At 64.2% G+C, this 53264-nt stretch carries 61 protein-coding genes and 2 pseudogenes (1 of these 63 cut by a window edge); 30 read left to right on the forward strand and 33 right to left on the reverse strand.

What is annotated here, in order from left to right:
* Nucleotides 1-151, reverse strand: partial view of a nuclear transport factor 2 family protein gene (locus I6F37_RS45885; RefSeq protein ID WP_368736738.1) — the 5' portion only. 326 nt of this gene lie to the left of the window's left edge; 151 of the gene's 477 nt are visible here — the first part of the coding sequence; its start codon is at nt 149-151; its stop codon lies beyond the left edge, outside the window.
* A gap of 60 nt (nt 152-211) precedes the next feature.
* Between I6F37_RS45885 and I6F37_RS07955 the strand changes: the two genes are divergently transcribed.
* Nucleotides 212-772 carry a bifunctional transcriptional activator/DNA repair enzyme AdaA gene (locus I6F37_RS07955; protein ID WP_074447944.1) on the forward strand — a complete coding sequence of 187 codons (561 nt, stop codon included), beginning with the start codon at nt 212-214 and terminating at the stop codon, nt 770-772.
* Here I6F37_RS07955 and I6F37_RS07960 read toward each other — a convergent pair.
* Nucleotides 769-1020 (reverse strand): hypothetical protein, encoded by a 252-nt coding sequence (locus I6F37_RS07960; protein ID WP_036000218.1) that lies wholly within the window; start codon nt 1018-1020, stop codon nt 769-771. The genes I6F37_RS07955 and I6F37_RS07960 overlap by 4 nt on opposite strands.
* A gap of 171 nt (nt 1021-1191) precedes the next feature.
* Nucleotides 1192-1395, reverse strand: a complete 204-nt coding sequence (locus I6F37_RS07965; RefSeq protein ID WP_025035973.1) for a hypothetical protein — start codon at nt 1393-1395, stop codon at nt 1192-1194.
* A gap of 240 nt (nt 1396-1635) precedes the next feature.
* Here I6F37_RS07965 and I6F37_RS07970 point away from each other — a divergent pair, with 240 nt between their 5' ends.
* Entirely contained in the window at nt 1636-2967 is a 1332-nt protein-coding gene (locus I6F37_RS07970) for a D-alanyl-D-alanine carboxypeptidase family protein (RefSeq protein ID WP_036000223.1), read from the forward strand.
* 4 nt (nt 2968-2971) lie between these two features.
* On the opposite strand, the gene pdxY is transcribed toward I6F37_RS07970, so the two are convergent.
* Entirely contained in the window at nt 2972-3787 is an 816-nt protein-coding gene (gene pdxY / locus I6F37_RS07975) for a pyridoxal kinase (RefSeq protein WP_225141737.1), read from the reverse strand.
* A 124-nt stretch (nt 3788-3911) separates the two neighbouring features.
* Here pdxY and I6F37_RS07980 point away from each other — a divergent pair, with 124 nt between their 5' ends.
* Nucleotides 3912-4256: a multidrug efflux SMR transporter gene (locus I6F37_RS07980; RefSeq protein ID WP_036000232.1), complete on the forward strand. Its 345-nt coding sequence runs from the start codon at nt 3912-3914 to the stop codon at nt 4254-4256.
* A 42-nt stretch (nt 4257-4298) separates the two neighbouring features.
* On the opposite strand, the gene I6F37_RS07985 is transcribed toward I6F37_RS07980, so the two are convergent.
* The 3 genes from I6F37_RS07985 to I6F37_RS07995 all read right to left on the reverse strand — a co-directional run bounded on the left by I6F37_RS07985 (nt 4299) and on the right by I6F37_RS07995 (nt 7061).
* Complete coding sequence (locus I6F37_RS07985) at nt 4299-4505, reverse strand: hypothetical protein (RefSeq protein WP_036000235.1); 207 nt, start codon at nt 4503-4505, stop codon at nt 4299-4301.
* A 129-nt stretch (nt 4506-4634) separates the two neighbouring features.
* Nucleotides 4635-4916, reverse strand: coding sequence for a hypothetical protein (locus tag I6F37_RS07990; RefSeq protein ID WP_036000293.1), 282 nt, complete (start codon nt 4914-4916; stop codon nt 4635-4637).
* A gap of 222 nt (nt 4917-5138) precedes the next feature.
* Nucleotides 5139-7061, reverse strand: a complete 1923-nt coding sequence (locus I6F37_RS07995) for an FAD-binding monooxygenase (RefSeq protein ID WP_036000238.1) — start codon at nt 7059-7061, stop codon at nt 5139-5141.
* 101 nt (nt 7062-7162) lie between these two features.
* Between I6F37_RS07995 and I6F37_RS08000 the strand changes: the two genes are divergently transcribed.
* A complete protein-coding gene (locus tag I6F37_RS08000; protein WP_036000241.1) occupies nt 7163-7627 on the forward strand; it encodes a MarR family winged helix-turn-helix transcriptional regulator in 465 nt (154 codons plus the stop codon).
* A 118-nt stretch (nt 7628-7745) separates the two neighbouring features.
* The gene (locus I6F37_RS08005) at nt 7746-8177 is read left to right on the forward strand and encodes a hypothetical protein (protein WP_036000243.1); all 432 of its coding nucleotides are present in this window, start codon (nt 7746-7748) and stop codon (nt 8175-8177) included.
* 42 nt (nt 8178-8219) lie between these two features.
* Here the strand turns inward: I6F37_RS08005 and I6F37_RS08010 are convergent, their stop codons facing one another.
* Nucleotides 8220-8816, reverse strand: coding sequence for a L,D-transpeptidase (locus I6F37_RS08010; protein WP_167361659.1), 597 nt, complete (start codon nt 8814-8816; stop codon nt 8220-8222).
* Nucleotides 8817-9159: 343 nt separating this feature from the next.
* On the opposite strand from I6F37_RS08010, the gene I6F37_RS08015 reads away from it, so the two are divergent.
* Together I6F37_RS08015 and I6F37_RS08020 are read left to right on the forward strand one after the other, a co-directional pair.
* Nucleotides 9160-10233, forward strand: coding sequence for a hypothetical protein (locus tag I6F37_RS08015; RefSeq protein WP_036000249.1), 1074 nt, complete (start codon nt 9160-9162; stop codon nt 10231-10233).
* A 489-nt stretch (nt 10234-10722) separates the two neighbouring features.
* Nucleotides 10723-10953, forward strand: coding sequence for a hypothetical protein (locus I6F37_RS08020; protein WP_036000251.1), 231 nt, complete (start codon nt 10723-10725; stop codon nt 10951-10953).
* A 1-nt stretch (nt 10954) separates the two neighbouring features.
* Here the strand turns inward: I6F37_RS08020 and I6F37_RS08025 are convergent, their stop codons facing one another.
* A complete protein-coding gene (locus tag I6F37_RS08025; protein ID WP_036000254.1) occupies nt 10955-11737 on the reverse strand; it encodes an SDR family NAD(P)-dependent oxidoreductase in 783 nt (260 codons plus the stop codon).
* Between the two features lie 127 nt (nt 11738-11864).
* Between I6F37_RS08025 and I6F37_RS08030 the strand changes: the two genes are divergently transcribed.
* Together I6F37_RS08030 and I6F37_RS08035 are read left to right on the forward strand one after the other, a co-directional pair.
* A complete protein-coding gene (locus I6F37_RS08030) occupies nt 11865-12257 on the forward strand; it encodes a hypothetical protein (protein ID WP_036000295.1) in 393 nt (130 codons plus the stop codon).
* 107 nt (nt 12258-12364) lie between these two features.
* Entirely contained in the window at nt 12365-12613 is a 249-nt protein-coding gene (locus I6F37_RS08035; protein WP_025035957.1) for a hypothetical protein, read from the forward strand.
* Between the two features lie 18 nt (nt 12614-12631).
* On the opposite strand, the gene I6F37_RS08040 is transcribed toward I6F37_RS08035, so the two are convergent.
* From I6F37_RS08040 to I6F37_RS08075, 8 genes are all read right to left on the reverse strand, one after another.
* Nucleotides 12632-12817 carry a hypothetical protein gene (locus I6F37_RS08040; RefSeq protein ID WP_036000257.1) on the reverse strand — a complete coding sequence of 62 codons (186 nt, stop codon included), beginning with the start codon at nt 12815-12817 and terminating at the stop codon, nt 12632-12634.
* Nucleotides 12818-12994: 177 nt separating this feature from the next.
* The gene (minE, locus tag I6F37_RS08045) at nt 12995-13276 is read right to left on the reverse strand and encodes a cell division topological specificity factor MinE (protein WP_036000260.1); all 282 of its coding nucleotides are present in this window, start codon (nt 13274-13276) and stop codon (nt 12995-12997) included.
* Nucleotides 13273-14088 carry a septum site-determining protein MinD gene (gene minD / locus I6F37_RS08050; protein WP_036000262.1) on the reverse strand — a complete coding sequence of 272 codons (816 nt, stop codon included), beginning with the start codon at nt 14086-14088 and terminating at the stop codon, nt 13273-13275. Before minD ends, minE begins: the two co-directional genes overlap by 4 nt.
* Nucleotides 14089-14109: 21 nt before the next feature.
* Nucleotides 14110-14808 (reverse strand): septum site-determining protein MinC, encoded by a 699-nt coding sequence (gene minC / locus I6F37_RS08055; RefSeq protein ID WP_036000264.1) that lies wholly within the window; start codon nt 14806-14808, stop codon nt 14110-14112.
* Between the two features lie 259 nt (nt 14809-15067).
* A complete protein-coding gene (locus I6F37_RS08060) occupies nt 15068-16159 on the reverse strand; it encodes a TRAP transporter substrate-binding protein (protein WP_036000267.1) in 1092 nt (363 codons plus the stop codon).
* A 185-nt stretch (nt 16160-16344) separates the two neighbouring features.
* Entirely contained in the window at nt 16345-16845 is a 501-nt protein-coding gene (locus I6F37_RS08065; protein WP_225150878.1) for an SMI1/KNR4 family protein, read from the reverse strand.
* Between the two features lie 94 nt (nt 16846-16939).
* Entirely contained in the window at nt 16940-17197 is a 258-nt protein-coding gene (locus tag I6F37_RS08070; protein WP_036000273.1) for a hypothetical protein, read from the reverse strand.
* 66 nt (nt 17198-17263) lie between these two features.
* Entirely contained in the window at nt 17264-18283 is a 1020-nt protein-coding gene (locus I6F37_RS08075) for a DUF2778 domain-containing protein (RefSeq protein ID WP_225150880.1), read from the reverse strand.
* 137 nt (nt 18284-18420) lie between these two features.
* On the opposite strand from I6F37_RS08075, the gene I6F37_RS08080 reads away from it, so the two are divergent.
* Nucleotides 18421-18861: a DUF1810 domain-containing protein gene (locus tag I6F37_RS08080; protein ID WP_036000275.1), complete on the forward strand. Its 441-nt coding sequence runs from the start codon at nt 18421-18423 to the stop codon at nt 18859-18861.
* A 10-nt stretch (nt 18862-18871) separates the two neighbouring features.
* On the opposite strand, the gene I6F37_RS08085 is transcribed toward I6F37_RS08080, so the two are convergent.
* Nucleotides 18872-19648, reverse strand: a complete 777-nt coding sequence (locus tag I6F37_RS08085) for a crotonase/enoyl-CoA hydratase family protein (protein WP_225114106.1) — start codon at nt 19646-19648, stop codon at nt 18872-18874.
* A gap of 35 nt (nt 19649-19683) precedes the next feature.
* Nucleotides 19684-20166, reverse strand: coding sequence for a tautomerase enzyme (locus I6F37_RS08090; RefSeq protein ID WP_036022829.1), 483 nt, complete (start codon nt 20164-20166; stop codon nt 19684-19686).
* 126 nt (nt 20167-20292) lie between these two features.
* Between I6F37_RS08090 and I6F37_RS08095 the strand changes: the two genes are divergently transcribed.
* The 3 genes from I6F37_RS08095 to I6F37_RS08105 all read left to right on the forward strand — a co-directional run bounded on the left by I6F37_RS08095 (nt 20293) and on the right by I6F37_RS08105 (nt 23847).
* Nucleotides 20293-20880, forward strand: a complete 588-nt coding sequence (locus I6F37_RS08095; RefSeq protein WP_225150882.1) for a TetR/AcrR family transcriptional regulator — start codon at nt 20293-20295, stop codon at nt 20878-20880.
* Between the two features lie 14 nt (nt 20881-20894).
* Entirely contained in the window at nt 20895-21680 is a 786-nt protein-coding gene (locus I6F37_RS08100) for a 2-keto-4-pentenoate hydratase (protein WP_036000286.1), read from the forward strand.
* An 85-nt stretch (nt 21681-21765) separates the two neighbouring features.
* Nucleotides 21766-23847 (forward strand): methyl-accepting chemotaxis protein, encoded by a 2082-nt coding sequence (locus I6F37_RS08105; protein WP_036000288.1) that lies wholly within the window; start codon nt 21766-21768, stop codon nt 23845-23847.
* A gap of 103 nt (nt 23848-23950) precedes the next feature.
* On the opposite strand, the gene I6F37_RS08110 is transcribed toward I6F37_RS08105, so the two are convergent.
* Both I6F37_RS08110 and I6F37_RS08115 read right to left on the reverse strand, forming a co-directional pair.
* The gene (locus I6F37_RS08110) at nt 23951-24541 is read right to left on the reverse strand and encodes an NADPH-dependent FMN reductase (protein ID WP_057029019.1); all 591 of its coding nucleotides are present in this window, start codon (nt 24539-24541) and stop codon (nt 23951-23953) included.
* A gap of 50 nt (nt 24542-24591) precedes the next feature.
* Nucleotides 24592-25539 (reverse strand): AraC family transcriptional regulator, encoded by a 948-nt coding sequence (locus I6F37_RS08115; RefSeq protein WP_036000305.1) that lies wholly within the window; start codon nt 25537-25539, stop codon nt 24592-24594.
* A 301-nt stretch (nt 25540-25840) separates the two neighbouring features.
* On the opposite strand from I6F37_RS08115, the gene I6F37_RS08120 reads away from it, so the two are divergent.
* From I6F37_RS08120 to I6F37_RS08130, 3 genes are read left to right on the forward strand one after another with little or no spacing between them, the layout of a single operon-like run.
* Nucleotides 25841-26953 (forward strand): DUF2336 domain-containing protein, encoded by a 1113-nt coding sequence (locus I6F37_RS08120; protein ID WP_036000308.1) that lies wholly within the window; start codon nt 25841-25843, stop codon nt 26951-26953.
* Nucleotides 26950-27282: a PilZ domain-containing protein gene (locus I6F37_RS08125; RefSeq protein ID WP_036000311.1), complete on the forward strand. Its 333-nt coding sequence runs from the start codon at nt 26950-26952 to the stop codon at nt 27280-27282. Before I6F37_RS08120 ends, I6F37_RS08125 begins: the two co-directional genes overlap by 4 nt.
* A 51-nt stretch (nt 27283-27333) precedes the next feature.
* Nucleotides 27334-28452 (forward strand): HD-GYP domain-containing protein, encoded by a 1119-nt coding sequence (locus tag I6F37_RS08130; protein WP_036000314.1) that lies wholly within the window; start codon nt 27334-27336, stop codon nt 28450-28452.
* Between the two features lie 26 nt (nt 28453-28478).
* On the opposite strand, the gene I6F37_RS08135 is transcribed toward I6F37_RS08130, so the two are convergent.
* Both I6F37_RS08135 and I6F37_RS08140 read right to left on the reverse strand, forming a co-directional pair.
* Nucleotides 28479-28682, reverse strand: a complete 204-nt coding sequence (locus I6F37_RS08135) for a hypothetical protein (RefSeq protein WP_036000317.1) — start codon at nt 28680-28682, stop codon at nt 28479-28481.
* Nucleotides 28683-28815: 133 nt separating this feature from the next.
* Nucleotides 28816-29493 (reverse strand): nitroreductase, encoded by a 678-nt coding sequence (locus I6F37_RS08140; RefSeq protein ID WP_225114113.1) that lies wholly within the window; start codon nt 29491-29493, stop codon nt 28816-28818.
* Between the two features lie 115 nt (nt 29494-29608).
* Between I6F37_RS08140 and I6F37_RS08145 the strand changes: the two genes are divergently transcribed.
* The gene (locus I6F37_RS08145; RefSeq protein ID WP_036000326.1) at nt 29609-30571 is read left to right on the forward strand and encodes an alpha/beta hydrolase; all 963 of its coding nucleotides are present in this window, start codon (nt 29609-29611) and stop codon (nt 30569-30571) included.
* A gap of 6 nt (nt 30572-30577) precedes the next feature.
* On the opposite strand, the gene I6F37_RS08150 is transcribed toward I6F37_RS08145, so the two are convergent.
* The gene (locus tag I6F37_RS08150; RefSeq protein ID WP_036000328.1) at nt 30578-31039 is read right to left on the reverse strand and encodes a cupin domain-containing protein; all 462 of its coding nucleotides are present in this window, start codon (nt 31037-31039) and stop codon (nt 30578-30580) included.
* Between the two features lie 202 nt (nt 31040-31241).
* Between I6F37_RS08150 and I6F37_RS08155 the strand changes: the two genes are divergently transcribed.
* From I6F37_RS08155 to I6F37_RS08165, 3 genes are all read left to right on the forward strand, one after another.
* Nucleotides 31242-31490 carry a hypothetical protein gene (locus I6F37_RS08155; RefSeq protein WP_225150884.1) on the forward strand — a complete coding sequence of 83 codons (249 nt, stop codon included), beginning with the start codon at nt 31242-31244 and terminating at the stop codon, nt 31488-31490.
* A gap of 250 nt (nt 31491-31740) precedes the next feature.
* A complete protein-coding gene (locus I6F37_RS08160; RefSeq protein WP_036000344.1) occupies nt 31741-32832 on the forward strand; it encodes a type II asparaginase in 1092 nt (363 codons plus the stop codon).
* 180 nt (nt 32833-33012) lie between these two features.
* Nucleotides 33013-33546, forward strand: coding sequence for a transposase (locus I6F37_RS08165; protein WP_036000334.1), 534 nt, complete (start codon nt 33013-33015; stop codon nt 33544-33546).
* Between the two features lie 163 nt (nt 33547-33709).
* Here the strand turns inward: I6F37_RS08165 and I6F37_RS08170 are convergent, their stop codons facing one another.
* Nucleotides 33710-35332, reverse strand: coding sequence for an ABC-F family ATP-binding cassette domain-containing protein (locus tag I6F37_RS08170; protein ID WP_225150886.1), 1623 nt, complete (start codon nt 35330-35332; stop codon nt 33710-33712).
* Nucleotides 35333-35449: 117 nt separating this feature from the next.
* Between I6F37_RS08170 and I6F37_RS08175 the strand changes: the two are divergent.
* Nucleotides 35450-35554 (forward strand): annotated as a pseudogene (locus I6F37_RS08175) (DUF3750 domain-containing protein); the annotation flags it as partial.
* 60 nt (nt 35555-35614) lie between these two features.
* Here I6F37_RS08175 and I6F37_RS08180 read toward each other — a convergent pair.
* A complete protein-coding gene (locus I6F37_RS08180; protein ID WP_225150888.1) occupies nt 35615-36895 on the reverse strand; it encodes an amidohydrolase family protein in 1281 nt (426 codons plus the stop codon).
* Nucleotides 36896-37310: 415 nt separating this feature from the next.
* Between I6F37_RS08180 and I6F37_RS08185 the strand changes: the two genes are divergently transcribed.
* From I6F37_RS08185 to I6F37_RS08205, 5 genes are all read left to right on the forward strand, one after another.
* Nucleotides 37311-38438, forward strand: coding sequence for a TRAP transporter substrate-binding protein (locus I6F37_RS08185; protein WP_036000349.1), 1128 nt, complete (start codon nt 37311-37313; stop codon nt 38436-38438).
* A 114-nt stretch (nt 38439-38552) separates the two neighbouring features.
* Nucleotides 38553-39155 carry a TRAP transporter small permease subunit gene (locus tag I6F37_RS08190; protein ID WP_025035930.1) on the forward strand — a complete coding sequence of 201 codons (603 nt, stop codon included), beginning with the start codon at nt 38553-38555 and terminating at the stop codon, nt 39153-39155.
* Nucleotides 39152-40501 carry a TRAP transporter large permease subunit gene (locus tag I6F37_RS08195; RefSeq protein ID WP_036000352.1) on the forward strand — a complete coding sequence of 450 codons (1350 nt, stop codon included), beginning with the start codon at nt 39152-39154 and terminating at the stop codon, nt 40499-40501. Before I6F37_RS08190 ends, I6F37_RS08195 begins: the two co-directional genes overlap by 4 nt.
* A gap of 31 nt (nt 40502-40532) precedes the next feature.
* On the forward strand, nt 40533-41933 hold the full coding sequence (locus tag I6F37_RS08200) for an amidase (protein ID WP_225150890.1): 1401 nt from the start codon (nt 40533-40535) through the stop codon (nt 41931-41933).
* Nucleotides 41930-42100: a hypothetical protein gene (locus I6F37_RS08205; RefSeq protein ID WP_157284651.1), complete on the forward strand. Its 171-nt coding sequence runs from the start codon at nt 41930-41932 to the stop codon at nt 42098-42100. Before I6F37_RS08200 ends, I6F37_RS08205 begins: the two co-directional genes overlap by 4 nt.
* A 74-nt stretch (nt 42101-42174) precedes the next feature.
* On the opposite strand, the gene I6F37_RS08210 is transcribed toward I6F37_RS08205, so the two are convergent.
* On the reverse strand, nt 42175-42633 hold the full coding sequence (locus tag I6F37_RS08210) for an Rrf2 family transcriptional regulator (protein ID WP_036000430.1): 459 nt from the start codon (nt 42631-42633) through the stop codon (nt 42175-42177).
* Between the two features lie 87 nt (nt 42634-42720).
* Here I6F37_RS08210 and I6F37_RS08215 point away from each other — a divergent pair, with 87 nt between their 5' ends.
* Together I6F37_RS08215 and I6F37_RS08220 are read left to right on the forward strand one after the other, a co-directional pair.
* Nucleotides 42721-43500 carry a class I SAM-dependent methyltransferase gene (locus tag I6F37_RS08215; protein WP_225150892.1) on the forward strand — a complete coding sequence of 260 codons (780 nt, stop codon included), beginning with the start codon at nt 42721-42723 and terminating at the stop codon, nt 43498-43500.
* Nucleotides 43501-43735: 235 nt separating this feature from the next.
* The gene (locus I6F37_RS08220; protein WP_368736742.1) at nt 43736-44845 is read left to right on the forward strand and encodes a glycosyltransferase; all 1110 of its coding nucleotides are present in this window, start codon (nt 43736-43738) and stop codon (nt 44843-44845) included.
* A gap of 662 nt (nt 44846-45507) precedes the next feature.
* On the opposite strand, the gene I6F37_RS08225 is transcribed toward I6F37_RS08220, so the two are convergent.
* Nucleotides 45508-45762, reverse strand: a complete 255-nt coding sequence (locus tag I6F37_RS08225; RefSeq protein ID WP_225150894.1) for a hypothetical protein — start codon at nt 45760-45762, stop codon at nt 45508-45510.
* 160 nt (nt 45763-45922) lie between these two features.
* On the opposite strand from I6F37_RS08225, the gene I6F37_RS08230 reads away from it, so the two are divergent.
* The gene (locus tag I6F37_RS08230; RefSeq protein WP_109143958.1) at nt 45923-46657 is read left to right on the forward strand and encodes a DUF3750 domain-containing protein; all 735 of its coding nucleotides are present in this window, start codon (nt 45923-45925) and stop codon (nt 46655-46657) included.
* Between the two features lie 179 nt (nt 46658-46836).
* Here the strand turns inward: I6F37_RS08230 and I6F37_RS08235 are convergent, their stop codons facing one another.
* A complete protein-coding gene (locus I6F37_RS08235; RefSeq protein ID WP_225125632.1) occupies nt 46837-48240 on the reverse strand; it encodes a DUF305 domain-containing protein in 1404 nt (467 codons plus the stop codon).
* A gap of 477 nt (nt 48241-48717) precedes the next feature.
* Here I6F37_RS08235 and I6F37_RS08240 point away from each other — a divergent pair, with 477 nt between their 5' ends.
* A complete protein-coding gene (locus I6F37_RS08240; protein ID WP_225125633.1) occupies nt 48718-49470 on the forward strand; it encodes a hypothetical protein in 753 nt (250 codons plus the stop codon).
* A 158-nt stretch (nt 49471-49628) separates the two neighbouring features.
* Here the strand turns inward: I6F37_RS08240 and I6F37_RS08245 are convergent, their stop codons facing one another.
* From I6F37_RS08245 to I6F37_RS08255, 4 genes and pseudogenes are all read right to left on the reverse strand, one after another.
* Nucleotides 49629-50030 (reverse strand): cupin domain-containing protein, encoded by a 402-nt coding sequence (locus I6F37_RS08245; protein ID WP_225125635.1) that lies wholly within the window; start codon nt 50028-50030, stop codon nt 49629-49631.
* Nucleotides 50031-50277: 247 nt separating this feature from the next.
* On the reverse strand, nt 50278-51126 hold the full coding sequence (locus tag I6F37_RS45295) for an enoyl-CoA hydratase/isomerase family protein (protein WP_050995869.1): 849 nt from the start codon (nt 51124-51126) through the stop codon (nt 50278-50280).
* Nucleotides 51112-51780, reverse strand: a pseudogene (locus I6F37_RS45300) (type 1 glutamine amidotransferase domain-containing protein); the annotation flags it as partial. The pseudogene I6F37_RS45300 and the gene I6F37_RS45295, both read right to left, overlap by 15 nt.
* A 111-nt stretch (nt 51781-51891) precedes the next feature.
* Nucleotides 51892-53205 carry an epoxide hydrolase family protein gene (locus tag I6F37_RS08255; RefSeq protein ID WP_036022790.1) on the reverse strand — a complete coding sequence of 438 codons (1314 nt, stop codon included), beginning with the start codon at nt 53203-53205 and terminating at the stop codon, nt 51892-51894.
* Nucleotides 53206-53264: the final 59 nt, after the last annotated feature.

Consider the following 53264-nt stretch of genomic DNA (forward strand, 5'->3'; position numbering starts at 1 on the left):
TGAAGAGTGCTGCGATGCGCTCGGGATCGCGTGACGAAAAGGTCTTCCAGGCGTTCAGTACGACGTCTCTCGGGCTGGTCACGATGGGGGCTCCGGCCCTGTTGCGATGAGAACCGCCTTCTAGGCCGCGAGGCGCGCCGCGGCTCGCCACAATCAGACTCGGTCATCCGGCAGCCCTTCCGCCGCCGACCTCATGCGCTACCATGCGATCATGTTGAGCTTTGATGTCTGCAACGCCGCGCGCCTGCGCCGCGATCCCCGCTATGACGGCCGCTTTTTCACGGCGGTGAAGACCACGGGCATCTATTGCCGGCCGGTCTGTCCGGCCAAGCAGCCGCTGGCGCGCAATGTGGTCTATTATCCGACGGCTGCGGCTGCCGAGGCCGCCGGCTTCCGGCCCTGCCTGCGCTGCCGTCCCGAGACCGCTCCTTTCTGCCCGGCCTGGAACGGCACGCGCTCCACGGTGGCCCGGGCCATGAGGCTGATCGATGACGGCGCGCTGGATGAAGGCTCGGTGGTCGATCTCGCGACGCGGCTCGGCATCTCGTCGCGTCACCTGGCGCGCCTGTTCGAGCGCCATGTCGGCGCTACGCCGCAGCAGCTCGCCAAGACACTGCGCGTCCAGCGCGCCAAGCGCCTGCTCGATGCCGGCGATGACAGCATGACCGCTATCGCATTCCAAGCCGGGTTCGGCAGCCTGCGCAGGTTCAACGCCGCCTTCGCCGAACTCTACGGCCGCTCGCCGTCGAGCCTGCGCGCGCGGCGAGCTTAGCGGCCCGCGCCAGTGATCACGTCCGCGGTCTTCACCTTGCGCGGGCTGAGCACCTTCGCCTGGTGGACCGAGGCGATTGCGCTTGGCGCTGCGACCTGCTGCTCGACATGTGCGGCACCGAGCACGCGCAACTGCAGCGGGGAAACCGGGAATCCGTTGGCCTCATAGGTCGGCAGCTCGGCGGCGAAAGCCGCGGTACCGCCCGCGATCGTCAGGAAGGCGGCGATCGACAAGGTCTTTTTGTTCATTGGTGATGCTCCGAGGTTTGAGAGTCGGAGCCTATTTAGGCGCATTTTGCTGCAGTGCGACATACACCGCCGCATTGCAACATCGCATGCAATGCATGACGTTATGCCTAATGCGTCCAGGGATTTGGGCGAATCACGCCGGCTGCGACGCGGCGCCTCCAGAGGAGCCGCTCAGCCACCAAGCACGTTGCCCCAGCCGTCGAAGAGATAGGTCTTCCAGGCCACGGTTCCATCAGCGCCGGGCCGGCTGGCGCGGCGGTAGTCCTCGGCCTGGTCGGCGGTCCAGGTGATGATCGTGTCGGAGAGACGATCGTGCAGGATGGCGGGCTCGGTGGGGTCGAAGGCGTCCATGGGACGAAGCGAGGGATGCGTCATGGCGCCTCCAACGCACCAGCCGCAACAAAGTTGCGGCAACGTCAATGGAACCGGGCGTTGCACCTCGGCCACAGTTGCCCCGAAAAGCCCGCACTCCCCGATTTGCGCCATTGCGCCGCCACACCGTGGCCCGAACAATCGACGTGCTGCGTGCCTTTCCGTGCGACTGTTTCGTCAGACTGTTTGCATCATCACTGTTCGGGCAAGATTGTTCGAGCAGACCGTTTGGAGGCAGGGATCATGAACGATCGGCGGTCTCTTCTGGTGGCGGTGTCGTGTCCCTCGGCCGTTCTCGCCGGCTGGCTGGCATTGTCTCTCTCCGCTTATGCGCCTGCGCTCATCGAAAACAGCGCCGCCAATGCGGCCGCCATCTCGCGCGCCAAGGATCGTGCCAAGGATCATGCTAAGGATCTCGGCCGCATCGACCTCGCCGACGTGCCGCGCGCTGCGACCCTTGAGGACCGCTTCGCCTTGACCGCCGACATCGCAGCCACCGTCACTGCGCTGCCCGACCCTCCCGCGCCGGCAGAGGCAACGCCGGAAGAGCCCGCCTCCACCATCAAGCTTGCCTCGGCCGACCCGGCGCTGATCCTGCCGGTGGAAGCCGTGCCCGCGCCGCCGATCTTGCCTGAACCGGAGCCCGTCGTCAGCGAGGTTGCCCCCGCCCCTGTGGCGGAGCCCGTCAAGCTCGCATCCACCGATCCCACCGAGATCGTGACGACGGACACATTGTCGGCCGCGGCGATCGCGAGCGACCCCGTTGCGCCTGCGCGCAAGGCGTCACCGCCTGCCGACAACATCGCCGTGCTCGACGAATGCTTCGTCATGGAGGCCTGCATCGACCGCTACCTCTGGGCGCTCTATCAGCGCACCGCCAAGGAAGACACGATGAAGGTGCAGGAGCGGCGCGCCGTCACGATCAAGCGCAAGGGCAAGACCGTCACGGTGATGCGCAGCTTCACCAAGCTGGTCGATCAGGACTTCACCTGGAAGGATCCGCATGCGGCCGAGCGCGCCGGCATGTCGATGATGGACTACGTCATCGGCGGCATGGACAAGCGCTTCAAGCAGAAGCTGTTCCGCATGATGCTCGCGGCCGAAGCCGCCGGTCTCTCGCCGGGCATCACCAGCGCGTTCCGCGACGACTATCGCCAGTCGATCGCGAGCGGCCTGAAGGCCGCCTCCAACCGCTCCTATCACGGCGGCAGCACGCGCGGCGGCTACGGTCACGGCATGGCGGCCGACATCGTCAGCACGCAAGGCAGCAACAGGGCGCAGCGCTGGGTCTCGACCGAAATCCTGTGGAAGTGGGTCGATGCCAACGGCAAGGCGTACGGCATCGGCCGACCCTATCTCGGCCGCGATCCGCCCCATGTCGGCCCGATCGACGGCCAGGAATATATCTCGAAGCGCGGCACCTCCGACCGCAAGGACGTTGCCGGCGCCAAGCCGAAGAAGACACAGGGCCTCGCGAGCGCCAAGCCGCCGAAGGCCGACGTCGCGCGCGAGCAGAAGGGCCCGGCGGCCAAGCCGCAGAAGTCGGCGCAATCGGCCGGCAAGCGCGCGACCTGACGGTTTACGGCTTGCGCTCTGCCGTCGGCAGCGGCACCAGCCGCATCTCGGCCGAGCCGGCGGCCTGCGTGCGCACCAGCACGGCAAAGACCGTGTCGACCGCGCGCCGTACCGCCAACTCCATTGCTTCGCCCTTGGCCAGATGCGCCGCGATCAGCCCGGTGAGGAGATCGCCGGTGCCGTAGGGACGGATCGGCAGGCGCGGCGTCGCAAAGCGCGACAATCGCCCATCAGTGCACAGGATCGTCTCCACCTGGCCCGCCGCCGTGTCAGCGAGGGTGCAGCCGGTGGCGACGACGTCGGTGCCTGCCCCAGCCAGCACCGCGCAGGCCGCGCTGAGGCTCTCGGCGTCGGCAATTGCGACCCCAGAGAGCAGCTCGAGCTCGAACTGGTTCGGCGTCGTCAGGTTCGCCGTCGGCAGCAGCCGGTGGCGGAGCACGTCAAGGATGCCGTCCGCGACATAGACGCGGCCGTCGTCACCGATCACGGGATCGCAGAGATAGACGAGCTTCCCATTGCGCGTGCACGCCCGCTCGACGAAATCGGCGATGACGGCGGCATTGCCGGGCGAGCCGAGATAGCCGGTGACGACCACCGCGGCCTCGTCGACCAGGCCGCGCTCCTCGACTCCCCTCAGGAGATCGGCGACGAGCTCGGTCTCCAGCACCCGTCCGCGCAGGCTCGGATAGCGCGGATGGTTGGACAGCAGCGTCGTCGGCACCGCAGCGACGTTCACGCCCTCCGCCTGCATGGCATAGGCGGCCGCGCTGTTGCCGACATGGCCGTGGACCACCTGGCTCTGGATGGAGATGACGAGCATGAAAGAGGTCCGTAGAGTCAAACTTCGGGCGACGCAAGCGCTGCGTCCTGTCGCGGACTCGTCATTCCCGCGTGATATTTGCGGTCGCACGTCAGCCATCCGTCGGCCCGGACACAGCCTCCGCATGACCTCCGTCTTCAACGCCTATACGGCTCTCGCCCTCGCCATCGTGTTCGAGGTCACCGCGTCGGCGTTCCTGCAGCAGTCCGCGCAGTTCACCCGTCCCTGGCCGACGCTGGCGATGGTGCTGTTCTACGTCGCCTCGTTCTACGCGCTCTCGGTGGCGATTCGGGTGATCCCGTTGAGCATCGCCTATGCGATCTGGGGCGGGGTCGGCATCATCCTGACCGCCACCGTCTCCTTCGTGCTGTTCCGTCAGATCCTGGACGCCGCAGCCTTCGTCGGCATCGCGCTGATCGTATCAGGGGTGGTGATCATCAACCTGTTCTCGGAGACCACCGTGCGGTGATGCGCGCGGTGCCGACTCTGAGCAAGAGGTCGCGCCCCACCATCACGCTGCGGACAACTGATCGAGCTCGGACGGCGCGTAGGCCTTGCCATCCTGGTCGGTGACGACCACCCGCCACCCCTCGCTCGCCCACACTTTCGCCTTCGCCACGATGAGCAACCGGCTCTCGCGGGCGAAACTGTACTTCTCGTTGTCGCGTTCTGCGACCATCTTGTAGGCCAATTCGCATCCCCTTGCGTCGCCCTGCACCCGGCCTTGTCGTGGCAGCGGGCTTTGGCGGCAATTCGCCGGGAGCGTGGCAATTTGGTGCCATCCACGAGGCCTGTGGCCGGCCCCGTGCCGTCGCAACAGAGCCGATCTCGTTGCCTCGGATCGGCGCTAATGCACGCGGATAATGTGCGGGCGGCCGAGATTGATCAGGCCCTGCACCGCCGAAAGGCGGTCATTGAGGGCTGCGATGGTGAGCAGCAGATTGTTGCGACGCTCATCGAGTAGTCCCATTTCTGCGCCCGACAGCTTGGTGCCCGCCCGCTCCTTGTGGATCTCCTCGAGGGATTCGCGCAGTCCGGCAATCAGGCCGGCCAGCTGCTTGGCCTCCTTGGTCATCGACCGCTTCGCGACATTTTGCTGACGGCGCGTCTCCGCTTGGTTCTGTCTCATCGTCATCCTCCGGTGCCCCGCTGCCCCGAGTGGATGCTTACAGCTTTGGATAGACATATTACGATCGATGAAATCTGCCCGCGAAGAACTTTCTTAAATTGTACGCGCACGGAACCCGATCGCGCGGGAGCGGAAAGCCCGGCAAGGCCGGGCTTTCGTTGCGGCTAGCCAGAGCTCGGCGGCGGAAACGCGGGCGGAACGGCCCGCGCGGCGCTTTCGGCGTCACCTCGCCGGCAGCATGAATGCGTCGAAGAACGAGGCCAGCCCGGCAAAATCGTTGAGCGGCAGCACGGTCGCGACATACTGGTCGGGCCGCACCACGACCATGCAGCCGGCTGTCCGATCGATGCCGCGCATCGTGAAGACGTCGTGGCCGCTCTTGAGATCCGGGCAGAACATCTTCTCGTAGTCGTACAAGCCGTAACGGCCTTTGCTCGGGAGCAACATCGGCGGCATCGCCTCGATGGCGAGCTCGCGATGGTCCTGCTGAAACACCGCGCGCAGATCGATCACGCTGTCGATGTCAGCTCCAACAGGCGTATATCGACGGATAGGTGACTTCCGGGATTCCGCGAGGAAATTGCACAAGGCACGAATGGCCGAGCCCGACGCTGCCGGGTTCTCATCGGGCGAGAACGCGTAGATGCGGAAGCGGCCATCGGCCCGTGCGGCATGGCCGAGATGCACCGGCTTGGCGTCCGCCAGCCGGATCACCGGCGCGGAATGGAAGCGCGTGCCGATAATGAGGCCCTGCGCGAGGTGCTGATGCGTGGCCGCGCCGGTGAGCATCGACGGCCTGTAATGCGTTGCCGTGCCCGCGGTAAAACGTCCGTGCCGGACGAAATAGTCCTGCGTTTTGGCGGCATCGGCGCCGCCGGCCTTGGCGGCGGAGGCGAGGATATCAGCCCATTCGCGATCGAAATCGATCAGCTCCTTCGCGACTGCCCGGCGCTCGGCCGAGTAGGAATGCAACAGGCTTGGCGCGCACTGCCTCCGCAGCACGGCGGCGAGCTTCCAGCCGAGATTGAAGGCATCCTGCATCGACACGTTCATGCCCTGCCCGGCCTTCGGACTGTGGGTGTGGCAGGCATCGCCGGCGATGAAGATGCGCGGCTGGCGCGTCTCGACCTCGCCCTCCGGCACGTCGTCGAACTTGTCGGTGAGGCGCTGGCCGATCTCGTAGACCGACCACCAGGCGATTTCCTTCACCTCGAGCCGATGCGGCTTCAGGACCCGCTGCGCTTTCGCAATCACGTCGTCGGCGGTGATGTTGCGATTGGCAACGCGTTCGCCGACATCGAGCTTGGCGAGCTCGACATAGATGCGGACCATGTAGCCGCCTTCGCGCGGAATGATCAGCAGGCTGCCGTCCTTGGCCGACTGGATCAGCGACTTGAAGCGGATGTCCGGAAAATCGGTCACGGCCAGCACGTCCATCACGCCCCAGGCGTGGTTGGCGGAATCACCGTGCAGCTCGCGCCCGATCGACTTGCGCACCGTGCTGCGGGCGCCGTCGCAGCCGACGACGTAGCGGGCCTTGATCGCCTCGACCTTGCCCTCGTTCGCGGCATCGACGCGTTCGAGGCGCACGGTCACGGCATGATCGTCGGCACCGGCGGCCGGATCGACATTCACATCAAGCACGCGCCGGCTGTAATACGGCGCGAGCTTCGCCGGCGACTTGCGCATGACGTCGAGAAAGCAATCATGGACGCGCGCCTGGTTCAGGATGAGGTGCGGGAATTCCGACAGCCCGTCCTCGACGTCCTGCACCCGGCCGCTGCGGACGATCTTCTCCGGCGCCCCTTCATCCGGCTTCCAGAACGTGGTCTCGTTGACCCAACAGGCCTCCTTCAGCACACGCTCGCTGAAGCCATAGGCGTGGAACATCTCCATGGTGCGGCAGGCGATGCCGTCGGCCTGGCCGACGAGGAGGCGGTCCGGCTTCTGCTCGACGATGCACGTCCTGATGTCGGCGAATTGCGCGAGCTGGGCGGCGAGCGTCAGGCCGGCCGGCCCGCAGCCGACGATGAGGACATCGACCTCGCCAGGCACGGCGCCCGCCGCTCCCGATGCCTGAACGCGCGCGGCAGGATCGGCGATTTCAGGGTCGCCCGGCTGAAATCCATTGAGATGGAACTGCATGAGCACCTCTCCCGCCAAATTCTGTTTGGTTATTGATCAGTATGCTGACTATCAGTATACTTGTCAATGAACCGCACCGCTCTGCCCCGGAGGAGATTTCGGTGAAAGACAACAACGACATGCCCGGACATCTGGCACGCCGCTTCCAGCAGATCTCGGTCGCGGTGTTCCTGGCCGAGGTCGAGGACGCCGGCTTCGATCTCACTCCGGTGCAATACGCCGCGCTTGCAACCATCAAGGCCAATCCGGGGCTCGATCAGGTGACGCTCGCCGGATTGATCGCCTACGATCGCACCACCATCACCGGCGTGATCGATCGCCTCGTCCAGAAGGGCCTCGCGGAGCGGCGCCCCTCCAGCCGCGACCGCCGCGCGCGTGAGCTCGAGATCACCGACGAGGGCCGCCGCACGCTGCGCAAGATCACCCCGGCCGTCGAATCCGCGCAGCGCATCATGCTGCGCGGCCTCAGCGCGAAAGAGGGTGAGGAGCTGATGCGGCTGCTGCGCAAGGCCATCGCCGCCGGCAACGAGCTCAGCCGCGCGCCGCTGCGCGATGCGCAGCTCTGATCGCGGACCATGTCCGTAATTGTCGCAGCGCACGAAACCAGGAACTAACCTTCGGCTGCTAACGTCGGCCGCATTGGGGCGCTTAACGCGCGATTAACTTTGCGGGGCGGAGTTTCGGATGTTCAGGTTCCTCGTTGTGGCCGCGGCCGTCGCGCTCTCGACCGTTCAGGCGGTCGCAGGGGGCCATGGCGGCGGCGATCCTCCTCCGCCGAAGGTCGAGGCGCCAACGGCTCCCGCGAAGGTCATCCTGACCAAGCAGGGGCCCAAGCTCGTCGATCTCAACGGCATGACGCTCTACTATTATGAGCGCGACACCACGGGAAAGACGTCGAACTGCAACGGCAAGTGCATCGAGAGCTGGGTGCCGCTCGCCGCAACGGCCGACGCCAGGGCCGTCGGCGACTTCACCGTGATCAACCGCAACGACGGCAGCAAGATGTGGGCCTACCGTTATCGCCCGCTCTACACCTCGCCCGCCGACAAGGCGCCGGGCGACGCCAACGGCAACGCCACGACGCTGCAATGGCGGGTCGCCCGGCCTGAGAACTAGAGCGTGACAACGCACCTAAACTCGAACTGACCGGCGCAGACCTCAGCCGCGCCAGCGCCCGCCCGCCGCGGCCTGCGCGCTCTGCCCCGGCGGCAGCACCACGACCATCGAATTGAGCTTCACCCGGTCGTAGAGATCGATGACGTCCTCGTTGCGCATCCGGATGCAGCCGGACGAGATCGCCTGCCCGATATATTCGGGCTGGTTGGTGCCGTGGATGCGATAGAGCGTGTCCTTGTTGCCGACATAGAGATAGATGCCCCGCGCGCCCAGCGGATTGGCGGGACCGCCGGGAACGCGCGCGGGATAGGGACCGAGTCGCGCCTGGATATCCGCGGTCGGGACCCAGTCCGGCCATTCCGCCAAGCGACCGACCCGCGCGACGCCGGAGAACGCCATGGCTTCCTCGCCGACGGCAACGCCGTAGCGGATCGCCTTGCCCTCGGGCAGCACGTAATAGAGGTAGCGCGCGTCGGTATCGACCAGGATCGTGCCCGGCTGCTCCTTGCGGTGGTAATCGACGATGTGACGCAGATATTGCTGGGGCACGTTCGCCTTGGCGTAAGGCGCGTGCGCGAGCAACTGACGGTCGCGCGGCGTCATGCTCGCATCCGTCGATGGCGAAAGTGTCGTCTGCATGCAGCCGCCCAGCGGCAGCAGGGCTGCGACGAACAAAACGAGTAGAGATCTTGGCACCGCCGGCCCCCCGATAGCGGAATAACGACGCCCCCGCCGTCACCAGATATTGCCAAAATCGTGCTGAAAACAAGGCGGTGCAGGAACACATGCGCGTGTTCGGCAAATTGGGTTCCATCACCACAAAGGGCGGAAGAGTGTCGCATCATCTCCATCCCTTCGCCTTGCTTTGGTCAAACCCGGCTGGACTCGTGCGACATGGGGACTGGGTATGGCCTCACCTCGGATCAGCCCCGCGCCAATGCGGATGCCTTAACCTCGAACACTGGGCTTCAAAGGAGCTGCGATGCTCGCGACGCTGAACGCCAAGCAAATCGTCGATGAGATCGTGAAAGACACGGTCAAGGACAACGATCCTCACGACGCGGTCCAGATCTCGCCCGAGATCGTGCGGGCCTCGCGCCCCGCCAGCGTGTCGCCTGCGCTGGCGCCAGAGATCGCGCCGCGTCCGGAGCCCAGGTTTGCCCCGGAACCCAAGTTTGCCCCGCAGCCCACGGTCACGCCGAAGTTCACTCTGGAGCCGGCGCGCGCGCCCGAGCCAAGCATCAACGTCGTCTACGGAAAATCCACTGCGGCACCGTCGATCGACACCGCTGTCAGCGTCACGTCCAGCGATGGTCCCGTGATGAAGAAGCGGTCCTCGGTCGGCAAGTGGCTGCGCGGGGCGTTCGTCACGTTCCTGCTTGCCGGCGCCAGCGTGGCCGCCAGCATCGCCTGGGAGAAGCACGGCGACACAGCAAAGCAGTTACTGGCCGAATGGACGCCGGTGCTGACCTCGCTGCTCCCGACGACCTCGTTGTTGTCTGCGACACCGCAGCAAAGCGCGCCGGTCGCCGCCGCCCAGGCTGCGCCGCCCGCAGCGGAAGCCACGCCCAACCAAACCGCAGATCAAGCTGCGACGCCGCCCGCGGCTCAGCTAGCTGCGACTGCGCCCGCGGCACCACAGTCGGTCGACGCGGCGCAATCGGTGCAATCGATGACACGCGATCTCGCCGCCATGGCGCAGCAGATCGAGCAGCTCAAGGCCAACATCGCCGAGTTGAAAGCCGGACAGGAGCAGATGGCGCGTGAGATGGCGAGGCCTCCCGCACCGAAGCCGGTCACCGAGGCGAGGCCGCCGGTCGATCCGCGCGCGCGCGCAGCCGCGCTCCCGCCGCAGCCTGCGGCGGCGCCGGTTCGCAAGCCCAAGCCGCCTGTAACGCGGACCTACATGCCGGCCTCTTCGCCCGCGCCGCTCGCGCCTTCGCCGCCGCTATCGCAGGCCGCCGCCGCCACGCCGCCGGCTGCGCCGACCACGACGACGCAAGCCGTTGCTGATGACGACGGACCTATCGTGCGTCCGCCGATGCCGCTGCGCTAGAGCATGATCCGAACCCGAAGGGCCGCGTAAGCGCAAAGTGCGCAGCGGTTTTCCGAAAAGATCATGCTCAAACAACAACAACCTGAAGCGCGATTACGATTTATCCTGATCGCATCGCGCTTTAGAGCAACGACGCAGCCTTGCTGTCACGCGCTCACGCACGCTGTCCGAGTCGATGTGAAGCGTTAACTCCGGGCGATTACGGTGAGCGACGTTTCGCTCAAGAGAAAAGGCCGTCGGGATCTATGCCGGCGGCCTTCTCTTGCAGCTGCCGGTTCCCGGAGCCCGGTTCTGCTGCAATTCCATGCCTAATGATCGCGCGGGTATATTTAATAAACTCTTAACGAGCCCGCACGTTGCACATCATTTCTGCGCCATAAGCCCAGAGATTGCGCGCTCTGTTCATTCGATAGATGTCGACTCAGTGGTACCATCCGACATGTGTTGAGACTTGCACTGAAGCTCAGATCGTCACACCGGGGAATTCGGATGCCCTACTATTATTTCGATCTCGTGGTTGGTGAAGAGTTCAAGAACCAGGGTGGAATCATCCTCGAGGACATCGAGGTTGCCTCCGATCGCGCCGATCAATTGGCCTGCGAGCTGTCGCAGGTGAAGCCGGAGCTGCAGCAGAAGGGTTGCGCGGTGCGCGTCACCGATCGCGATCACAACGAGGTCTATCGCACGCCGCTCGATCCGGTGCCGGCCTGGCAGCGCTAGGCTAATCCAGCACCGGCGCCTCGAACCAGTTCGTCAGCGACAATCCGCCGTCGACGACGAAGGCTGCGCCGGTGACGTAAGCGGACAGCTTGTTCGACAGCACCGTGAGCGCCATCGGTGCGAGATCCCCGGCCTCACCGAGGCGTCCGAGCGGAATGTGCCGCGCCAGCGCGGGATCGGCGACGAACCCGCCGGCTGCGATCGCGCCGGGGACCAGCGCGTTGACGCGGATGTCGTAGCGTCCGAGCGTCTTGGCCAGCTCCTTCACCAGCATCGCCATGGCGGCCTTTGCCGTCGAGTAATGCGCCAGGTTGCGCGGCGTGCCCGCATGTAGCGAGGTCAGAAACAGGAACGAGCCCGGCCGCTTCGCCGCGATCAGCCGCTTGGCGAGCCCGCGCGCCAGGTGAAAGCCGGCATCGAGATTGACGGCATGCATCTCCTGCCAGGTGTTGCGATCGACTGCGAGCAAGTGATCCGCCTCGCGCCGCGGCGGCGAGGCGCTGTGGACCAAATGCGTGACCTCGCCCAGCGCGGAATGCGCTGATGTCAGCAGCTCATCGCAGGCCTCGAGGCTGGCAAGATTGCCGACCCAGGGCACGGCGAGACCTGGCCTCTCGCTCGCGCCGATCGCGGCACGCACCCGCTCCGCGCTGACATCCGCGAACACGGTGCGGACGCCCTCGCCGACCAGGCCGAGCGCGATCGCGCGGCCGATGCCGTTGCCTGCGCCGGTGACGAGCGCGGTGTCGCGTGTGGGATCGAACGGCGTGCTGAACAGGCTCATATCGCGCTCCGATGCTGGGGAGCGCAGGTTAGCCTACTGGGCCGATCGGCGACAATTGTGTCCCGATCCCATTGCCGAGCGGCGCGCCGGACGCTAGCCTCTCGATAAAATGGAGGAGGTCCCAGGGATGCGCACCGGTTTTCTGATGACGGGCCTGTTGCTGTTGGCCGCGCCGGCCCTCGCGGGCGATGCGCCGCCGCGATCGACCTATGTGACGATGGTCTTGCAGGCCTTCGCCGCCAAGGTCGAGTGCCCCAACACCGATCTCGCCTATCAGGACCTCGTGCAGAGGGCGCAGCAGATGCACCTGCCCGATGGCACCACCGAGAAGGTGCGCAAGGCGATCGCCTGGCTGCATACCGGCGGCAAGATGGGCGAGAAGCAGGACGATGACCTGATGGCGGAGGTCGCGATCGCGACCCAGGCGACCGACATGGACCAGCGCCGCCTCGGCATGTCCGGCTGGTGCGAAGCCCAGAAGACCAATCTCGCCGGCCTGATCCGCAGCAAGGGTGGCTAGCGCGCCGCCCCGTTAAGCACGCCGCGACGGAACCTCTGCCGCGGCCCAAAATCGTCATAATTTTTCACAGCATGCGGCCTCTTTCCGAATTCGAACAGGAGGTCCTCATGCGGAGTATCCATTTCGTTTTCGCCGGCGCGATTGCAGCCGCCGCGGTGCTGACTGCGCCCGCACTGGCGAGAAACTCCGACGCCCAGAAGGGCGGGGAAAAGTCCACCTCGCCGTCCTGCAGTGCCTATCAGCAGGCGCCGGACGGCTCGTGGGAACCCCTGCCCTGCAAGGAATCGGGCGAGCGCGCGCAGCCGCAGACACAGAACCGCAATTCGTCCCAAGGCGCCGATCGCGGCGAGCGTTGAAACTCGCGCGTTCGAGTGTCAGCTCTGATGCGGGCCGCGCATGATCTTCATGGCGTCCACGATGTGACGCCATTCCCTGGCCTCATCGGCCTCGCCGCGGCCCTCGCAGGCCTGGGCCTGCTCAGCGGCCTTCGCGATCGCAGCAAAGCCGTGCTGTTCGAGCATCTGCCGGGCAAGTGTATGGACCTGGACCTCGGACATCATGGGCGCTCTCCCGTCTGACCAGCCGCGGTGCAACGCTGCCGCGGGTGGTTCACAACGGGCGAGGCGCGGGGCGCGTTCCGTCCAATCGATGTGAACGGCAAGACAAAGGCGGCCCGCCATGCCCGGCGGACCGCCTTCGCACCCACCCCAAAATCGGGAGTCTGCGGGCCGCGTCCCCTACGCGACCGCCACCTTCTTGCCCTCGAAATCGTTGGGCACCTCGATGTCGACCTCGAGGGTCGAGACCTCGTCGCCGCGTTCGAGCCGGACGATGACCTTGGTCGGGTCCAGCATCACATGTTTGGACACGACAGCGAGAATTTCCTCGCGCAGCACACCGAGCAGATCGGGCTGGCCGCGCATTCCACGTTCATGGGCAAGCAGGATCTGCAGCCGTTCGCGCGCGACGGGTGCTGTGGCCTTCTTGCCGCGGAGGAGTCGAAGCAGACCCATGCTCATGCAGCCCTCCGTCGCAGCAGCCGGTCCATAAATCCTCTGCGCTCGGCAGGAACGTGCATTGTCACGTTCTCGCCGCAGAGGCGCTTAGCGGCGTCCATATAGGCTCGTGCCGGCGCTCCATCGGCATTCGACAGAGTCACAGGCGTGCCGACGTTGGAGGCCTTCAACACGTCCTGGCTCTCGGGGATGATGCCGAGCAAGGGCGTGGCAAGGATCTCCAGGATGTCGTCGATGGTCAACATCTCGCCGCGCGCGGCGCGTGAGGGATCGTAGCGAGTGATGAGAATATGCTTCTCGACGCGCTCGCCCTTCTCGGCCCGCACCGTCTTGGAATCGAGCATGCCGATGATGCGGTCGGAATCGCGCACCGAGGAGACTTCCGGATTGGTGACGATCACGGCCTCGTCAGCAAAGCGCATCGCCATGGAAGCGCCGCGCTCGATGCCGGCCGGGCTGTCGCAGATCACCCAGTCGAACCGGCTGCGCAACTCGGTAATGACCTTGCCGACGCCCTCCTCCGTCAGCGCGTCCTTGTCGCGGGTTTGGGACGCCGGCAGCAGCCACAAATTCTCCAGCCGCTTGTCCTTGATCAGCGCCTGCGGGAGTTTGGCGACGCCCTGCACCACGTTGATGAGATCGAACACGACGCGGCGTTCGGCGCCCATCACGAGGTCGAGGTTGCGCAGGCCGACGTCGAAATCGACGACGACCACCTTGTCGCCGCGCTGCGCCAAGGCAGCTCCCAGCGCGGCGGTGGTCGTGGTCTTACCGACCCCGCCCTTGCCTGATGTCACGACCAGTACCTTACTCATCTGAAATGTCTCCTTTGCTGGTCAGTTCAGTGCTGTAATTCGCATGGTATTCCCCTGCAGCCAGGCCTGCGCCGGCTTGCCGCGCAGGGCCTCGTCGATGTCCTCGGCGGTCTGATAAAATCCGTCGATTGCAAGCAGTTCGGCTTCGATCTTCTGGCAATAGATGCGCGCGCTGGTGTGTCCATTGACGCCCGCCATGGCGCGGCCGCGCAGCGCGCCGTAGACATGGATGGAGCCGCCGGCGACGACCTCGGCGCCCGAGCCGACCGAGCCGAGAATGGTGACGTCGCCTTCCGGGAAGATCACGGTCTGGCCTGAGCGCACGGGGTTTTCAAGCAGCAGCGACGTCGGCTTGGTCTCGACCTTCACCTCGGCCTTCTTCGGCGCGCTCGGCTCGACCACGCAGCTGCGTCCGCCCGACAGCAGCGGCGGCATCATCGGCGTCAGCCTTCCCTCCTCCACGCCCTCGATGCCGAGCACGCGGATGTTGCGGTCCTGCAGGCTGGTGAGCAGATGGCCGATGCCGGCCTGGCTGAGATCGACCGAGGACAGGTCGATCACCACCGGCCGGCCGGCGAAAAAGCCGGGCGAGCGCGCAATCGTGGCGTCGATCTCGTGCAGCCAGTCCTGCACGGGAACCGTCGGCGTGAACACGAAAGCCACATAGGAGCGCCCGCGCAGGCGCACCATCTGACGTTGGACCTTTGCTGCAGCCTCCATGGCGGCCGACTCGTTCCCTGTTATTGAATGGTTAACGATGCGGCCGATATGGTTAATGGCTGGTTAATGTCTCCGTGGGGTTACGTGAGTGGATGCGCGGTCCCGTAGCCTGGATGGAGCCAACGGTCGGCGCGAAAGCGCCGCCCGTTTGTGCAATCCGGGTCTCGCGCATCACCCGGCACTCTCCCGGATTGCGCTGCGCTCCATCCGGGCTACGAAGCTGGGCGCGGCGTAAACACCGCGCCCTCGCCTCTTCCGCTCAGGTCTTGCTGCGCGTCTTGCTGAGCAGATAGTTGTCGTAGAAATTCTCCGCGATCTGCGTATAGAACAGCACCTCCTTCATATACGCGTCGTGGCTCTCCTTGGTCCGCTTGAACAGGTCGCTCTTGGCGGCGAGCTCGTTCAGATGGTCCTGGGTCGCGTTGTAGCAGGCCTCCAGCACCGGTTGCGGGAACGCCTTCAGCTCGGTGCCGTTCGCAATCAGCCGCTTTAGCGCACCGGGGTTCACGCTGTCGTATTTCTCGAGCATCCACGCACCGGCCGCCGCGCCCGCCTGGTTGACGATCGCCTGATATTGCTTAGGCAGCGAATTCCATTTCTCGTCGTTGACGATCATGTGCAACATGGCACCGCCTTCCCACCAGCCGGGGAAGTAGTAGTATTTGGCGACCTTGTAGAAGCCGAGCTTCTCGTCGTCATAAGGACCGACGAATTCGACCGCGTCGATCGTGCCCTTCTCCAGCGCCGGATAGATATCGCCTCCCGCGATCTGCTGCGGGACGACCCCGAGCTTTGCCAGCACATGGCCACCCATGCCGGCGATGCGGAATTTCAGGCCCTTGAGGTCGTCGACGGACTTGATCTCCTTGCGGAACCAGCCGCCCATCTGGGTGCCGGAATTGCCGCAGAGGATGGCGTGCGCCTTGAAGGGTTTGAGCGCTTCGTTGGTGAGGTCGGCGCCGCCCCCGAAGTGCCACCATGATTCCTGATGCCGATGGTTCATGCCGAAGGGCGCGCCGGTGGCATAGGCCAGCGCCGGCTCCTTGCCGATGTAAAAATAGAGCGGCGTCTGCGCCATCTCCACTGATGCGGTGCTGACCGCATCGAGCGCCTGCAGGCCGGGCACGAGCTCGCCCGCCGAGAAGGTCTGGATCTGGAATTTGTTGTCGGTGGCCTCGGCGACATATTTCGCGAAGGTCTGCGCCGTGCCGTAGATGGTGTCGAGTGATCTCGGGAAGCTCGACGTCAGGCGCCATTTGATCTCGGGCATGCTCTGCGCGATCGCAGGGGCCGCAACCAGCGTGGTCGCGCCGGCGACCGCACCACCTTGGAGGAATGTACGGCGTTTCATGATGGGTCTCCCTTGAACTCAGCGTCGAATGGATGGCCTGGGCCACGGTTTCTTGGCGAACCGTTTGCCCGTTCCGGGAGCGGAGTTCAAGCGACGGAAAAGAAAGGTCGGGCTTGCACCGGATACCGTGGACCAGCTGGACCCAGCATGTCGCGGCGGACCCGCCCGCTCGGCCCGGCCTCGCCTCAGGCGGCCGCTGCTTCCTCGTACAGGCCGGCGATGAAATCGCTGAACGTCGGTGCTAGCGGCAGGACATAGCCCCATTGATGGGACATCGCCTGCGCCAGTGTCCAGGGCTTTTCGTATTCGGCCATCTCGTGGTCCATGAACCAGATCTCGCCGAAATGGGCCTTGTCGATCGTCATGCAGATCGGATTGCCGCCGTGGTCACTCATGATCCACAACAGCTCATCGACGGTCGGCCATTGCGGCGTCTGGCGCGTCTGCACCAGCGAGCACTCGTCGGACCGCAATCCCAGGACCTCCTGCACCGAACCCGCCCAGTCCCCATGCGGCCAGTTGAAGTCGGCGCCCCCCTGATGATAGCCGCCGGCGCAGGCCAGCAGGAAGCGGCGATAGTCGTCCGGCAAGCGACAGCCGATGGACGTCTCGAAGGCGGTGAGCGCGGCTTCGGTTGGTTGCTCCGCGCCAACGTCGATGCCTGCAATGAATTCTGCCAATTTCATATTCCCTCTCCCTGGCGCGGACGCGCAAGCCTTCGTCGCACCCGCCTTGCAGTGGGTTCGAGGGCGACGGATCAGGCCAGAGGGAGAGATTCTCTCAGAGCAGCTTGGCGCTGACGAACAGCGCGCGCACGGCGTTGGTTGCCTGCACCGCCAGCATGGCGTTACCGGCGGCGCCTTCCAGGGCCGCGACGGCGTCCTCGTGCAGCGAGCGAAATTCCATCCACTCGACCGATTTGAAGTTGGTCAGGAATTGATAGGCCTGACCGACGGTCGCGATCGCCAGCGTGTCGCCGTTCAGCTTGATCTTGAACGTCGTGCGCAGCGGGGTCTCGGAATTGGATGGATCGCTCATGGGCTGCTTCTGGACGAGGACGGCTTAACGAAGGGGAAACGGCAGCCCCGCCGTCGCAGGCGAATATCAGGAATCGGTGCTCGCGCGCTGCGAGGCGGTCGCCGCGCCGCGCAGACTCGGCACCACGACCAGGCGGTTGAACTCGCCATTGTCGTAGGCCTTGATGAACCGATCATAGTCCTTGATCGAGACGCAGCCGTTGGAATCGCCGCGCGGCCCGAGCAGGTAATTGTGCGTGAGCAGCCCGACGCGGCCGAGCGCGCTGGTGCCTTCGACCGGGGTCATGCGCAGCGCACGGACGCCGTGGAACGGCTTTTCGCGCGGCTTCAGATCGTAGATCGCCGGCGGCGTCGCGCCGACCATCCGCCGGTCGACATGGTCAGGATTGTCCATCAAGGCGCCCAGGCCGGAATGGGCTTCCAGCGCCACGCCGCTCGGCAGATAGACCGCCTTGGCCGAGATGTCATAGACCGCGGTGCGCGAATCGTAGCCGAGCGCGGCGAGGTCCGGCCCCCTGCCGAGCAGGCCGTCGCCGGGCGTCAGCGAGGCCAGCTTGATCTTGTCGGTGAATTTTTCGAAGAAATTGCGGTTGTCGACCCTGAGATTGGTGTCCGCATAGGCCTGGCTGGAGGCGATCTGAGCGGAGAAGTCCGCCTGGACTGGACGCGCGCGCGGCATGGGGACGGCGTCGGCGCGCTGCGAGCGCCTCGCCTCCTCGGTCATGTACCGGTCGTCCTCGGTCAGGATCGAGCGCCAGTCGTCGCCCTGGAGCTTCTGGGCCAGCATCGCCTTGGCATCCCGCAGCTTGAGCTGGGCCGCATTCACCGCGGAGCGCTCCAGCACCCGCAGACCAAGCTCGCGCGGCGACGGGCCGGCTGAGGCCGAGGCGAAACGGTCCTCGAATGAGGGGGCATTGGCCGGCGGCAACGCCGCGGAGACCAGCGGGGTCGAATCGCTGATATCGGCGACCCACGCGGCGGCGCCGAGCGCCAGCGCCATCGCGGCCACAGACAGTAGAATCGTTTCAGCCCGCCCGACACGGCGGCGCGACAACAGCCTCTCGGCGTGTGCTGCGTCGGAAACCATTAGATCCCCAAATCGACCCCCGGGGGCTTACCCACCCCCACCCGGAGAGACTCTATACCAGCTACCACATTGGGAGCCAAAAGTTAGGCATAATCGGGGCCGCCAAGGCCCTCCAAAGGTATCCCCTAAGGTATCCAATGACCGATCCGTTCGATCTCGATCGCTTTGTCCAGGCCCAAGACCCGGTCTATGGCGACATCTTGGGCGAGCTGACTAGGGGCCGGAAGCAGACTCACTGGATGTGGTTCATCTTCCCCCAGGTCGCAGGTCTCGGCGCCAGCGCCATGTCGCAGCGATATGCCATCGGCTCCCGCGCGGAGGCCGAGGCCTATCTCGTCCACCCTATCCTGGGCGGCCGGCTGATCGAATGCACCAGGCTGGTGCTCGCGGTCGAGGGCCGGACCATCAACGCGATCCTCGGCGCGCCGGATGACGCCAAATTCCGCTCGTCGATGACGCTGTTCGGCGCGGTCTCCGACGAGCCCGTCTTCGATCAGGCGCTCGCCCGATATTTCGCAGGCGAACGCGATGGCGCCACGCTGGATATCCTCGAAAGGCTGGATCAGGCTCGGCATTAGCAGGCGCCGATCAACGTCCTTGGAAGACGGCCGCGCGACGCTCGATGAAGGATTGGATGCCCTCCTTGGCGTCGGCACTGCCGAGCACACGATCGCGAATTTTCGGGATGTAGGCAATCGCAGCCGCTTCGCCAGCTTCGACATAGTTCGCCGCCGCTTCCTTGGTCACCTGGATGCCGAGTGGCGCATTGCGCGCGATCATGGCGGCGAGCGTCATCGCCCGCCCGATCTGCTCGCCTGCAGGCACGACCTCCTGGACGAGACCGATCGCATGCGCGCGCTGCGCCGAAAACTCGTCGCAGAGGAACAGATGATACATCGCATCGCCCCAACCGGCCCGCGACAGGAAGCGGAAATGCGCGCCGCCCAGCGGTGCGATGCCGCGCCTCGCCTCCATCTGGCAGAAGCGTGAATCATCGGCCGCAACCACGATGTCACCGGCGAGCATCAGCTCGATGCCGATGGTGTAGACGATACCCTGCACGGCCGTCACGATGGGCTTGCGGCAGCGCTTATTGAGCCCGAACGGGTCGACATTACCGTCCTTGATGTTGCGCTTCTCCGCGGTGGGACCAAAGAATTTGGGCATATCGAGACCTGCAGTGAAATCCCCGCCCTCGGCGCAGACCACGCCGACGCGATAGGCCTCGTTGTGGTGCAATTCGGTGAGTGCATCGGACAATTGCTCCATCATCGCAGGCGTGAACGCGTTCTTCTTCACGGCGTTGGCGATGATGATCTTGAGGACGTGGCCGTGCACCTCGGTGCCGATCTGACCTTCGCTCATGTGCTCGTCTCCCGATTGTTGGTGTTGGCAGCAAGTCAGGCCGGCTGCTGAAGCGCCGCGCGGATCGCCTCGATCCGGGCCGGCGTGAACACGCCGGAATCCAGCAGCTGAAGGATCGAGAGCACCCCGCCGCGCGATCCCCAGCTTCCCTCATCGATGATCTCGAAATTGACCCACCAGGTCGGCGACGGCGCCGGCATGCCGCAGGCCTCCGCAAGCCGCGCCAGCACGTTGCGGATCACCTCGGCGCGCACCTCCGCCGGCCAGGCCGCGTTCATGACGGCGATGTTGACGGTGATGATGTCGCGCGGCTTGTCCTGGTCGCACAGCAACCGGCCGCCGATCGCCATGCTGTCGGACGGAAGGTCGTGGAAATGCACCTGAAACCCCATTCGGGCCGCCGGCGCCCTCTGGCCGACCTCGGGCTCGAGCACGGCGTCGGTCAGGCTTTCCGCAAGCTGCCGGCGCTGCGGCAGGCCGAGCCGTCCGGCCGGTGCGGTGACGGTAATGATGGTCAAATCGGCACCTCTCCACGAATATGACACTCGTCATATCTCAGCACGGCTTGCCTATGTCAAGTGTCATAGTCTAGATGGAGATTGCCAATTGCAGGATTCCCGATGACTGCCACCACACGCGACAGGATGATCGCCGGCGCCGCCGACCTGATGAGCCGCCGCGGCGTCAACGCCACCAGCATGCGCGACGTGGTCCGCCACACAGCGACGCCGCGCGGCTCGATCAGCCACCACTTCCCCGACGGCAAGCCGCAATTGATCGCCGAAGCCGTGACCTTCGCCGGCCGGCAGGTATCCATTCCTCTGGAGAAAGCCATGAACGAACGCGGCGTGATCGGCGGCCTCAAGGCTTTTGTCGCATCATGGCGCCGCCAGTTGGAGGCAACCGGCTTCGAGGCCGGCTGCCCTGTGCTCGCCGTGGCGGTCGATCGCTATGTCGGTGAGCCCAGCGACAAGGACGACGCGGCCGCGCAGCAGCACCTGCTCGACCTCGCCGACGGCGTGTTCGCCGATTGGCGGCGGATCATGCAAGCAGCCTTGTTGCGCGAAGGACTGGCTGCCGAGCGCGCCGAGCGGCTTGCAACGCTTGTCGTCGCCTCGATCGAAGGCACGGTCGCGATGTGCCGCGCCAGCCGCAGCGCCGACGCGCTCGATCAGGTCCAGGAGGAATTGGAGATCGTCCTCGCAGCCGCCCTCGCCCGCACAAAAAAATAGATTGGAGACGCGCAATGGACTTATCCCGGCAACGCGAACTCGCCCGTCAGCTCGCCGATTTGCGTCGCGAGGGCCGGCAACAGAGCGGCCTCGACGAACGGCTGGTCCCACCGGATGCGGACACGGCGTACCAAGTCGCGCAGATGGTGGAAGAAGAACTCGGCTGGGATGTTGTCGGCTGGAAGATCGCGGGCATGAAGTCCGGGCTTCAGCGTCAGCTTCGCATCTCCGCGCCGATCTATGGGCGGGTGTTCGCGCCCCTGATCAAGAGCTCACCCGCCAGCGTCGAGCATGCCAGACAATGCAGCCCGATCCCCGAAGTCGAGTTCCAGGCACGTCTCGGCGCCGATCTGCCGCCGCGCGCAAAGCCCTATACGGTGGACGAGGTCGGCGACGCCGTCGTCTCGTTGCATCCCGGCATCGAGCTCGCGGAGTGCCGCTTCATTCACGATGCGGCGTTTCCACCGATGCCGGCGATCATGGCCGACGGCTCCGGATCAGGAACGATCGTGCTCGGAGAGCCCATCGTCGACTGGCGCAGCCGCGACGTCGCCACTCAGGATGTCGTCCTGAATTGCAACGGCATCGAGAGGCGCCGCGGCTCCGCTGCAGAGGCGATTGACCATCCGCTGGTGCCGCTGGCCTGGCTTGCCAACGAGCTGTCGCGGACCGGCATCGGTCTCAAGGCCGGCCAGACGATCAGCACGGGCACGCTGACCGGTATGCTCCGGCCCAAGGCTGGCGAGACCTACGTTGCCGATTTTGGTCCGCTGGGATCGGTCAGCGCGACCTACAGCTGAGCCGGCCAGGGAGCGTAAACCGCAGATTAACATGGCCGCCCTATCGTCCGGGCAAAATACTTCTCCGTTATTTGCCGGACAGATCATGAAAATCGGTACGCTCCTGACCAGCGCCATCGTCTCGCTCTCGACCGTCGGCGGCGGTCTCGCCGTCTACGTCGCCGCGACGAAGTACCAGACCATGGAACGGATCACTGAAGCGCAGGGGCGGCTCGCAATCGTCCGTGCGGTCAGCGACATCCCGCGCTATCTCAATCCGGAGCGCGGCTTTTCCACCAACATCCTCTACGGACCTGCGGCCATCGACCCTGCGCTGCTGGCCGAGCAGGACAAGCTGCGCAAGCAGACCGACCGCGCCCGCGACAAGATGAACGCGCTGCGCAAGGAGCTGCCCGGCCCGTTCGACGACGGCACCACGATCGGCAGCAACATCGACGGCATCAACGCGAAGTTCACCGCGTTGCGCGAGGCCATCGACAAGGCGCTGGCGGGTCCCGCCGAGGCGCGCAAAGACGCGGCCAAGAAGATCGTCGCCGACAATGCCGTGCTCAACGGCGGCGTGACTGCGCTGCTCAACGAGCAGGTCCGCCGCATGGCGATCCTGAACGGTGACGCCTACCGGCAGGCCAGCTACGCCAATGTCGCGATGACACTGCGCGACGTCGGCGGCTTCAACTCCAGCCTGCACAAGAATCTCCTCGGCGGAAAGAAGCCGGCGACCGACGCCGAGAAGGCCGACATTGCCCGCTCGCAGGGCCGCAACGATCAGGTCGTGATGTCGCTGCAGGAATTGCGCGGCAATCCAACAACGCCGGCGAACGTCGCGGAGGCCCTGGAGAGGTTCAACGCGATCTATGTCGAGGAGTTCGGCCGCGAGCTCAAGCTGGTGAAGGACGGCGCGATCACCGGCAAGTACGAACACGACATGGACACCTATTACGCCGCCACGCAGCGCGGCCTCGGCACCATCATCGGCGTCCGCGACGCCTTCTACGACAACGCCGAGCAGATTCTCGCCGGCGCTTCGTCGGCCGCGCACACCAGCTTCACGATCGCGCTCGTCGGCCTTGTCGCCGTGCTGATCGCCAGCGCCGGCCTCATCGTGACGGTTCGCCGCCGCGTCTGCGCGCCGATCGTCGGCCTGACGACGCGCATGTCGCGGCTCGCCGACGGCGAGGTTGAGGAGAGCATTCCGGGCGCCGAGCGCTCCGACGAGATCGGCGCGATGGCCGCGGCCGTTCAGGTGTTCAAGGACAACATGATCCGCGCCGATCGGCTCGCGGCCGAGAAGCAGGCCGAGAACGACGGCAAGATGCGCCGCGCCCAAGCGCTCGACGATCTCACCCGCGCCTTCGAGGCCAAGGTGACCGAGCTGGTCGGCGGCCTGTCGCGGGCCTCTGCTGCAATGGAAAGCACCGCGCAGTCGATGACCTCGACGGCGGCGCAGACCAACAGCCAGGCCGCCGTGGTCGCCGCCGCCTCCGAACAGACCTCGACCAACGTGCAGACGGTCGCGAGCGCCACCGAAGAGCTGACCTCCTCGATCGCGGAGATCGGGCGTCAGGTCGCCCAAAGCACCGAGATCGCGGCCCGTGCCGTCGACAATGCCCGCCGCACCGGCGACACCGCGCGGACGCTCGCCGAAGGCGCCCAGAAGATCGGCGACGTCGTGACGCTGATCCAGAGCATCGCCGAGCAGACCAACCTGCTTGCGCTAAATGCAACCATCGAAGCCGCCCGTGCCGGCGAGGCCGGCCGCGGCTTTGCCGTGGTCGCCTCCGAAGTGAAGTCGCTGGCCGGGCAGACCGCCAAGGCCACGACCGAGATCTCCGAGCAGATCACCGCGATCCAGACCGCGAGCGACGAGACGGTGGCGGCAATCCGCAACGTCGCCGACGTCATCGCCGAGATCGACCAGATCGGCACCGCCATCGCCGCGGCGATCGAGGAACAGGGCTCGGCGACCAAGGAGATCGCCCGCAGCGTTCAGGAGGCTGCCCGCGGCACCCAGGAGGTCAACAGCAACATCTCCGGCGTGCAGCGCGCCGCCGACGACACCGGCGCCGCGGCAAGAGAGGTGCTGGGCGCGGCCGAGCAGCTCTCGACCCAGTCGCGCGATCTCGCCGGCCAGTTCGAGCGCTTCCTCGGTGAGGTCCGGGCGGCGTAGCACGCGAAGTCGTAGCCCGGATGGAGCGCAGCGCAATCCGGGACAGTGCCGTTGACGCGCGAGACCCTGGATTACGCTGTCGCTCCATCCAGGCTACGCGACCTCAATACGGCGGCGCCTTGCGCGCGCGCTGTGCTTTCGCCGCCTCGATCCACCAGGTCAGATCGTCGGCGAAGCGCGGAAACGAGCGCTCCAGAGCCTTGCCGCCGTCGCCGATCGGCTCGCCGGCGTCCGACAGCGTCTGCGCGATCGGGCCGACACCGATGGTGCTCGATACCACCACCATGCCCATCTCCGAGAGCGTGCCGTGCCAGGCGGTCGCCGCGCGCGCGCCGGACAGCCGGCCGGCCGAATAGCTCACGATCGCGGCCGGGCGCCAGAACCATTCCTCCAGGAAATGGTCGGTGAGGTTCTTCAGCCCGGGCTGGATGCCCCAATTGTACTCGCCGGTGATGAAGACGAATCCGTCGGCGCCGCGGATCTGCCCGGCCAGCTTCTCCAGCGCCTCCGGCGCCGAGCCCTTGGGATGTTCCTTGTACATCCGGTCCAGCATCGGCAGCCCGATCGCCTTGGCGTCGATGAATTCGACGTCCTCGCCGCGATCGCGCAGCCGGTTGATGACGAAATTCGCAAGGCGGATGCCCATGCGGTCGGAACGGTAAGAACCGTAGAGAACGAGAATGCGATTGCTCATGGCCGAACGGTAGCACGAAACCGGCGCCCAGCCCTACCCGATTTATCGTTCTACCTTCCGCGACCGCGGTCCAGTGTTTGCGACGGCGTCTCGCCGAACTGGTCGCGGTAGCTTCTAGAGAAATCGCTGAGGTGCCAGAAGCCATACGCCAGCGCGACCGCCTTGACGCTATCGGCCCCGGCGAGAAGGCGCCGACGCACCAGCCACAGCCGATGCAGACGCAAATAGCGGTGCAGGCTCATGCCGCGATAGCGGCGCACGACGTCGTGCATGGTCCGAACGGACAGCCCCAGCTTGCGCGCGATCTCATCGCTGTAAATCGGCTCCGACAGGTCGTCAGACAGCAGCGCGCGGATGTCCTGGAATAGCCTGAAATTCCGTCCGTCGTTGGGTGCAAAGGTCCAGCGGGCCGGAACGATCGTCGCAAAGGCCTCGTCAACGGCTCCGAGCAGGGACTCCTTCATCGCCGCGCCCTTCAACAAGAGCTCCGGTGCCGAAATCGGCCCGGCCGCCTCGGCCAGCACCTCGCGAACCACGCCGCGCAACCGCTGCAAGCCGGCCGTGGAGATCTCAAAAATCTTGAAGCTCGAGAGCGTGGGCGGCCAGCCACGATCCCTCACCTCGGGCCGGAAAATCACCGAGGCGATTTGCCGCTGCACCTCCTCGATGGTGGTGTAGGCCGCCCCGCCGCTGCCAATGACCACGGCGGGTCGCGCCCGTTGCGAGCCGTTAAAGCGAATTGGCACATTGAGATCGTCCATCGTGAAGCCGATCGCTGTGCAATTCTCCACGAGTTGTGCGTCGACCACCCGCGGAAACGCGCGCGTCAGGTTCACGTCGCAGCCGGGTAAGGCCAGGATCGTCTGCTCAGCCGAAATCTTCCGCACAAAAGGGGTGAATTCGAAATTCAGCCCGCGTATGGCGCTTCGAAATTCGTCGACGTCTGAAAAACGAAATGTCTTGAGTGCCGACCTCGGCACATCGTCAATGCTGTTCATGGAAATAAGAAACGCCGCGTCGCGTTACACGTCCGTCCGGCCGCGGTGCCGGATTCGCCTCCCCCTTCGACTTTTCCGTTGACCGAAGGAATCAATCCTAACGTGTCTTCTCCAATTGGAGAGTGTCCAACTGAAAGAACAATCCGGGACAACCCTGTCTCGCCGAATTTCGATAGCGTTTCCTGCAATTGAGCCGGTGCGCCAATACCGAAGCCGTCGACATTTAAGATTCAAATTAACGCCTTTGCGGCGGAATGACCGTCGTTTGATTGTGCAATTTATTTCATTTCAGGCTCCTGCCATGACGGCAAATTCGCCTGCCGACAATCTGGCCGAATTGGAGAACGCGGTTGCAACGTGTCCGCTGGACCGGTGCGCCCGCATCCTCTTGGGCCTTTTGCAACTGCTCACAAGCAGCCGCGGTCGATCCCAGGAATTGCTCGTCGATGTGGTCGACGGCGTCCTGCTGCGACTGATCGAGCGGGTTGAGGCCAGCACGCTGATCGATGTCAGCGCGGCGCTCGCAGAGCTCAAAGTAGCTCCGCCGGACACCGTGCGACGTCTCGCCTCGCACCGCGACCCGGAAGTCGCCTGCCCCGTTTTGCTCCGCTCGCAGTCATTGTCCACGTCCGATCTCAAACTGATCGCAGCCGCGAGCGGCGTACGGCAGCAATGTGCCATCGCCGGCCGCGCGCCGATCGATCCACGGGTGGTGGAGACGCTGATCAAGGGTGGCACTTCCAGCGTTTGTCTTGCGCTGATCGGCAACAGCGAGGCAAGGTTCTCCGAAGCCGCTTACGTTGCGCTGGTTGAGAAGTGCCTGGTGGATGACGAACTCACCAAGGCACTGGCGCTCAGGCCCGACACGCCCGACACAGTCATGCGGAAGTTGCTGTCGGCCTCACCGGCGCCGAAATCCGGCATCGGCCTGAACGCCACCGTCTCGCTTCAAGCCGCAACGGCCGCACCCATCGTCACCAAGCTACCCTCCGCGGCGGCCTATGCGATCGCGCGACCGGAGATCGTTGCACTCAGCCGCATCGGCAAGCTGAACGATTCCACGGTGAACCGCTTCGCCATCCGCGGCGAGACCGCCAATCTCATCACCGCGCTATCGGTGCTTTCGGGCGCTCCCATCGAGATCGTCGAACATGTCATGACCGACGAGGATTGCGAGGGTCTCGTCATGGCCTGCCGCGCCTCGCGGCTGAACTGGCAGACCACGCTCGCCATCCTGAGCAACCGCTGCGGCACACGGCTTTCTTTCGCCGAGCGCGAACGCGCGCAGCACATTTTCGAGACGCTGCTGCTGTCGACCAGCCAGTGGACGGTGCGGTGGGGCGAAATTGCCGCAAACGCCAAGGAGTGCGGTCGGGGACATCGCGACGCAAAAAAGATGGGGGTTAGCCGATGAAGTTCGACGGTCGCAAAGCCTTTCGCGTGAAAATGGACCACAGGCAACCGGTCAATCTCATGGGATCCGACGGCACCTGGCGGCGCAGCTGCGTCCTGCTCGACGTCTCGCAGACGGGCGCGAAGGTCGAGGTCGAGGGCACGCTGGACGTGCTCCAGGCCAAGGAATTCTTCATGCTGCTGTCGTCGACGGGCCTGGCCTACCGGCGCTGCGAGCTGGTCTGGATCGACGGCACCACCGCTGGCATCCACTTCGTCACCGCACAAAGCAAGAAGAAGCAGGCGATTGCGCCGGCTGCCGCAGCGCAGAGCTCCGATCAGGCCAAATAGACCGAGAATTCGACCCATCGATTGGAGCCCGCGCTATTCCGGGGCATATCCGTGCAGAACGCGCAAACCACACTCAAACCCACCAGCCTTGGCGGCGTCGCGGTCGCTGCAGCGCCGCGCCCATTCGTTCATGTGCTGGCCGACACGTCCGACAAGCTGGCCGGTGTGTGCTCGCTCCTCGAGCAACGCTTCGCCGTCGCGGGCGAGCGGCTGGACGCCGAGGCCAAGCTGTCAGAGGTGCCGTCCGCCATCGTCATTCGCGCCGAGCTTCGCGATGTCGACAACATCGCGGCGATCAAGAAGCGCGCGGGCAAGCTCGCAAAGGCGAAGAAACGGATTTTCCTGCTGGAGCACACCTCGCATGTCGCCGTTTCGCAGGCCTATGCGCTTGGAGCGACACTGGTCCTTCCGGGCACCATCAACCGGGCGAGGCTGCTGGCGGCGCTGTCCGATCCGCCTGATCCGCTCTCGGCCGCGTCGCGCGAGAGCGCGCAGGCCGACACTGCCGTCGAGACCGCCGCGACCGCGATCGCATCCATGTTTACCTCCGTCACCCTGGGCCAGCCGCTTGACGTCAAAGCCACCAAGGAAGCGGGGCGCCAGATCGCCGATCGCATCACCCGGCATGGCCTGACGGAGTGGCTCATGACGGTGCGGCGGCACCACGAAGGAACCTATCAGCATTGCCTGCTCGTCACCGGTGTCGCGATCGACTTCGGACTGAGCCTTGGCGTCGGCAGGGCCGACCTGGAACGTCTCTACTCGGCGGCCATGTTCCATGACATCGGCAAGGCGCAGATTCCGCTCGCCATCCTCGACAAGCCGGGCCGCCTCGATGCCGCCGAGCGCGCGCTGATCGAAACGCATCCCGCCGCCGGCCATACGTTTCTCAAGGACCATGACGGGATCTCGCCGGAGATTCTCGATGCCGTCCGCCATCATCACGAGTACCTCGACGGGAGCGGCTATCCCGATGCGCTCTGCGCCGAGAGCATTGGCGATATCGTCAGGATTCTAACGATCTCGGACATCTTCGCAGCCCTGATCGAGCACCGGCACTACAAGCCGACCATGCCGCGCGCGGAGGCCTACGACGTTCTGTGCGAGATGACAGGCAAGCTGGAGAAGGCGCTAGTCCGCGCGTTCAAGCAGGTCGCGCTCACGCGGTGAGCGCTGTGACCCGTCTCGAGCGCAGCCTAATGCGTCGCACGATGGCTGGCGCGGCGCGGGATGGAGCGGCAGGCCAGCCCGTCGGCCAGCAGCTTCATGTCCTCGTGCCGGCCGCTGCGAATCAGCCGGCCGAACTCTTCGGGTGTGAAAGGAAGACTTGGATCATCGTCGATCTTGGGCCGCAGTCGCGGACCGAAGAACCGCCGAACCAGGCTAGCCAGCCGCCGCATATCAATTCCCTCGCGCCAGCAACAAACCTCTCAGTCCGCATATTGTTCCTCCCGCGACTTCGAGAATGCAAGAGGCCACTCGCGACACCGCACCAAAAATTTTCCGCCAGAGAATAATCTCCTCTTGCTCGTGCTAATCGGCAAAACCCACGTAACGCACGAACTGGTGGTTGTGCTCGCGGTCCGAGCGCACGGCGTTCGCGGCAAAGCCGTCATCGGGATAGCCCATCGCGACACAGGTCATGATGACCTCGTCTTCCGGAATCTCGGCGACCTCGCGCACGATGTCGGAGCGCATGATGCCCTGCCCGTTGATGACCGAGCCGAGCCCGCGGTCCCACGCCGCGAGCACGATGCCGTAGCAGAGCGCGCCGAGATCGAAGTGGCAGACCGCGCCGGGATCGAGCACGCGGTCATAGGTCAGCACCAGCGAGACCGGCGCGTCGAACTGGCGAAAGCCGCGCAGCACCCAGTCCTGCCGCATCGGCTTGTCGTCGCGTGCGATTCCCATCGCGCCGAACAGCTTCTTGGCGATGTCGACCTGCCGGGTGCGATGCACGCCCTGGTATTCGCCATGGCTGACGATGTCGCGCTTGACCTTGGCGCCGCCGGCCATCTCCGACATGTTGCGGCGACGCACCTCCTCCAGCGGATGACCCGTGAGCACATGGACATGCCAGGGCTGGGTGTTCATCGACGAGGGCGCGCGCTTGGCGCTCTCGATGATCGCCTCGATCACCGCGCGCGGCACCGGCTCGTTCTTGAAGCCACGCACGCTGCGGCGCGACTGGACCAGCGTCTCGAATTCCACCTCGTGAACCTCCCTGCCCGTTCGTCCGGCCTCGCGACGCACGCCGGTTGCCGATGCGGCCCGCAAAACCTATGCTAATGACCAAGCAAGACCAAGAACCCTGTGAGGAAAGCCCATGGCCGCACCGCTCGATCCCGTCATCGCCCAGATCATTCCGCTCATGCCGATGCGCGATCCCACGGTCATGACGCCACAGAGCGCCCGCGATTCCTTGCGCGCACTCGCTGCCTCGCGTGCCGCCATTCCGCCGCCGCCGGTCGATAGCGTCGAGGATATCAGGGTGAAAGGCGGCGCCAGTCTGCTTCCCGCACGGGTCTATCGGGTCGGCGCCGCGCCGGCACCGACGGTGGTGTTCTTCCACGGCGGCGGCTGGGTTGCGGGCGATCTCGAAACCCACGACCGGCAGGCGCGCAACCTTGCGATCGAGACCGGCGCGGTCGTCGTCTCCGTCGACTATCGCCGCCCGCCCGAGACGCGCTTTCCCGGCGCCTTCGAGGATGCTTTCGCCGCGGTCAGCGACGTGTTTGGCCGCGTCGCGGAATTTGGCGGTGACGCAACGCGCTTCGGCGTTGCCGGCGACAGCGCCGGCGGCAATCTCGCAGCGACGAGCGCGATCGCCTGCCGGGAGGCCGGCATCAAGCTCGCCGCGCAACTGCTGGTCTATCCGGTCACCGACGTCGTCGGCGCTTATGCCGATGCGCGCGAGAACGCGCGCTATCCCTCGCGCAGCGAGAACGCCGAGGGCTACTTCCTCACGCGGGCGACGATGGAATGGTTTTGCGGCCATTATCTCGCCGATCCCGCGCACGCCGGCGACTGGCGCGTCTCGCCGCTGCGGGCTGCCTCCTTGGCCGGCCTCGCGCCTGCGGTCGTGACCACCGCCTGGTTCGATCCCTTACGCGACGAAGGCGCCGCCTATGTGCGCGCGCTGGAGGCCGCCGGCGTCCGCGTCAAGCACCATGAGGGTCCCGGCCTGATCCATGGCTATTTCGGCATGGGCGACGCCTCCGACGTCGCGCGCACTGAGGCGCAGCGCGCGCGGGCCGACTTCAAGGCGCTGCTGATGCGCGGCGCGTGAAGGCGATCAGGCGCTCTGCGCCCGCTGCGCCGCGGTGTGCCCCCAGGTCTCATCCCAGTCCTGGCCAGCGGCATCGACCACGCGGCCGTCGGCCTCGAAAAACTTGTTCGGCACCTGGAAGATCGCCAGGATCAACGCGCCGTCGGGGCACCAGGCGGCATGCCGGCTCCCCGCCTCGCGCCAGATGAATTCGCCGGCCTTGCAGGCAATGCCCTTGGCCGGACCCTCCTTGTCGACGAGCGCGCCTTCGATCACCCAGCTCTGCTCGATGCCGACATGTTCGTGATCGGGCAGCACCGATCCTGGCGCAAAACGCATCAAGGCGGTCATCAGCCCCGTACGGCGATCGAACAGTAGCGTCTTGGCCTCGCAGCCCGGAAAGCGCGTCTTCTGCCAATCCATGTCTTGGGGTCGAACCAGGTGGGAATGCCGATCGGCTGCCTGGTCGTGCGGGATCGCGGCGTCCATCACGATGCTTCCTCTCCATCTCAAGGGACCGACGCTAGCAGGATCGCCCGATGCGGTCAGCGAGCACTGCAACAGAGGCGACATCTTCCGAGCTGGCGCGCAAAAATCAGCGGGCGACCGGGCGGCCCAGTGCTCATCCTGCTTGATTGCGCCACGATTCCCGGCTCCACTCTCCCGGCCATTTCTGGTTCAGGAGACCCCCATGATGAAACGGATTTTCCTCGCTGCGATCGTTGCCACCTTCGCAGCGGGCTCGGCCCTTACGCAAGAAACCTGCGAGAGCAAGGCCGTCGGCAAGGACGGCAAGCCGCTGGCCGGCGCCGCCAAGACCTCGTTCCTGAAGAAGTGCAAGGAAGACGCCTGCGCGCCCAAGGCCGTCAGTGCCGACGGCAAGCCGCTCGCCGGCGCCGCCAAGAACAGCTTCATGAAGAAGTGCGAGACCAGCGCCTAAGCGCGCATCCATTCCCGGCTTGTTCAGCAAGCCATCACAAACGAAATGCCGTGGCCGGGCAGAAGCGCGTCTTCGCGCGAGATGTCCCGGCCATTTGCTTTTGTGCCTCTCCGGCCGCCGGTTTCGGACACGCGCCGAGCGCGTAAAGCAAACGCGCCGCGACCCTGGACAGAACGCAGCGGCTGACAGATGATGCGGCGCTGAGCGAACCGGGGCGCATCAACGAGGCTTCCAGCAAAGGATGGACGAGATGTTGCAGTTCCGCGTGCGTGATCACATGATGGCGATAATGAGCGTGCTCTTTGCGCTGCTCATGATCGTTGACGTTGCCAACGCGAGAGGCCCCGGCCTGCCCAACGTCATGGTTCTCGCAACCGGCGGCACGATCGCCGGCAGCGGGGCAAGCAGCACCACCGTCATCGGGTATACCGCAGCCACGGTGGGCATCGAGACCCTCTTGAACGCCGTCCCCGAGTTGAAAACCGTGGCCAACGTCAAGGGCGAGCAGGTCTTCCAGATCGCCAGCGAGAATATGAACAATGATTATTGGCTGAAGCTCGCCAAGCGCGTCAATACGCTCCTCGCGCAGGACGACGTGGACGGGATCGTGATCACGCACGGAACCGATACGATCGAGGAAACCAGCTATTTCCTCAATCTGGTCGTCAAGAGCAAGAAGCCTGTGGTCGTCGTCGGTGCGATGCGGCCATCGACCGCGATCAGCGCGGACGGCCCGATCAACCTCTTCAATGCGGTGATCCTCGCAGGCAGTGAAGAAGCCGTCGGCAAAGGCGTGCTCGTCGCCCTCAACGATCAGATCAACGCCGCGCGCGACGTCACCAAGAACAACACGTCCACGGCAGACACCTTTCGCACGCCTGAACTCGGCTTTCTCGGCTACATGCAAGGCAACAAGCCGTATTTCTATCGCCAAACGACCCGCCGGCACACGGCGGATTCCGAATTCGACGTATCCAAGCTCGATGTCCTGCCGCAGGTCGACATCGTCTACGGCTACGCCAACATGAACCGGGTCGCGATCGACGCCTTTGTCGCCGCCGGCGCCAAGGGGATCGTGCATGCCGGCGTAGGCGACGGCAGCCTCGCCCGCCCGGCGGTCGAGCCGGCGCTCGACGAAGCCCGCAAGAAAGGCGTCGTGATCCTTCGCAGCAGCCGCGTCGGCAACGGCATCGTCGCGCGCAATGGCGAGGCCAAGGACGATGAGCACGACTTCGTCGTCTCCGATACGCTCAATCCCCAGAAGGCGCGCATTCTGCTGATGCTGGCGTTGACCAAGACGAGCGACACCAAGGACATTCAGCGGATGTTCTACACCTATTAGAGCATGATCCGGACCCGGAGGGCCGCCCTAGTTGTAGCCCGGATGAAGCGCAGCGTAATCCGGGGCAGACCAAGCACCGGCACGACTGTCCCTGTAGCACTCCCCGGATTGCCCTGCGCGGCATCCGGGCTTCGGCCCATCCTTCGCCCGACTGAAGCGCAATCCGGGAAAGTCCCTCGCATGGTTCGCTATCGGCGAAATTTCGTACCCGGCGGGATGTTCTTCTTCACCGTCACGCTGGACGATCGAATGTCATCCGTGCTGGTTGATCATGTCGACGAGCTCCGCAGCGCATTTCGCGTAACGCGTGCCGAACGACCATTCGAGATCGATGCGATCGTGATCCTACCTGATCACCTGCATGTCATTATGAGGCTCCCCGATAGTGACTCGGACTTCTCGGGTCGTTGGAAGCGCATCAAGAGTGCCTTCACACACCGGCTGGCAGCTTCCGGCGCACCGATCTGCCGCAATCATCGCGGCGAGTACGCGCTCTGGCAGCGGCGATTTTGGGAACACACAATTCGTAACGATGCGGATTTCGAGCGCTGCGCCGATTACATTCACTACAATCCGGTCAAGCACGGGCTCGTTGCAGCGGCGATTGAGTGGCCCTACAGCTCGCTCCATCACTACGTTCGCGCTGGTATTCTACCTCCCGATTGGCGAGGAGCCGGCGAGATAAGCGGCAGCTTTGGTGAACGCGGAGACTGATCCCGGATTACGCTTACGCTCCATCCGGGCTACCGGTCCATCACGGCCGCCCGTAGCCTGGAGCGCAGCGCAATCCAGGGATGGTCCCGCGGCACGACACGAGCGCCGACGTCGCACACTGATCCCGGATTGCGCTTCGCTCCATCCGGGCTACCGCCCACCACTAGCTCCGCAACCCCGGCGCCTCCTGGCCGGTGCGCGCGACATATTCGGTGTAGCCGCCGCCATATTGGTGGATGCCATCAGGCGTCAGCTCCAGCACGCGGTTCGACAGCGTCGCCAAGAAATGCCGGTCGTGCGAGACGAACAGCATGGTGCCCTCGAAATCCGACAGCGCGTTGATCAGCATTTCCTTGGTGGCGAGGTCGAGATGGTTGGTGGGCTCGTCCAGCACCAGGAAGTTCGGCGGGTCGAACAGCATCTTGGCCATGACGAGGCGCGCCTTCTCGCCGCCCGAGAGCACGCGGCAGCGCTTCTCGACGTCGTCGCCGGAGAAGCCGAAGCAGCCGGCGAGCGCGCGCAAGGAGCCCTGCCCCGCGGTCGGAAACGCGTCCTCCAGCGACTGGAACACGGTGCGCTCGCCGTCGAGCAGATCCATCGCGTGCTGGGCGAAATAGCCCATCTTGACGCTGCCGCCCAGCGCCACCGTACCCTCGTCCGGCTCGCTCGCACCGGCCACCAGCTTGAGCAGCGTCGATTTGCCTGCACCGTTGACGCCCATCACGCACCAGCGCTCCCGGCGGCGGATCATGAAGTCGAGCCCGTCATAGATGCGCTTTGAGCCATAGCCCTTGTGCACGTTCTTGAGCGCTACGACGTCCTCGCCCGAGCGCGGCGCCGGCAGGAAGTCGAACGCCACGCTCTGGCGGCGCCGCGGCGGCTCGACTCGCTCGATCTTGTCGAGCTTCTTGACTCGGCTCTGCACCTGGGCCGCATGCGAGGCGCGCGCCTTGAAGCGCTCGATGAACTTGATCTCCTTGGCGAGCATGGCCTGCTGGCGCTCGAACTGCGCCTGCTGCTGCTTCTCGTTCTGCGCCCGCTGCTGCTCGTAGAATTCGTAATCGCCGGTGTAGGTGGTGAGCGAGCCGGAATCGATCTCGATCACCTTGGAGATCACGCGGTTGATGAACTCGCGGTCGTGCGAGGTCATCAGAAGCGTGCCTTCGTAATCGTGCAGGAATTTTTCCAGCCAGATCAGGCTTTCTAAATCGAGATGGTTGCTCGGCTCGTCGAGCAGCATGACGTCGGGGCGCATCAGGAGAATGCGCGCCAGCGCCACACGCATCTTCCAGCCGCCGGACAGCTTGCCGACATCCCCGTCCATCATCTCCTGGCTGAAGCCGAGGCCGGAGAGCGCCTCGCGCGCGCGGCCGTCGAGCGCATAGCCGTCGAGCTCCTCGAACCGGTGCTGCACCTCGCCATAGCGGGCGATGATCTCGTCCATCCGGTCGGCCTTGTCGGGGTCGGCCATGGCGGCCTCGAGCTCGCGCAATTCGGCCGCGACCTCGCTGACGGGCCCCGCGCCGTTCATCACCTCGGCCACCGCGCTGCGGCCAGACATCTCGCCGACGTCCTGGTTGAAATAGCCGATGGTGATGCCGCGATCGGTCGAGACCTGGCCCTCGTCGGGCAGTTCCTCGCCGGCGATCATCCGGAACAGCGTGCTCTTGCCGGCGCCGTTCGGCCCGACAAGGCCGATCTTCTCCCCCTTGTTGAGGGCCGCGGAGGCTTCGATGAACAGGATCTGGTGGCCGGCTTGCTTGCTGACGTTGTCGAGGCGGATCATGCGTGTCTTTTGGGGGATTTTTGCGTTGCAGCGTCATAGGCCATGCGGGGCGTGAGGGGAAGCCCGGGACAGGCCGGGATTCAGCCCATTCGCTCGTGACCGCTCGGTGCGGGGCCTACGGGCAAATGGGTCGGGCTAACTGCGTCCGGCACGGGCATCTATGCTTCGCTTGCCGGATATGTCGGCTTTTCCATCGGCTGGGTCGAAGGCCCGGAGATCAACGCTCGGCCTGTAAGAACTTTTCGCCGAATCTCGAAGAGACCTGAGACCGGCGCCGCCTCTCTATCTTACTGAGAACGGCGCCTGATACGGCCGCCCGAACGGCACGCCGTTGATGACGGTCTGGATCGGCTTGAGGTGCGCTTTCCCTTCCCTCCTGTTGTTGCGCGTGTCGACGAAGCTGACCGGTCCCTCCACCAGCTCCATGATCGCGACGTCGGCGGGCGCACCTACCTGCAGCGTGCCGATCTTCGGCGCGCGGCTGATGATCTTCGCCGGCGCGGTCGTTGCCATTGCGACCACCTGCTCCAGCGTGAAACCGAGCGTCATGAACTTGCTCATGACGTTGGGCAGGAAGGGAATCCCCGGCGAATTGCCGGAGAAGACGTGGATGTCCGAAGAGATGGTATCAGGAGCGCATCCGCCGGGGATCGCCACTTCCGCCACGGTGAAATCGAAGCTGCCGCCGCCATGCCCGACGTCGAACATGACGCCGCGCTGCTTGGCCGCGAGAGCCGCAGGCAGCAGCTTGCCGTCCTGAACGATATTCGTGAACACGCTCGACATGTTCGGGGCGCCCGAATAGGCATGCGTCAGCACGTCGCCCGGGCGCATCAGGTCGAGGATTTGCGACATCAGCTCCTTGGATTCGACGCCGCCGATATGTACCATCATCTTCGCCGGCCAGCCGCACATCTCGCACGCCTGGATGCCGCGCTTGAGCGGCTCGAGCCCATGCTTGAAGATGACGTTTTCCGACATGCGCACCTTGACCCCGAGCAGGAAGTCCGAATTCTCGGCCAGTGCCATGGCGCAGGCTTCGGTCTGCGCTGTATCGATGTTGTGGAGCTCGGCGACCGGGAACGCCGACAGGCCGTTATTGGCGATGTGGACGAAGGCGTACATCCGCGCCCGCGTCTGGGCCACGATGAAGCGGCGCAACGCCGCCAGATTGTTGACGCCGGCATCGCCCGCCGAGACGACGGTCGTCGTGCCCTGGAACTGGACCAGCTCGTCGGCGGGAATGCCGATGGCCGAGCCGTAGGGATAGACGTGACAATGCAGATCGATCAGGCCGGGCATCACCAGCTTGCCCGCGGCGTCGATGTTCTTCAGCGCGCGCTCGGCCGGGATCGTCTCCTGGACCGCCTCGATCGTGCCCCAGCGGATGCCGACATCGCGCCTGGCGTGCAGCGACTGGCTGGGGTCGAGCACCTCGCCGCCGCGGATCACCAGATCGTACTTGTCGTTCGGCCCCATCGCCCCGCGCGCGGGCGCGGCGAGGCCGACGGCGGCGGCCGCCGTCGAGAGTGCCAGGAAATCGCGGCGTGACAACGCAGGCATGATGATCCCCCCTCTGTGCTTTTGTTCGCGGCAACGGCCGGGCTGGATGTCCAGATCTGCTTCCGCCGCCAAGGTCGAGTTCACAACGAACGGGCTCGGAAATGAAGCCCGGATGATCCGATCCTATGACGGCACGCGAGCCCTGAGGAGCCGCGAAATTTTCCAGAATCGCATCGGGCGGGCACCACTGGCAGAAGTCCGGCTGCATCTTTGCTGCGCCGCGACATGCGCGTGAATATCCGGCTGCTTGGAGTCGAACGTCTAAGACCAATAATCCGACACCGGGGCTTGTCGGATGCCGGCAATGCGTCCAAACTGTGATCAAAGTCGCTGGAATGCGGCATACCTCCAGCGGTTCACAACGACAAGCGCGTCGAAACGCGTTCGAACAATCAGGCCGCCAGGGAGGACGTCCATGACTGCAAAGTCCGAGAAGACCAGAACAACTCGTCGCAAATTCCTGCTGACCGCCGGCGCGGCCGGCGCTGCCACCATCGCCATGCCGCAAGTCAGCCGGGCGCAGACAGCGACCCTGAAGATGCAGGGCTCGTGGGGCAAGGCCGATGTCTTCAACGAGATGGCCGAAGATTATGTGAAGCGCGTCAACGATATGGCCGGAGGCCGGCTGCGCATTGACTATCTGGTCGGCGGCTCGGTCGTGCATCCGTTCCAGGTCTTCGACGGCGTTCATGGCGGCCAGATCGACGCGGCACACACGGTGACGGTGTACTGGTACGGCAAGCACAAGGCCGCCTCGCTGTTCGGCACCGGCCCGGTGTTCGGCTTCAACGCCAACGAAGGCCTTGGCTGGATCCACAACGGCGGCGGCAAGGAGCTGTTCGAGGAGCTCCAGACCAAGATCATGAACGTCAACATCAAGAGCTTCTTCGCCATGCCGATGCCGACCCAGCCGCTCGGCTGGTTCAAGAAGCCGATCACCAGCGACGCCGATCTCAAGGGCTTGAAATATCGCACGGTGGGTCTGGCCGCCGATCTCTTCCAGGCGATGGGCGCATCGGTCGCGCAGCTGCCCGGCGGCGAGATCGTACCCGCGATGGAGCGCGGCGTGATCGACGGGTTCGAGTTCAACAATCCGACCTCGGACCGGCGCTTCGGCGCGCAGGATGTCGCCAAGAACTACATGATGGGCAGCCATCATCAGGCGACGGAATATTTCGAGATCATGTTCAACCGGACGAAATTCAACGCGCTGCCGAAGGAACAGCAGGCGATCCTGCAATACGCCGCCGAAGCCGTGTCCTCCGCCAACGAATGGAAGGCCATGGATTATTATTCGAAGGACCTGCAGGAGCTGATCAACAAGGACAAGGTCAACGTCCAGCGCACACCGAAGTCTGTGTTCGACGCGCAGATCAAGGCGTGGGACGGTCTGATCGCCCAGCTCGGCTCGGATCCGTTCATGAAGAAGGTGATGGATTCGCAGAAGGAATGGGTGCGCCGCGTGGTTTACTACAACATGAACAACGCGACGGACTACCGCGGCGCCTTCGAGCATCACTTCCCGGGCGTGCTCAAGGTCTGACGGCTGTCGCGGGGGATCGCGTCAGGTCTTATCGCGAGGGCGGCGCAATTGAAGCGCCGCCCACGAGTTGGAGGGGGACATCCGGATGGACTGCTCGCAGCGAGTTCAGCTCGCATGACGAAATTCCTGTTCTTCATCGATGAGCTCAGCACGTGGGTGGGCAAGGCGTTCGCCTGGCTGATCCTCGTTCTCACCCTGGGAGTCAGCTACGAGGTGTTCGTGCGCTACGTGCTGCGTGCGCCGACCACCTGGGCTTTCGACATCAGCTACATCACCTATGGCGCGATGTTCCTGATGGCCGGCGCGTACACGCTCTCGCGAAACGGCCATGTCCGCGCCGACGTGGTCTACCGCCTCTGGTCGCCGCGCACCCAGGCGACGATGGACCTCGTCCTGTATATCCTGTTCTTCCTGCCGGCGATCGCGGCGCTGATGTATTCGGGCTGGAACTACGCCCAGATGTCGGTGCGCTTCCGCGAAGTCAGCATCTTCAGTCCGGCCGGCGTTCCCGTGTTTCCACTGAAGGCGCTGATCCCGCTCACCGGCTTCCTTCTGTTCCTGCAAGGGGTCGCCGAGATCATCCGCTGCGTGCTGTGCATCCGCACCGGTCGATGGCCGCAGCGCCTGCACGACGTGGAGGAGACCGAGAGCCTCGTCATCCGCGAACATCAGCAGCACGCGGCTGAGCCGCAGAGTGAGAAGGGACCAGGCGCATGACCGATCCTCAACTCGGCATGCTGATGCTGGGCCTCTTCATCTTCATCATCATGCTCGGCTTCCCGATCGCCTTCACGCTGATGGCGATGGGCGTCTCGTTCGGCTACTATGCCTACTACACCCCCGGTCAGGACTTCTTTCAGAACCGTATCTTCACGCTTCTGGTGCAGAAGACGTTCGAGGTCACATCCAGCGACGTGCTGGTGGCGGTTCCGCTATTCCTGTTCATGGGTTATTTGATCGAGCGCGCAAACATCCTCGACCGCCTGTTCTACTCGCTGCAGCTGTCGATGAAGAACGTGCCGGGCGCACTTGCCGTGGCCACGCTGATCACCTGCGCCATGTTCGCGACCGCCACCGGCATCGTCGGTGCCGTCGTCACGCTGATGGGGCTGCTGGCATTGCCGGCGATGCTGCGAGCCGGCTATGACGCCAAGCTATCGGCGGGCGTCGTCTGCGCCGGTGGCTGCCTCGGCATCCTGATTCCGCCGAGCATTCTCCTGATCGTCTATGCGGCGACTGCCGGCGTCTCGGCGGTCAAGCTTTACGCGGCGGCGTTCTTTCCGGGGTTCATGCTGGCCGGCTTGTATGTCCTCTATGCGATGACGCGCGCGATCATCAATCCCGCGCTCGCGCCGAAGCTGCCGCGCGAGCAGACCGACGTGCCGACCTCGAAGGTCATCTGGGCGCTTGCCACGTCGTTCCTGCCGCTCGCGTTGCTGATCGTTTCGGTGCTCGGCGCGATCCTGTTTGGGCTGGCGACGCCCTCGGAAGCTGCCGCGGTGGGAGCCCTCATGAGCATCGTGCTGGCGGCCGCCTATCGTTCCCTCAACTACGAGATGATACGCGAATCCGTGTACCTGACCGTGCGCGCCACGGCGATGGTCTGCTACCTCTTCATTGGATCCTGGACGTTTTCGGCGGTATTTGCCGTCCTTGGCGGACAATCGGTGGTCGAGCAGTTCTTCACTTCGATGAACCTTTCGCCGATCCAGTTCCTGCTGCTGACCCAGATCATCATCTTTCTGCTCGGCTGGCCGCTGGAATGGACCGAGATCATCATCATCTTCGTCCCGATCTTCCTGCCGCTGCTTCCGCAGTACGGCATCGATCCGATCTTCTTCGGCATCCTGGTCGCACTGAACACGCAGACGGCCTTCAACACGCCGCCAGTCGCGATGGCCGCCTTCTATCTGAAGGGCGTGGCGCCGCCCGAGGTCAAGCTGACCGACATCTTCTCCGGCGCGCTTCCGTTCGTCGGCCTGGTCTTCCTCACCATGGCACTAGTCTACATCTTCCCGGGGATCGCATTGTGGCTGCCGAGCTATCTCTATGGGGCGCGATGAGCGGACCCGGCAAACCGACGAGAGGCTGCGCATGAGTCTCAACGCGCTCGGCCTCGCGGACGCCGCGGCAGGCATCCGCGACGGCCGGCTCAGCTCGGTGGAGCTCGTCGGCGACTGCCTCAGGCGCATCGATGAGGTCGATCGCGATATCCAGGCGTGGGCGTTTCTCGATCGCGACCACGCGATGCGGCAAGCCGAGGCTGCTGACGATCATCGCAAGCACGGCAAGGCCACAGGCCCGCTGCATGGCGTGCCCGTGGGCATCAAGGATATCTTCGACACCGGCGACATGCCGACGGAATTCGGATCGGAGCTGTGGGCCGGACGCACGCCGCGGCGCGATGCGGCGGCCGTGGCGCGTCTGCGGGCGGCTGGAGCGGTGATCCTCGGCAAGACGGTGACCACCGAGTACGCGTACTACAATCCGGGCAAGACCCGAAATCCGCACAACCCAAATCACACCCCCGGCGGATCGTCCTCGGGCTCCGCCGCGGCCGTCGCGGCGCTGATGGTGCCGGGTGCCATCGGCTCGCAGACCAACGGCTCGGTGATCCGCCCTGCCGCCTTCTGCGGCGTGGTCGGCTTCAAGCCCACGCACGGCCTCATTCCACGCAGCGGCGCGCTCCAATTGTCGCGCACGCTCGATCATGTCGGCGTGTTCGGGCGCAACGTCGAGGACGCGGCCCTGCTGGCGGAGGTCATGGTCGACTTCGACCCGGAGGATCCGGACACCCGGCCAGTTGCGCGCCCGCCATTCTCTGTGATCGCGGCGAGCGAGCCGCCGTTGCCGCCGCGATTTGCCTTCGTGCGCTCTCCGGTCTGGGATCAGGCCGAGCCGGAGATGCGTGAAGCCTTTGCCGAGCTCGTCGGCGCTTTGGGCGAAGCGTGCAGCGAGGTCGAGCTTGGGCCGAGCTTCGACGGGGCCGTCGATATGCACCGCATCATCATGGAAGTTGATATGGCGCACAATCTGCGGCGCGATGACCAGCGCGGCGGCGACAGGCTGAGCACGCGCCTGCGTGAGGCGATCGCGCGCGGCCGCGCGCATCTTGCGGCGGATTATTGCAACGCTCTGGCCGGGATTGCGCCGCTCAACCGGGCCTTGGACCACCTTTTCGATGAATACGACGCCATCCTGACGCCCGCGGCACCGGGCGCGGCGCCCGGAATCGAAACGACGGGCAACCCGGCTTTCTGCTCGCTCTGGACCTATCTCGGCGTCCCCGCCATCAGCCTTCCATTGATGCGCTCGGAATCGGGCCTTCCGCTGGGCGTCCAGCTCGTCGGCCGCCGCGGCAACGACGCCCGCCTCTTGCGCACGGCGCACTGGCTGATCAAGACCATCGGGCGCACGCGTGCTAGCGGTCGGCGCAACGCCCCGAGCGCCGGATCGAACTCGGCTCCCGGCGCGGAGAAAAGGAAAGTGCGATGACCAATCTGATCACCGGACTCATCGGCCTCGCGCTCATGATCGCATTTCTTGGAATCCTGCTGGTCTGGATCAAGGCCATTCCGCTCATCATCATCGTTGTCTGCGTCGTGGTGCTGGCCGTGATCGATTTCGTGCGATCCCTGCGGACGAACGGCGCGCCTCGCTGAATGCCCCATGGCAAGAAGACGCTTCACTTCTCGGCATTGGCCGGAGCAGCCGGAATTACGACAAGAAGAGAGCTTTAGCGGCCAACCCGTTCGAGCTGCCACCTGGGATCGCCTGCGCAGCGCGCGTCGAGACCTTTGCTCAAGTCTGCGAGGCTCACCGCGCCCAACCGTTCGACCAGCAATGCTTCGGCATCGCGAAGGACATCGTCCACCGCTGCGTTGACGAGTTGCTCGATCGCACAGTCTGGATTGGAATGCTCGTTCCCGATCGCAAATAGCCGGGGACCACCAACCGCACGATAGACATCGAGAAGTGACACGCGCTCGAGGTCGCACGCGATGACCCACCCGCCGCCATGCCCTTTGTCCGACCGGACATAGCCCGCATCGCGCAGCCCCGCCAATGTGCGGCGAACGACGACCGGATTGGTCCCCAGCATCGTGCCGATCGCCTCCGAGGTCATGGGGCCGTCATGTCGCGCCATGTGGAGCAGCACATGCAGCATTCGGGAAAGGCGGCTGTCGTTTCGCATCGGCTGATCTTTCGCACGCACCCCATCATTGGCAAGGGCACGCAGTCATGATACATATAAAGTTACATGAGTCATGAGGTATCGGACGTGCGACAGTTTGAGGATCCAGACCACTGGGACAGCGCAGCGAGGCATTATCGAGAGACCGCGCACCCTTTCACCGCCCTGTTTGCGGAGGCGGCGCTGGCGCGCGTAACCCTGACGCCTCAGAGTCATGTTCTTGACGTGGCAGCCGGCACCGGCGCGCTCGCGCTGACAGCCGCTCGCACCGGCGCACGAGTCCTGGCGACCGACTTCTCGCCCGGCATGGTCGGATGCATCGCAGCTGCTGGTCTGCCCAATGTGGAGGCGCGGGTCATGGACGGACAGGCGCTCGATTTGCCTGACGCGCATTTCGATGCCGTCTTTTCGATCTTCGGTGTCATCATGTTCCCCGATTGGCGCAAGGGTTTGGCAGAGATGCGACGGGTTACGCGCCCCGGCGGGCATGGCGTGGTTGCGACCTGGCAGGATCGGGGCGCAGCGACCTTCCTCCTGTTGGGCGAAGTGCGGCAAAAGCTGTTCCCTGATCGGCCGGGCATGGCAATGCCTGAAGCCGTTCAGGCCATGAGCGATCCGGACGATTTCGCCCGCGCCCTCGTCACTGCCGGCTATCGCGATCCCCGGATCGACGCGGTGACTCATGATTTTCTGCTCAACGTCGCGGCGCTCGACGCGCCTGACACGCTTTTCGGCATGTCGCCCGACTGGACCAGCCTGGACGACATCGAAAAGGCTGCGGTGATTGCCGAGGTGCGGGCCAGAGCCGATGGTCGTCCGGTGCTGCCGATAAGCTCGACCGCACTCATTGGCGTCGCTGAACGATGAGGCTCAAACAATAAAGTCTGGCGGGCCGTCACACTATCGGCCGATCTCTCGATCTCCCGAAACCCGAGCGTCTGACCAGTGAGCAGAAACTCGCGCCCGATTGCGACACATGGGTGGGGTGTGGTCAAAGCTTCATCAGAAGCGGCTTGTCTGAGCAGCGGTTGTCGTCCCAATCCATTTCTCAATGGTCAGAAGCATGCGAGTCGCAATCCATACACTAGGCACCCGCGGCGACGTGCAACCCTATCTCGCCTTGGCGCTCGGTCTGAAGCAGGCCGGGCACGAAGTGCTGATCGCCGCGCCCTCGCAGTTCGAATCGTTCGTCGTGAGCCGCGGCATCGCTTTCGCGCATCTTCCGAGTGAATATCTCGCCCTCCTGGAAACCCCGGAAGCCAAGGCGGCAATGGCGGGCGGTGCGGGGTTTATGGCTGGCTTCAGGATGCTGAAGCAGTTCAGGCCGATCGGCCGCCAACAGCTCAGCGCCGAATGGCAAGCCGCCCGACGATTTCGTCCAGAACTGATCATCTATCACCCGAAGGCCATCGCCGCGGCGCATATCGCAGAAAAGTTATCCTGCCCTGCCGTTCTGGCTTCTCCCCTGCCTGGCTTCACACCGACAGCAGCGTTCGCGAGCCCGCTCGTGCCGTTCCGCTCGCTTGGCCCCCTCAACAGACTCACGCACAGCGCGATGGCTCACAGCGCCTACGCCCTCTTTCGCGGGATGATCGGGGAATGGCGGGCCACCGAACTCCACCTCGCAAACACGCCGGAGAAGAAGCTGCGGCCTCGCGCGACGCTCTACGCCTATAGTCCGCATGTCGTGCCCGTTCCGCCGGACTGGCCGAATACTGTCGCGGTGACTGGGTACTGGTTCCTGGGAGGCGACGACGTTTGGCAGCCTGACCCGCAACTCCAGCGCTTCGTAGAGGGCGATGAGCGGCCTGTTTATGTGGGCTTTGGCAGCATGCCAGGTGTCGACCCGACGTCCCTGACGAAACTCGTACTGGAGGCATTGGCCAAGGCTGGGAAACGCGGCGTTCTAGCGGTCGGCGGCGGTGCTCTTCGAGGCGATCTCGGAGCCAGTCACGTCCATTTCATCCAAGGCGCACCGCATGCGCAGTTGTTCCCGCTGATGTCGGCCTGCGTCCATCACGGCGGGGCCGGCACTACGGGGGCTGCGCTTCGAGCTGGAAAGCCGAATATCATTTGTCCCTTCTTTGGCGACCAGCCGTTCTGGGGAAGGCGCATCGATGATCTGGGCGTCGGACCAAGATCAAGAGGAGTGAGGAACCTTTCAGCCGATTGGCTGGCCGCCGCGATCGCAGAGGCCACCGGAATCCGTTGATTCAGCAGCGAGCGAACCGCCTTGGCGAAGCGATCCGCGTCGAAGACGGCGTCGCAAGCGCGATTGGCTTCCTGCGAAGCCAACACCTTCTCAATTAGGCCCGAAATTGCACAGGCCGATTCAAAAGGCTCGAGTTGCAATGCAAGTGAGCAGCCCTTGCGGCCGATCAACACAGATGCCTGCTCCTGGTCCACTGCGAGGGAACGTCGACCAAAGCGCTGCCATAGCGAGTGGGCACGCCGCCTTGATCACCGCTACTTCTTAAGGATACCCGTGTTGGTGTTTCCAAGCTGCTGGATGGCGGCGTCGACGGCTGGCGTGTTGTAAGACGGTCGAGATCCGCCACCCTCCTGACCGGACGGGGGCAGCCCGAGTCTCTGGCCCGTCGTTCCCTGGCCCTTTGCATTAAGCGTGTTGGGCCCCGGCGAACCGCCGGTTCCGCTCAGCGTCGTCCCGTTCGAGAGCGTCGAGCCACCAGCGCCGCCCGAACCCGTTGCGCCCGCCCCTCCAGCGGAGGAAGCACCTCCTGAACCGCCTCCTGAGCTTTGCGCCATGGAAAACGAGATGGTGCCCAGAAGGACAGTCGCGGCCAAAACCAGAAGTCTCATCGTCCACCCTTTCCTATGCCAGCGCCTGAAACCGCTTGCTTCTTGTCACAGTTCCTAGCGGCGGCGAGCGATCCATGCTCCGGCCAGGAAAGCGACGAGCAAGGACCGTAACGGCGCCCTCACCGTCACCTCGCGCAACTGATCAGCCCATCGCTTCGCCGGCTCTGGCGACGGCGTGCGGGCCTGCGGAGCAAAAGCCCGTTCTTGCTCTCCGGAACCCGGCCGCGGGCCTGAAGTCCGCTCCATGCCGCCCTGATCGTCCGTCAGCCCGGAGGCTTCGGTCATTGCCGCGGCTTCCTTCATGTCCATGCGTGTGCTCCATCCGTTGCGGAACAACTCAACCGATCTCGTGCCCGCCCGACCGAGGTGACAGGCTCGTTCGGCGACCGGGAGCGGCTATGGCGTCGACATCGATGCGAACTATATGTTTGCCGAAGATCCCCGCCGTACCACTCCCTTGAAAAAGCCATTGCTCATCTTTCTGTTCCTCGTCTTCGCACCGCTTGCCGCATCGGCGGCGAGATATTTTTGGCTGGATGATGGCCGCCAGAGCTGGCAGACGGCCGACCGCTCCAGCGCAGGTCTATTGACCGCCGCGGCCGACCACCGTGAGGCCGTCATCCGGGTGTTCGGAGCAAGAACGGTGAGATGGCGCGGCATCTTCGCGATTCACACCTGGATCGTCGTCAAAGAGAAAGATGCGCCGACCTACACAAGGTACGACTACACGGCCTGGGGCGAGCCGATCCGCACCAACGGCTTCGCTCCGGACGGGCGATGGTTCGGCGCTGTGCCTGAAATCGTCGTGGCCGTCGATGGCGAGCGTGCGGAGGCGCTGATTCCGAAGATCAGGCATGTGGTCGAAAACTACAGGTTTCGATCCTATGGAGATTACAGCGTCTGGCCTGGGCCCAATTCGAACACCTTCGTGCAGGCCGCACTCGATTCCGTCCCTGAGCTCCGGGCCGTCCTGCCGCCGACCGCGATCGGCAAGGACTTCCCGTACACCGGCAAATGGTTCGGCGTAACGGCGTCCGGCACGGGCATCTACGCCTCGCTTGCCGGATACATCGGCTTCTCGCTCGGCTGGGTCGAAGGTCTGGAGATCAATTTCTTCGGCGCCGTTCTCGGCATCGACATCCGACGCCCGGCGCTCAAGCTACCTGGCCTCGGTCGGCTTGGGGTAACCCCCGGCCTGTCGTGATGGAGAGCGAACTGCTGGGTTGGCCGCACCGTTTGTGGACTGCTCAGTCCTTTCGTAAGAGCTTGGATCGATAGAAGAGCTGGCTGCTTACTGACGTGATGTTTGTTCCTGCCGAGCATCTGCTGCGCTCAAGCGGGACCAATCAGGACGACGGAGCCTGTCGCGCTCATCGCCCTTCCTCACGGTTGCGGAATGTTCTTCTGACTGAGCCATGTCCGCATCTCGCCGATCTCCCGCCTTTGGGTGTCGATGATCTCGCGAGCAAAGTGCTGGTTTCGAGAATCCTTGCCGAACTTGAGGACGATCTCGGCCATGTCGACTGCGCCTTGATGGTGAGGGATCATGCCGAGCACGAAGGCTGCATCGGGATCAGCGTTGGTGATGCCTCGCATCATCGGACCGTGCATGCGGTCCATGGCGGCGCGGTAGGCATCCGGAGCCGTCAACCCTATCGCCGCAGCGCCGTGCATGCCATGCGGATGTTCGGGGTTCGGCGTATGGGTCAGCCGCTCTCCAGCCAGCGTTCCGATGTCTCCTTCGAGGCCATAAATCGCAATGTGCAGTCCCCAGTAACCCGTTGTGAAAATGACTAGCGCCGCCGCAAGTCCGGCCGGGACGCCGGCAAGCCTTCGCTTGAGTGCGGGCAGGAAATGCACCTCACGACTATGATCGGCAGCAATGGCAACGACGACCGCCATGATGAGCGCGTGTCCGATCAGGTCGGTTCGCCCGAACGGATAGACGGCTGCGTTGAAGATGATGAAAAGAGCGATGGCCGACAGCCGGCGGACAAGCGGCGTCCAGATCAAGCCGAATCCCATCGTGAATTCGGCGACGCCTGCCATCGGAATAAATACGTCGCGCGGCATGCCGAAGGTCAAGAAGGGCTTTTCCTGCACGAGCGGGTAGAACCAGTCGGGATAGGCAAACTTTTCGAGGCTCGACCACATCAGCGCGATGGCGACGCCCCAGCGCAGCGCCTCGAAGCGATGGTTGCGCCATTCCGGATTGGATGAAGCCTCCAATACCAGATAGGCGGCGACACCGACTCCAAGCGCCAGGTAGTCCAGCAAATGGAAGACATCATAGTCGCGCAGCGCGAGTAGCCACAAGGCGATGATCCCGAGAGCCGCAAGTGGCTGGGTCTTGCGAGAAAAGATCAACCCGGCGATCAGGAGCTGGGTCCAGGACACCCATTCGGCCGGCGTTTTGAGATCTGGCGTCAGGTAGACGCCGCCGACGGCGAAGATCGCCACGAAGAAGGCGGCGATGACGACGCGCACGAAGTCGTCGAGGCGCATCCAGAGAGGGTCGGTGATGCGATCCATGGCCAGCAGGATCGTCTCGCCGGCGCTCGACTTCTCGATGGCTCGTGACGCGAGGAAGAATGCCAGCACGAGCGCAATGCCGGTCCAGAACCATACATTGGTCAACGTGGCCCCGATCGACTGTGGTGGCGCTCCGACAATATAGGGCGCAAACCATTTGACATGTGCGTGCGCCGGCACCGGCGCCGCGACCGGTGCGAGGATGATCAGGGCCAGCAGGCAACCAGAGGAGCGAGGCGGCGCGGGATGGTTCAATTTCTGCTCCTCAGGTGGTGAGGTGACTAAAGCGTGATTGAGGCGGGGCGGTAGGAGACGAGAACGCCAGAGCCTGATCAAGGCGATGGCTCTTGTGATAGTTTAGACGTTGCCAAGCGTGCTCCCTACTCTTTTTTCAATCGAGCTGCATCACGGCGGACGCGCGCTGTTGCCCAGAAGCTCCACGCGCCCAACCTGTCCCGTTTCGCTGGCTGATGCCGTGCAATGCTGAGCGCGCGTACCGCCGTGGCAGCGGGCTATTGCGGCAGGTAGCCGCCGTTGATCACAACTTCGGCGCCGATGATGTAAGCGCGTAAGCACGCGTCGGAGGAGGCTGTGAGCTGGTTCACATGCTCTCTTAGTTAAACGGAGTACGGTTGGAAGAAGCCGGATAAGAGAAGGGCATCGCGTCGGCGCAGCGTCCGCTGCCGGAATTGGGCTTTTTCGGTCCAAACGTTTTCAGAAAAGTCATTTGCCATGTGTATTTTCACAAGCCGAGCCCGGCGCGCGGCAGGTCATAACCAAGCAAGCCGACCTTTCCTCTACCTTTTGGCTTCCATACTCTCGGCGGCCTGCGTCATTTCCTTTGCGAGCGCCGCGTCCGCTCAATGCGCGGCGCGCGACGTGTTGCAAAACAAGCTGAAGCTCAAGACGCGCTCGGCTCCGGCGTCGCAACAGCCTATTAAGTCCGCGCGCGACGTTGCGACATGGAAAACGATCACAATAGGTACCTTCGCCGACTCTCTTGCCTTGCGCAACGAACTCGATAGCAAGGGCTGCAATGTCGGTGGTCAAGCCGCTGAAATCCTTGCTAGGCCGACGTTCACCGTTAGCTCTCGGAAGACATATGTGGAGCTTCTCGATCTATCGCCTGCGCAGCTTGGATTCACGTCCGATACCGTGACTTTGGCTAACGTTTACGCACGCGCCCAGCAGTTCGGCCTCGAACTCGCTGCGGCCGAAGTCGGCCCGCAATTGCGTCTTCAATATTTCGACCAGCCTGTCGGCGAATTTCTCATCATCGGAATGGACCCGATCAAGACATGGAGCGGCGAGCCGATCATTCTGAATGTGGCAAATGGCGGCGCCGGATTGATACTCATCGGCCAGGATGGTCGCTCCGAAGCGGATATACCCGTAGCATCTCGTTTCATTTTCGTTCGATCCCATCGACCGGCAGCTGGCCGCGACGTCGTCGGGCCAATAGCAGGAGCCTTTCCGCCGCCGTGAGCGGACCGACGCGCTTTTGCATCGAATGTCAGGTCAATTGGCCCTCAGCCGAACTGCCCATGACCGCCGCGAAGCCTGCTCTCGGAGAGAAACCGGACCGGACGAGCAGAGCGGTCGGACCGCAGCTTGTGACCCGTTGCGGTCATGCGACAACCCGCTCATTCAATCCGTTCCCTGCTGACGAACAGTCGTCGCGGATCGATGACTGCAGTATGACGGAACTGCTTATCGATGTGATAGGCGAATTCACCCGAAGCGGAGTTGCTGTGGTCGCAGAGACGACCATTGCTCCTCTCGCTTCCGATTGCGGCCCCCGCACTGCCGCGCGGATCATCTCGCGAGTCGTGATACTCGAGGCCGAGCGGACCGAGCGCCGAGACCTGCGTGACGTACTCACCTGATTTCGCCCAGTGGAAATGCCAGGTCTCGCCCGGGAGGACAATGACGCTCCCAGGTGGATAGGCCTTGAGCTTGTCGTCATCGAAGGCTTCTCCAAGGCCGATATAGAAGACCCCGGATATGACCGTGTAGATCCGGTCCTCCGGATGCTTGTGCGGCATAAGCTTCGTTCCGCGGTACTTTAACCCAAATTAGGTACGGCCCCGGTTCGGCGGGGTGACCAACCATAACAGCTAGACGTGCGCCCGCTGGAAACGCCGGGAACGGCTCCCACGTAATTTCTTCCGGCAGAATCGCTCGGAATGTATCCTCATCCAATTGATGCTCGAGGATCATAACCTCTCCTCTGCTAGCGAAGACCTGAGAGGGGGCCGCCTCGGGGCAGCCCCTTGTCGCGGATTCGGATGGTTAGTTGTTCAGCCGGCCGACGTGATATCCGAGCCGGTTCTCAACATCGCCCGGCCGATGGAAGCCACGATCGAGCAGGATCTTGATTCGGCTCTGGCTGGCCGGACGCTGGACCGACGCGAGGAAAGCGTCCCATTCGGGCGCGATGTCCGCATCCGACGGCAGGCTCGCGACGTTGACCAGCCGCTTTGTCTCGGCGATCGCTTGCTTGTCGAAGGAGGCGATTCGTCTGGCCAGGGCGTCAACGAAGCCGTCGAGTTCTGCGTCCGTCAGCGATCGATTGACGTAACCGTAGCGTTCCGCAAGATCCCCGCTGATGTCATCGGCGCCTAGCAGCACCTCAAGGGCACGACCCCGGCCGATCAAGCGCGGGAGCCGCGCCATTGGGCCGCCGCCCGGCACGAGGCCAGCGCCGACTTCCCATTGCGACAGGATCGCATTTTCGCGGCTCGCAAAGCGCATGTCGCTTGCCAGCGCCAGTTCGCTGCCAACGCCGGTGGCGCGGCCACGGACCATGGCGATTGACGCGACCGGCGCGCGACTCAGACGGACCAGCAGGTCAGGTAGCGCCTGCAGTCCGGTGGCCCCCGGCGGAATCTTCGTCGACTCCTCCAGCGGGGCGAAGAAATTGTAGTGCGTCAGGAAGAAGCCCTCGACTGCGCTGTCGAATACGACAACCTTGACCTGCGGGTCGGTCTCGATCGCCGTGATGATTTCGTTGAGCTGCGGAATGTTCTCGGGCCCAAAGATATTCAGCGGCGGAAGGTCGAAGGTGACGCGCCAATAAGATGGCGTGCGGCGTTGCAGCCTGATGCCGCGGGTGGCTGCAGGCTTCAGGAGCTTGAGCAGCGCCTCGGCGCCGGCCTTTGACGAGGCTGGATTCTGGCCGGTGACGAGCCTTCCGTCGGTGATGACAAAGCTCTGCCAGTCCGGCGCCTTTTCAAATAGCCCGCCCAGCCGCCTCAATTCGTCTTCGACAAGGAACGGCACGACCTTCGTCAACCCAACCGCTTCTTCCTCACTGTTGGTGAATCCGGCCACGCGCTTGCCCTTCACGATCGGCTCGCCGTTGTATGTGACGTGCCGGAGCACGCCCGGCGCATGGCAGACGGCCGCCACCGGCTTGCCGGCGTTGTAGAAGGCTTCGATCAGCGCGACGGAATCCGGATCCTCGGCGAGGTCCCACATAGGGCCGTGACCACCCGGATAGAATACCGCATCAAAGTCTGCGGGCTTCATCTGCGACAGCTTGCGCGTATTGGCAAGAACCGCCTGCGCTGCGGGATCCTGCTTGAATCGCCTGGTCAGGTCGGTCTGACCTTCCGGCGTATCGCTGACGGGATCGAGCGGCGGCTGACCGCCCCGGGGCGAAGCTACGGTGATGTCCGCGCCGGCATCAAGGAAGGTGAAGTAGGGCGCCGCAAATTCCTCGAGCCAGAAACCGGTCTTGCGGCCGGTGTTACCGAGTTGATCGTGCGAAGTCATGACCATCAGGATTCTCATTGGAAACTCCCATTGTCGGCGCCATCAGGTGAACACGCCGTGTTTGGTTTGAGTGGCAAGGGGCGTCAGGTGCTGATGGGGGCGCGCAATATCCTCGCGCGCCTCCATTTTTCAGGACGATTGACGCAAAGAGCGGAACGAGGCGCGCATCTCCGCGCTGAACAGCTCGGGCTGCTCCCAGGCGGCGAAGTGTCCGCCGCGATCAAGCCGGTTGAAATGGATCAGCTTGGGATAGGCACGTTCCGTCCAACTCCGTGGGGCGGCGTAGATCTCGTCCGGGAACACGCTCACTGCGACCGGAATAGTGACATTCTTCGGCTGGAAGAACTGAAGCTTGTTCTCCCAATAAAGTCGCGCCGATGACATTGCCGTGTTCGTCACCCAGTACAGCGTTATGTTGTCGAGGATGTCGTCCCGCGTGAGCCCGGCGGTCTCGCCGCCGAAGACTCGGGCAATAAGCTGATGGCTGCGTGTATCGTGGTCGAGGATCCATGCTGCGAGGCCGACCGGCGAATCCGTGATGCCGTACAGCGTCTGCGGCCGGTTGGCCATTTCGATAGCGTAGCCGAGGCCGTGTTTGTAGAAGAAGTCGAGCTGGTTCCACGCGTTCTGCTCTTCGCCGGAGAGACCTGACGGCTGCTTCCCACCGGCCTGGAGCGAAGCCGCAACGTCGTCAGGAACAGTTGCAGGCATGTTGGTGTGGATGCCAACAAGTTCGGGTGCGCCGAGAAGCGCCATCTGTTCGGTGATGGCGTTGCCCCAGTCGCCGCCTTGCGCGACGAACCGCATGTAGCCGAGCCGCTTCATCAACACGATCCAGGCGCGCGCGATGCGCTGCGGATCCCAGCCGGTGGTCTCGGGCTTGCCGGAAAACCCGTAGCCGGGGATCGACGGGATCACCACGTCAAAAGCATCCGACGCTGCCGCCCCGTGGGCAAGGGGATTAACCAGGCGATCAACGATCTTCAGCTGTTCGATGATCGAGCCGGGCCAGCCATGCGTTACGATCAGCGGCAGCGCATTGTCGTGCCGGGACCGAACGTGAATGAAGTGGATGTCAATCCCGTCAATCTCGGTGATGAATTGCGGCAGTGCATTGAGCCGTGCTTCCACCTTGCGCCAGTCGTAGTCCGTCTGCCAGTACTGGACCAGCTTCTTGACGGTCGCGAGCTGCACGCCCTGACTGTCGTCAGTCACGGTCTCCTTCTCCGGCCACCGCGTCGCGCCGAGGCGGTGACGAAGGTCGATCAAAGTGGCCTCGGGAACATGGACGTGGAAGGGGCGGATTTCGCCAGCGGTCTTGCCCGAGGCGGGCTGCAACGGCAGAAGGCTGACGGCTCCCGCGGCGACGATGCCCATGGCGGCGGTACCCAGCAGTTGGCGGCGATCCTGGTCGATCGTTTCGGAAGTGGACTGCGCGATCATTTTAATCTCCTTGGTTTGCGGGCCGTCGATATGGCCGGCCAGGCGGTTCGTGACGCCGC

Origin of the sequence: Bradyrhizobium sp. NBAIM08 (assembly GCF_020193935.1) — a bacterium.
Lineage (GTDB): Bacteria > Pseudomonadota > Alphaproteobacteria > Rhizobiales > Xanthobacteraceae > Bradyrhizobium > Bradyrhizobium yuanmingense.

Excerpts from the sequence above, each read along its gene's own strand:
- I6F37_RS08190 (WP_025035930.1), top strand. The coding sequence starts at position 38,553 with ATGACGAAATTCCTGTTCTTCATCGATGAGCTCAGCACGTGGGTGGGC.
- pdxY (WP_225141737.1), bottom strand. The coding sequence starts at position 3,787 with ATGCTCGTCATCTCCATCCAGAGCCAGGTGGTCCACGGCCATGTCGGC.
- I6F37_RS08170 (WP_225150886.1), bottom strand. The coding sequence starts at position 35,332 with ATGATCCGCCTCGACAACGTCAGCAAGCAAGCCGGCCACCAGATCCTG.
- I6F37_RS08200 (WP_225150890.1), top strand. The coding sequence starts at position 40,533 with ATGAGTCTCAACGCGCTCGGCCTCGCGGACGCCGCGGCAGGCATCCGC.
- I6F37_RS08150 (WP_036000328.1), bottom strand. The coding sequence starts at position 31,039 with ATGGACGCCGCGATCCCGCACGACCAGGCAGCCGATCGGCATTCCCAC.
- I6F37_RS08195 (WP_036000352.1), top strand. The coding sequence starts at position 39,152 with ATGACCGATCCTCAACTCGGCATGCTGATGCTGGGCCTCTTCATCTTC.
- I6F37_RS08245 (WP_225125635.1), bottom strand. The coding sequence starts at position 50,030 with ATGCCGCACAAGCATCCGGAGGACCGGATCTACACGGTCATATCCGGG.
- I6F37_RS08015 (WP_036000249.1), top strand. The coding sequence starts at position 9,160 with ATGCTCGCGACGCTGAACGCCAAGCAAATCGTCGATGAGATCGTGAAA.
- I6F37_RS08205 (WP_157284651.1), top strand. The coding sequence starts at position 41,930 with ATGACCAATCTGATCACCGGACTCATCGGCCTCGCGCTCATGATCGCA.
- I6F37_RS08135 (WP_036000317.1), bottom strand. The coding sequence starts at position 28,682 with ATGCGGCGGCTGGCTAGCCTGGTTCGGCGGTTCTTCGGTCCGCGACTG.
- I6F37_RS07995 (WP_036000238.1), bottom strand. The coding sequence starts at position 7,061 with ATGCAGTTCCATCTCAATGGATTTCAGCCGGGCGACCCTGAAATCGCC.
- I6F37_RS07960 (WP_036000218.1), bottom strand. The coding sequence starts at position 1,020 with ATGAACAAAAAGACCTTGTCGATCGCCGCCTTCCTGACGATCGCGGGC.
- I6F37_RS08185 (WP_036000349.1), top strand. The coding sequence starts at position 37,311 with ATGACTGCAAAGTCCGAGAAGACCAGAACAACTCGTCGCAAATTCCTG.
- I6F37_RS08085 (WP_225114106.1), bottom strand. The coding sequence starts at position 19,648 with ATGAGCGAAGGTCAGATCGGCACCGAGGTGCACGGCCACGTCCTCAAG.
- I6F37_RS08005 (WP_036000243.1), top strand. The coding sequence starts at position 7,746 with ATGTTCAGGTTCCTCGTTGTGGCCGCGGCCGTCGCGCTCTCGACCGTT.
- I6F37_RS08040 (WP_036000257.1), bottom strand. The coding sequence starts at position 12,817 with ATGATGTCCGAGGTCCAGGTCCATACACTTGCCCGGCAGATGCTCGAA.
- I6F37_RS08225 (WP_225150894.1), bottom strand. The coding sequence starts at position 45,762 with ATGGACATGAAGGAAGCCGCGGCAATGACCGAAGCCTCCGGGCTGACG.
- I6F37_RS08180 (WP_225150888.1), bottom strand. The coding sequence starts at position 36,895 with ATGCCTGCGTTGTCACGCCGCGATTTCCTGGCACTCTCGACGGCGGCC.
- minE (WP_036000260.1), bottom strand. The coding sequence starts at position 13,276 with ATGAGCATGGGTCTGCTTCGACTCCTCCGCGGCAAGAAGGCCACAGCA.
- minD (WP_036000262.1), bottom strand. The coding sequence starts at position 14,088 with ATGAGTAAGGTACTGGTCGTGACATCAGGCAAGGGCGGGGTCGGTAAG.
- I6F37_RS08010 (WP_167361659.1), bottom strand. The coding sequence starts at position 8,816 with ATGCAGACGACACTTTCGCCATCGACGGATGCGAGCATGACGCCGCGC.
- I6F37_RS08240 (WP_225125633.1), top strand. The coding sequence starts at position 48,718 with ATGTGTATTTTCACAAGCCGAGCCCGGCGCGCGGCAGGTCATAACCAA.
- I6F37_RS07965 (WP_025035973.1), bottom strand. The coding sequence starts at position 1,395 with ATGACGCATCCCTCGCTTCGTCCCATGGACGCCTTCGACCCCACCGAG.
- I6F37_RS08115 (WP_036000305.1), bottom strand. The coding sequence starts at position 25,539 with ATGAACAGCATTGACGATGTGCCGAGGTCGGCACTCAAGACATTTCGT.
- I6F37_RS08035 (WP_025035957.1), top strand. The coding sequence starts at position 12,365 with ATGCGGAGTATCCATTTCGTTTTCGCCGGCGCGATTGCAGCCGCCGCG.
- I6F37_RS07980 (WP_036000232.1), top strand. The coding sequence starts at position 3,912 with ATGACCTCCGTCTTCAACGCCTATACGGCTCTCGCCCTCGCCATCGTG.
- I6F37_RS08100 (WP_036000286.1), top strand. The coding sequence starts at position 20,895 with ATGGACTTATCCCGGCAACGCGAACTCGCCCGTCAGCTCGCCGATTTG.
- I6F37_RS08210 (WP_036000430.1), bottom strand. The coding sequence starts at position 42,633 with ATGCGAAACGACAGCCGCCTTTCCCGAATGCTGCATGTGCTGCTCCAC.
- I6F37_RS08075 (WP_225150880.1), bottom strand. The coding sequence starts at position 18,283 with ATGGTTTCCGACGCAGCACACGCCGAGAGGCTGTTGTCGCGCCGCCGT.
- I6F37_RS07990 (WP_036000293.1), bottom strand. The coding sequence starts at position 4,916 with ATGAGACAGAACCAAGCGGAGACGCGCCGTCAGCAAAATGTCGCGAAG.
- I6F37_RS08060 (WP_036000267.1), bottom strand. The coding sequence starts at position 16,159 with ATGAAACGCCGTACATTCCTCCAAGGTGGTGCGGTCGCCGGCGCGACC.
- I6F37_RS08065 (WP_225150878.1), bottom strand. The coding sequence starts at position 16,845 with ATGAAATTGGCAGAATTCATTGCAGGCATCGACGTTGGCGCGGAGCAA.
- I6F37_RS08125 (WP_036000311.1), top strand. The coding sequence starts at position 26,950 with ATGAAGTTCGACGGTCGCAAAGCCTTTCGCGTGAAAATGGACCACAGG.
- I6F37_RS08070 (WP_036000273.1), bottom strand. The coding sequence starts at position 17,197 with ATGAGCGATCCATCCAATTCCGAGACCCCGCTGCGCACGACGTTCAAG.
- I6F37_RS08145 (WP_036000326.1), top strand. The coding sequence starts at position 29,609 with ATGGCCGCACCGCTCGATCCCGTCATCGCCCAGATCATTCCGCTCATG.
- I6F37_RS08020 (WP_036000251.1), top strand. The coding sequence starts at position 10,723 with ATGCCCTACTATTATTTCGATCTCGTGGTTGGTGAAGAGTTCAAGAAC.
- I6F37_RS08095 (WP_225150882.1), top strand. The coding sequence starts at position 20,293 with ATGATCGCCGGCGCCGCCGACCTGATGAGCCGCCGCGGCGTCAACGCC.
- I6F37_RS08255 (WP_036022790.1), bottom strand. The coding sequence starts at position 53,205 with ATGATCGCGCAGTCCACTTCCGAAACGATCGACCAGGATCGCCGCCAA.
- I6F37_RS08120 (WP_036000308.1), top strand. The coding sequence starts at position 25,841 with ATGACGGCAAATTCGCCTGCCGACAATCTGGCCGAATTGGAGAACGCG.
- minC (WP_036000264.1), bottom strand. The coding sequence starts at position 14,808 with ATGGAGGCTGCAGCAAAGGTCCAACGTCAGATGGTGCGCCTGCGCGGG.
- I6F37_RS08165 (WP_036000334.1), top strand. The coding sequence starts at position 33,013 with ATGGTTCGCTATCGGCGAAATTTCGTACCCGGCGGGATGTTCTTCTTC.
- I6F37_RS07970 (WP_036000223.1), top strand. The coding sequence starts at position 1,636 with ATGAACGATCGGCGGTCTCTTCTGGTGGCGGTGTCGTGTCCCTCGGCC.
- I6F37_RS08110 (WP_057029019.1), bottom strand. The coding sequence starts at position 24,541 with ATGAGCAATCGCATTCTCGTTCTCTACGGTTCTTACCGTTCCGACCGC.
- I6F37_RS08160 (WP_036000344.1), top strand. The coding sequence starts at position 31,741 with ATGTTGCAGTTCCGCGTGCGTGATCACATGATGGCGATAATGAGCGTG.
- I6F37_RS07955 (WP_074447944.1), top strand. The coding sequence starts at position 212 with ATGTTGAGCTTTGATGTCTGCAACGCCGCGCGCCTGCGCCGCGATCCC.
- I6F37_RS08025 (WP_036000254.1), bottom strand. The coding sequence starts at position 11,737 with ATGAGCCTGTTCAGCACGCCGTTCGATCCCACACGCGACACCGCGCTC.
- I6F37_RS08155 (WP_225150884.1), top strand. The coding sequence starts at position 31,242 with ATGATGAAACGGATTTTCCTCGCTGCGATCGTTGCCACCTTCGCAGCG.
- I6F37_RS08105 (WP_036000288.1), top strand. The coding sequence starts at position 21,766 with ATGAAAATCGGTACGCTCCTGACCAGCGCCATCGTCTCGCTCTCGACC.
- I6F37_RS08030 (WP_036000295.1), top strand. The coding sequence starts at position 11,865 with ATGCGCACCGGTTTTCTGATGACGGGCCTGTTGCTGTTGGCCGCGCCG.
- I6F37_RS08080 (WP_036000275.1), top strand. The coding sequence starts at position 18,421 with ATGACCGATCCGTTCGATCTCGATCGCTTTGTCCAGGCCCAAGACCCG.